This is a genomic window from Paenibacillus sp. OT2-17, from assembly GCF_009827695.1.
Lineage (GTDB): Bacteria > Bacillota > Bacilli > Paenibacillales > Paenibacillaceae > Paenibacillus > Paenibacillus polymyxa_B.
Genome location: NZ_WUDQ01000006.1, coordinates 1 through 57671, shown reverse-complemented (window position 1 = coordinate 57671; position 57671 = coordinate 1). Strand labels below are relative to the sequence as shown.

At 43.8% G+C, this 57671-nt stretch carries 58 protein-coding genes, 2 tRNA genes and 1 pseudogene (1 of these 61 running past the window's edge); 26 read left to right on the top strand and 35 right to left on the bottom strand.

The features are described from left to right. From GRP75_RS03545 to GRP75_RS03505, 10 genes are all read right to left on the bottom strand, one after another. Window positions 1–824 carry the 5' portion of an undecaprenyldiphospho-muramoylpentapeptide beta-N-acetylglucosaminyltransferase gene (locus tag GRP75_RS03545; protein ID WP_160788614.1) on the bottom strand. It extends 241 nt beyond the left edge of the window, so only the first 824 of its 1065 coding nucleotides appear in the window; its start codon is at window positions 822–824; its stop codon lies beyond the left edge, outside the window. Between the two features lie 123 nt (window positions 825–947). Further along, window positions 948–1328, bottom strand: coding sequence for a RidA family protein (locus tag GRP75_RS03540; protein WP_013308546.1), 381 nt, complete (start codon window positions 1326–1328; stop codon window positions 948–950). Window positions 1329–1545: 217 nt separating this feature from the next. Further along, window positions 1546–2265 carry an NAD(P)H-binding protein gene (locus tag GRP75_RS03535; protein ID WP_160788613.1) on the bottom strand — a complete coding sequence of 240 codons (720 nt, stop codon included), beginning with the start codon at window positions 2263–2265 and terminating at the stop codon, window positions 1546–1548. A gap of 46 nt (window positions 2266–2311) precedes the next feature. After that, entirely contained in the window at window positions 2312–3757 is a 1446-nt protein-coding gene (locus GRP75_RS03530) for an ATP-binding protein (RefSeq protein WP_160788612.1), read from the bottom strand. Window positions 3758–4055: 298 nt separating this feature from the next. Beyond that, a complete protein-coding gene (locus GRP75_RS03525; protein WP_023986780.1) occupies window positions 4056–5558 on the bottom strand; it encodes an HD-GYP domain-containing protein in 1503 nt (500 codons plus the stop codon). 784 nt (window positions 5559–6342) lie between these two features. After that, complete coding sequence (locus GRP75_RS03520) at window positions 6343–6651, bottom strand: hypothetical protein (RefSeq protein WP_160788628.1); 309 nt, start codon at window positions 6649–6651, stop codon at window positions 6343–6345. 100 nt (window positions 6652–6751) lie between these two features. Beyond that, window positions 6752–6874, bottom strand: coding sequence for a hypothetical protein (locus GRP75_RS30240; protein WP_023986778.1), 123 nt, complete (start codon window positions 6872–6874; stop codon window positions 6752–6754). Between the two features lie 339 nt (window positions 6875–7213). Further along, window positions 7214–7543 carry a hypothetical protein gene (locus tag GRP75_RS03515; protein ID WP_023986776.1) on the bottom strand — a complete coding sequence of 110 codons (330 nt, stop codon included), beginning with the start codon at window positions 7541–7543 and terminating at the stop codon, window positions 7214–7216. 137 nt (window positions 7544–7680) lie between these two features. Beyond that, window positions 7681–9333, bottom strand: coding sequence for a CoA-disulfide reductase (locus GRP75_RS03510; RefSeq protein ID WP_160788611.1), 1653 nt, complete (start codon window positions 9331–9333; stop codon window positions 7681–7683). Between the two features lie 191 nt (window positions 9334–9524). Beyond that, complete coding sequence (locus tag GRP75_RS03505) at window positions 9525–10817, bottom strand: homocysteine synthase (protein ID WP_013308539.1); 1293 nt, start codon at window positions 10815–10817, stop codon at window positions 9525–9527. Window positions 10818–11018: 201 nt separating this feature from the next. Between GRP75_RS03505 and GRP75_RS03500 the strand changes: the two genes are divergently transcribed. Together GRP75_RS03500 and GRP75_RS29100 are read left to right on the top strand one after the other, a co-directional pair. Then, window positions 11019–11270 (top strand): acetate and sugar kinases/Hsc70/actin family protein, encoded by a 252-nt coding sequence (locus tag GRP75_RS03500; protein ID WP_028541157.1) that lies wholly within the window; start codon window positions 11019–11021, stop codon window positions 11268–11270. Between the two features lie 919 nt (window positions 11271–12189). Beyond that, the gene (locus GRP75_RS29100; RefSeq protein WP_049828373.1) at window positions 12190–12633 is read left to right on the top strand and encodes a hypothetical protein; all 444 of its coding nucleotides are present in this window, start codon (window positions 12190–12192) and stop codon (window positions 12631–12633) included. 66 nt (window positions 12634–12699) lie between these two features. On the opposite strand, the gene GRP75_RS03495 is transcribed toward GRP75_RS29100, so the two are convergent. Together GRP75_RS03495 and GRP75_RS03490 are read right to left on the bottom strand one after the other, a co-directional pair. Next, window positions 12700–13158 (bottom strand): DUF5301 domain-containing protein, encoded by a 459-nt coding sequence (locus tag GRP75_RS03495; protein ID WP_028541159.1) that lies wholly within the window; start codon window positions 13156–13158, stop codon window positions 12700–12702. Between the two features lie 277 nt (window positions 13159–13435). Next, window positions 13436–13801, bottom strand: a complete 366-nt coding sequence (locus GRP75_RS03490; RefSeq protein ID WP_028541160.1) for a hypothetical protein — start codon at window positions 13799–13801, stop codon at window positions 13436–13438. Window positions 13802–14058: 257 nt separating this feature from the next. Here GRP75_RS03490 and GRP75_RS03485 point away from each other — a divergent pair, with 257 nt between their 5' ends. From GRP75_RS03485 to GRP75_RS03475, 3 genes are all read left to right on the top strand, one after another. Continuing rightward, entirely contained in the window at window positions 14059–14391 is a 333-nt protein-coding gene (locus tag GRP75_RS03485; protein WP_028541161.1) for an RNA polymerase sigma factor, read from the top strand. Further along, complete coding sequence (locus GRP75_RS03480; RefSeq protein WP_237448909.1) at window positions 14343–14558, top strand: helix-turn-helix domain-containing protein; 216 nt, start codon at window positions 14343–14345, stop codon at window positions 14556–14558. The genes GRP75_RS03485 and GRP75_RS03480 overlap by 49 nt, the downstream gene beginning before the upstream one ends. 317 nt (window positions 14559–14875) lie before the next feature. Continuing rightward, complete coding sequence (locus GRP75_RS03475) at window positions 14876–15274, top strand: hypothetical protein (protein WP_028541163.1); 399 nt, start codon at window positions 14876–14878, stop codon at window positions 15272–15274. 25 nt (window positions 15275–15299) lie between these two features. On the opposite strand, the gene GRP75_RS03470 is transcribed toward GRP75_RS03475, so the two are convergent. From GRP75_RS03470 to GRP75_RS03460, 4 genes are all read right to left on the bottom strand, one after another. Next, entirely contained in the window at window positions 15300–15659 is a 360-nt protein-coding gene (locus GRP75_RS03470; RefSeq protein ID WP_028541164.1) for a hypothetical protein, read from the bottom strand. A gap of 4 nt (window positions 15660–15663) precedes the next feature. Further along, window positions 15664–16101, bottom strand: coding sequence for a hypothetical protein (locus GRP75_RS30410; protein ID WP_076158804.1), 438 nt, complete (start codon window positions 16099–16101; stop codon window positions 15664–15666). A 13-nt stretch (window positions 16102–16114) separates the two neighbouring features. Next, entirely contained in the window at window positions 16115–16375 is a 261-nt protein-coding gene (locus tag GRP75_RS30405) for a recombinase family protein (protein WP_337194206.1), read from the bottom strand. A gap of 650 nt (window positions 16376–17025) precedes the next feature. Next, window positions 17026–17655, bottom strand: coding sequence for a flavin reductase family protein (locus tag GRP75_RS03460; protein WP_160788610.1), 630 nt, complete (start codon window positions 17653–17655; stop codon window positions 17026–17028). A 98-nt stretch (window positions 17656–17753) separates the two neighbouring features. Between GRP75_RS03460 and GRP75_RS03455 the strand changes: the two genes are divergently transcribed. Continuing rightward, a complete protein-coding gene (locus GRP75_RS03455) occupies window positions 17754–18443 on the top strand; it encodes an ArsR/SmtB family transcription factor (protein ID WP_160788609.1) in 690 nt (229 codons plus the stop codon). 24 nt (window positions 18444–18467) lie between these two features. Here GRP75_RS03455 and GRP75_RS03450 read toward each other — a convergent pair whose 3' ends face one another. The 3 genes from GRP75_RS03450 to GRP75_RS03440 are packed head-to-tail and all read right to left on the bottom strand — an operon-like array spanning window position 18468 to window position 20480. Then, entirely contained in the window at window positions 18468–19052 is a 585-nt protein-coding gene (locus tag GRP75_RS03450; RefSeq protein ID WP_237448908.1) for a hypothetical protein, read from the bottom strand. Further along, complete coding sequence (locus GRP75_RS03445) at window positions 19049–19642, bottom strand: dienelactone hydrolase family protein (protein ID WP_160788608.1); 594 nt, start codon at window positions 19640–19642, stop codon at window positions 19049–19051. Before GRP75_RS03445 ends, GRP75_RS03450 begins: the two co-directional genes overlap by 4 nt. Continuing rightward, window positions 19626–20480 carry an aminoglycoside 6-adenylyltransferase gene (locus tag GRP75_RS03440; RefSeq protein ID WP_160788607.1) on the bottom strand — a complete coding sequence of 285 codons (855 nt, stop codon included), beginning with the start codon at window positions 20478–20480 and terminating at the stop codon, window positions 19626–19628. The genes GRP75_RS03445 and GRP75_RS03440 overlap by 17 nt, the downstream gene beginning before the upstream one ends. 160 nt (window positions 20481–20640) lie before the next feature. On the opposite strand from GRP75_RS03440, the gene GRP75_RS03435 reads away from it, so the two are divergent. The 3 genes from GRP75_RS03435 (at window position 20641) to GRP75_RS03425 (ending at window position 22543) form a co-directional block, all read left to right on the top strand. Continuing rightward, window positions 20641–21183, top strand: a complete 543-nt coding sequence (locus tag GRP75_RS03435; protein ID WP_023986768.1) for a GNAT family N-acetyltransferase — start codon at window positions 20641–20643, stop codon at window positions 21181–21183. Window positions 21184–21200: 17 nt separating this feature from the next. Beyond that, on the top strand, window positions 21201–21566 hold the full coding sequence (locus tag GRP75_RS03430) for a cupin domain-containing protein (protein WP_160788606.1): 366 nt from the start codon (window positions 21201–21203) through the stop codon (window positions 21564–21566). A 77-nt stretch (window positions 21567–21643) separates the two neighbouring features. After that, window positions 21644–22543 carry an alpha/beta hydrolase family protein gene (locus tag GRP75_RS03425; protein WP_237448907.1) on the top strand — a complete coding sequence of 300 codons (900 nt, stop codon included), beginning with the start codon at window positions 21644–21646 and terminating at the stop codon, window positions 22541–22543. Window positions 22544–22677: 134 nt separating this feature from the next. Here GRP75_RS03425 and GRP75_RS03420 read toward each other — a convergent pair whose 3' ends face one another. Beyond that, on the bottom strand, window positions 22678–23493 hold the full coding sequence (locus tag GRP75_RS03420; RefSeq protein WP_160788605.1) for a DUF2935 domain-containing protein: 816 nt from the start codon (window positions 23491–23493) through the stop codon (window positions 22678–22680). A 522-nt stretch (window positions 23494–24015) separates the two neighbouring features. On the opposite strand from GRP75_RS03420, the gene GRP75_RS03415 reads away from it, so the two are divergent. From GRP75_RS03415 to GRP75_RS29470, 3 genes and pseudogenes are all read left to right on the top strand, one after another. Then, window positions 24016–25032 carry an SPRY domain-containing protein gene (locus GRP75_RS03415; protein ID WP_160788604.1) on the top strand — a complete coding sequence of 339 codons (1017 nt, stop codon included), beginning with the start codon at window positions 24016–24018 and terminating at the stop codon, window positions 25030–25032. A 278-nt stretch (window positions 25033–25310) separates the two neighbouring features. Beyond that, a complete protein-coding gene (locus GRP75_RS03410) occupies window positions 25311–25952 on the top strand; it encodes a hypothetical protein (protein ID WP_160788603.1) in 642 nt (213 codons plus the stop codon). Between the two features lie 122 nt (window positions 25953–26074). Beyond that, window positions 26075–26352, top strand: a pseudogene (locus GRP75_RS29470) (ran-binding protein 10); the annotation flags it as partial. 276 nt (window positions 26353–26628) lie between these two features. Here GRP75_RS29470 and GRP75_RS29465 read toward each other — a convergent pair. The 3 genes from GRP75_RS29465 to GRP75_RS03395 form a co-directional block, all read right to left on the bottom strand. Then, window positions 26629–26736, bottom strand: a complete 108-nt coding sequence (locus tag GRP75_RS29465) for a hypothetical protein (protein ID WP_023986758.1) — start codon at window positions 26734–26736, stop codon at window positions 26629–26631. Between the two features lie 146 nt (window positions 26737–26882). After that, window positions 26883–27764, bottom strand: coding sequence for a glycosyltransferase family 2 protein (locus tag GRP75_RS03400; RefSeq protein WP_053324514.1), 882 nt, complete (start codon window positions 27762–27764; stop codon window positions 26883–26885). Between the two features lie 456 nt (window positions 27765–28220). Beyond that, window positions 28221–28871, bottom strand: coding sequence for a glycosyltransferase (locus tag GRP75_RS03395; protein ID WP_202403962.1), 651 nt, complete (start codon window positions 28869–28871; stop codon window positions 28221–28223). Between the two features lie 423 nt (window positions 28872–29294). Here GRP75_RS03395 and GRP75_RS03390 point away from each other — a divergent pair, with 423 nt between their 5' ends. The 5 genes from GRP75_RS03390 to GRP75_RS03370 all read left to right on the top strand — a co-directional run bounded on the left by GRP75_RS03390 (window position 29295) and on the right by GRP75_RS03370 (window position 33952). Then, complete coding sequence (locus GRP75_RS03390; RefSeq protein ID WP_160788601.1) at window positions 29295–30077, top strand: polysaccharide deacetylase family protein; 783 nt, start codon at window positions 29295–29297, stop codon at window positions 30075–30077. Window positions 30078–30190: 113 nt separating this feature from the next. Continuing rightward, entirely contained in the window at window positions 30191–30502 is a 312-nt protein-coding gene (locus tag GRP75_RS03385; protein WP_160788600.1) for a hypothetical protein, read from the top strand. Between the two features lie 87 nt (window positions 30503–30589). Next, on the top strand, window positions 30590–31225 hold the full coding sequence (locus GRP75_RS03380; RefSeq protein WP_237448906.1) for a class F sortase: 636 nt from the start codon (window positions 30590–30592) through the stop codon (window positions 31223–31225). 24 nt (window positions 31226–31249) lie between these two features. Continuing rightward, window positions 31250–32374 (top strand): amidase domain-containing protein, encoded by a 1125-nt coding sequence (locus GRP75_RS03375; protein ID WP_160788599.1) that lies wholly within the window; start codon window positions 31250–31252, stop codon window positions 32372–32374. 114 nt (window positions 32375–32488) lie between these two features. Next, window positions 32489–33952 carry an oligosaccharide flippase family protein gene (locus GRP75_RS03370; RefSeq protein ID WP_160788625.1) on the top strand — a complete coding sequence of 488 codons (1464 nt, stop codon included), beginning with the start codon at window positions 32489–32491 and terminating at the stop codon, window positions 33950–33952. 404 nt (window positions 33953–34356) lie between these two features. Here the strand turns inward: GRP75_RS03370 and GRP75_RS03365 are convergent. After that, window positions 34357–34417 (bottom strand) — tRNA-Thr (locus GRP75_RS03365). 310 nt (window positions 34418–34727) lie between these two features. Here GRP75_RS03365 and GRP75_RS03360 point away from each other — a divergent pair. Beyond that, on the top strand, window positions 34728–35546 hold the full coding sequence (locus GRP75_RS03360) for a MerR family transcriptional regulator (RefSeq protein WP_160788598.1): 819 nt from the start codon (window positions 34728–34730) through the stop codon (window positions 35544–35546). Between the two features lie 24 nt (window positions 35547–35570). Further along, window positions 35571–36746, top strand: a complete 1176-nt coding sequence (locus GRP75_RS03355) for an MFS transporter (protein WP_160788597.1) — start codon at window positions 35571–35573, stop codon at window positions 36744–36746. Between the two features lie 317 nt (window positions 36747–37063). Here GRP75_RS03355 and GRP75_RS03350 read toward each other — a convergent pair whose 3' ends face one another. The 3 genes from GRP75_RS03350 to GRP75_RS03340 form a co-directional block, all read right to left on the bottom strand. Continuing rightward, window positions 37064–38485, bottom strand: coding sequence for a hypothetical protein (locus tag GRP75_RS03350; RefSeq protein WP_023986752.1), 1422 nt, complete (start codon window positions 38483–38485; stop codon window positions 37064–37066). A 256-nt stretch (window positions 38486–38741) separates the two neighbouring features. Further along, window positions 38742–38813 (bottom strand) — tRNA-Thr (locus tag GRP75_RS03345). A gap of 73 nt (window positions 38814–38886) precedes the next feature. Next, window positions 38887–39234: an MTH1187 family thiamine-binding protein gene (locus GRP75_RS03340; RefSeq protein WP_013308518.1), complete on the bottom strand. Its 348-nt coding sequence runs from the start codon at window positions 39232–39234 to the stop codon at window positions 38887–38889. A gap of 526 nt (window positions 39235–39760) precedes the next feature. On the opposite strand from GRP75_RS03340, the gene GRP75_RS03335 reads away from it, so the two are divergent. The 3 genes from GRP75_RS03335 to GRP75_RS03325 all read left to right on the top strand — a co-directional run bounded on the left by GRP75_RS03335 (window position 39761) and on the right by GRP75_RS03325 (window position 45064). Beyond that, the gene (locus GRP75_RS03335; protein WP_160788596.1) at window positions 39761–42094 is read left to right on the top strand and encodes a ribonucleoside-diphosphate reductase subunit alpha; all 2334 of its coding nucleotides are present in this window, start codon (window positions 39761–39763) and stop codon (window positions 42092–42094) included. A gap of 20 nt (window positions 42095–42114) precedes the next feature. After that, window positions 42115–43146 carry a ribonucleotide-diphosphate reductase subunit beta gene (locus GRP75_RS03330; RefSeq protein ID WP_023986750.1) on the top strand — a complete coding sequence of 344 codons (1032 nt, stop codon included), beginning with the start codon at window positions 42115–42117 and terminating at the stop codon, window positions 43144–43146. 166 nt (window positions 43147–43312) lie between these two features. Further along, entirely contained in the window at window positions 43313–45064 is a 1752-nt protein-coding gene (locus tag GRP75_RS03325) for a methyl-accepting chemotaxis protein (protein ID WP_023986749.1), read from the top strand. A gap of 180 nt (window positions 45065–45244) precedes the next feature. Here GRP75_RS03325 and GRP75_RS03320 read toward each other — a convergent pair whose 3' ends face one another. Further along, complete coding sequence (locus GRP75_RS03320; RefSeq protein ID WP_025723693.1) at window positions 45245–46051, bottom strand: patatin-like phospholipase family protein; 807 nt, start codon at window positions 46049–46051, stop codon at window positions 45245–45247. Between the two features lie 115 nt (window positions 46052–46166). Beyond that, window positions 46167–46847 carry a LexA family transcriptional regulator gene (locus GRP75_RS03315; protein WP_025723692.1) on the bottom strand — a complete coding sequence of 227 codons (681 nt, stop codon included), beginning with the start codon at window positions 46845–46847 and terminating at the stop codon, window positions 46167–46169. Window positions 46848–47092: 245 nt separating this feature from the next. Between GRP75_RS03315 and GRP75_RS03310 the strand changes: the two genes are divergently transcribed. Next, window positions 47093–48043 (top strand): beta-ketoacyl-ACP synthase III, encoded by a 951-nt coding sequence (locus GRP75_RS03310; RefSeq protein ID WP_071559402.1) that lies wholly within the window; start codon window positions 47093–47095, stop codon window positions 48041–48043. Between the two features lie 171 nt (window positions 48044–48214). Here the strand turns inward: GRP75_RS03310 and GRP75_RS03305 are convergent, their stop codons facing one another. Continuing rightward, entirely contained in the window at window positions 48215–49051 is an 837-nt protein-coding gene (locus GRP75_RS03305; protein ID WP_023986748.1) for an HAD hydrolase-like protein, read from the bottom strand. A gap of 170 nt (window positions 49052–49221) precedes the next feature. On the opposite strand from GRP75_RS03305, the gene GRP75_RS03300 reads away from it, so the two are divergent. Next, window positions 49222–49716, top strand: coding sequence for a hypothetical protein (locus GRP75_RS03300; protein WP_023986747.1), 495 nt, complete (start codon window positions 49222–49224; stop codon window positions 49714–49716). Here the strand turns inward: GRP75_RS03300 and GRP75_RS03295 are convergent. Both GRP75_RS03295 and GRP75_RS03290 read right to left on the bottom strand, forming a co-directional pair. Further along, a complete protein-coding gene (locus GRP75_RS03295) occupies window positions 49700–51415 on the bottom strand; it encodes an NAD(P)H-hydrate dehydratase (protein ID WP_160788595.1) in 1716 nt (571 codons plus the stop codon). The genes GRP75_RS03300 and GRP75_RS03295 overlap by 17 nt on opposite strands. Window positions 51416–51448: 33 nt before the next feature. Beyond that, window positions 51449–52081, bottom strand: a complete 633-nt coding sequence (locus GRP75_RS03290) for an NAD(P)-dependent oxidoreductase (protein ID WP_023986745.1) — start codon at window positions 52079–52081, stop codon at window positions 51449–51451. A 273-nt stretch (window positions 52082–52354) separates the two neighbouring features. Here GRP75_RS03290 and GRP75_RS03285 point away from each other — a divergent pair, with 273 nt between their 5' ends. Next, window positions 52355–53320, top strand: a complete 966-nt coding sequence (locus GRP75_RS03285) for a hypothetical protein (RefSeq protein WP_160788594.1) — start codon at window positions 52355–52357, stop codon at window positions 53318–53320. Window positions 53321–53592: 272 nt separating this feature from the next. Beyond that, the gene (locus GRP75_RS03280) at window positions 53593–54549 is read left to right on the top strand and encodes an ArsR/SmtB family transcription factor (RefSeq protein ID WP_023986743.1); all 957 of its coding nucleotides are present in this window, start codon (window positions 53593–53595) and stop codon (window positions 54547–54549) included. A 119-nt stretch (window positions 54550–54668) separates the two neighbouring features. Here GRP75_RS03280 and GRP75_RS03275 read toward each other — a convergent pair whose 3' ends face one another. The 3 genes from GRP75_RS03275 to GRP75_RS03265 all read right to left on the bottom strand — a co-directional run. Next, window positions 54669–55721 carry a lactonase family protein gene (locus GRP75_RS03275; protein ID WP_160788593.1) on the bottom strand — a complete coding sequence of 351 codons (1053 nt, stop codon included), beginning with the start codon at window positions 55719–55721 and terminating at the stop codon, window positions 54669–54671. A 221-nt stretch (window positions 55722–55942) separates the two neighbouring features. After that, a complete protein-coding gene (locus GRP75_RS03270) occupies window positions 55943–57145 on the bottom strand; it encodes an MFS transporter (RefSeq protein ID WP_028541191.1) in 1203 nt (400 codons plus the stop codon). Between the two features lie 247 nt (window positions 57146–57392). Next, window positions 57393–57671, bottom strand: a 279-nt coding sequence (locus tag GRP75_RS03265; protein WP_160788592.1) for an AAA family ATPase, incomplete at its 5' end; no start/stop codon positions are given.

Sequence of the window (57671 nt, the reverse complement as noted above, 5' to 3'; positions counted from 1 at the left end):
GGCTTCCGCAGCGTCAAGAATTCAAAAATGGAATTTGAACCCGCCCTAGAAACAACCATATTTGCCATCGCCATAACATCCGCCAGTTCATCATTTATGTATTCAAACTGCTTGTAGCCATACATATGAATGGAATGATTCACTTGGTCTTTACCACAAATATGGACGATTTGAAAATGAACGAGCAAAGCCTCTAAATTCATCCAGACCATCTCATTGATCTTCTTGGAACCTAAACTCCCACCCATGATCAGAATGATCGGCTTATTTCGAGTAAATCCGCAATAGGTCAAACCTTTGGCTGCCTCCCCATCTTTTAGTTCATCTCTCACAATAGCACCTACATACCGGGTATGCTTAGAGCGAAAGTACTGAGTGGTTTCAGGAAAGGTAGTACAAATTTCTGTAGCAAATATGCTGGAAATCTTATTAGCTAATCCAGGGGTAATATCTGATTCATGAATGATTACAGGGACTTTATTCAACCACCCAGCCAATACCACAGGAACCGAAACAAACCCGCCTTTTGAAAAAATAATATCCGGTTTTTCTTTTCTTATAATCCGGTACGCTTGAGAAATCCCCTTCAGCACTTTAAAAGGGTCCTTAAAATTATTCCAATCAAAATATCTGCGTAATTTCCCAGTTGAGATACTGAAATAACACACATCTTCTAGTCCAGAAATCAATTTTCTTTCAATCCCTTGTTCAGAGCCTATGTATTGGACACTCCAATGTTGTTCCAGTAAGTGAGGAATCAAAGCTAGGTTTACTGCTACATGTCCTGAAGAGCCTCCACCAGTGAAAATTATTTTTTTAATCATCTCCACCTCCACTCTGTATTCAAAAAAACAAAACACATTAAATTTGAGCAACCGGGTGCCTCTATTTAATAGGGACACCCGGTTGCCATACAAACTTTTTATTTTATGAACGGACCTTTCAGACTATTCGCCCTTCAATGCAATGACTTCAATCTCCACCAGTGCATCCTTAGGCAGACGAGCTACCTCCACCGCACTACGCGCTGGGTACGGTTGCTCGAAGAAAGAACTGTACACCTCATTGACGCTGACAAAATCGTTCATGTCCTTCAGGAATACAGTCGCTTTCACAACCTGGTTCATGTTGCTGCCTGCCGCTTCCAGAATGGCTTGTACGTTGCTCAAGGACAGGCGTGCCTGCTCCTGTACATCCTTACCGAACTCACCTGTTGCCGGATTCAATCCAAGCTGTCCCGAGGTGTAAATAAACCCGCCTGCCTCTACCGCTTGGCTATAAGGGCCGATAGCACCGGGTGCTTTTTCAGTAGCAATTGTTTTTTTCATATGGGTTGGATTCTCCTTCCTGATACTGGTTCACCGTATTATAGCATGCGAAGTCCAAAGCCACTATTCCGTGCGACGGATTAACGCACTTGATGAATTAGAGATTACGGTGGATGTGCCGCAAAAAACAAACCACCAATAAAACACAAATAACGCCGCTGTTGTCCGAATCATTGGGCAACAGCGGCGTTATTGTCATTTTATTCCTGCCGTGGTTTTACACGTTCTCATCAGGAGCCGTTCCTGTAACAGGTTCCTCATCATCGGATGTTAGCTCTGCACCAATGACCCGAATGATGTCGTTCGGATAAATATGTACGCCGCTCGCCTGCGCAAGAGCGATTCGTACCATGGCTCGTGCGATGACCGAAGCCGGGATAGCGCGGTAGGAAGCGAGCTTGCCCGTCATCAGACCGTCCAGCGCTTTCATGACAACAGCGGCAGCGGCTTCGCCCAAACGTCGTTCAGGTCTCGCACCCAAAATCAGCGACGGACGGAACAAATGCAGCGCAGGCAGCCCGATAGCGGCAAGCGCCTCTTCAGCCTCACCCTTGGTGCGGTTATAAAACACACGTGAATCTGGATCGGCCCCCATCGCTGAGATAGCTAGCATCTGTACAGCACCAGCCTCTTTGCCCAACTGGGCAGCCAGCACCGGATAGTCCAGATCCACCTGACGAAACTGCTCCTTGGTGCCAGCTTTTTTCATCGTTGTCCCAAGGCAGCAAAAAACATCATCCACCCCTTCGAAGGCGAACGCCGCTTTCTGTGGCTGTTCCCAATCGATGAGCGCCTGTTCCAGCTTGGGATGCTTGATGTCCAACGGACGTCTGCCCATAACCATGACGCGGTTGTATTCCTTTTGCACCAGCAGCTCTCGTACAACATAACCCCCGACAAGCCCTGTTGCACCCACAACGACCGCTTTACGTTCCATGATAGACCTCCTTTGTGCCATAGAGCTCCTGCTCCTACAATTGCGATTAGGTTAATTTAAAGGGTTGTTCGTCCGCCTCCTTGCTTACGGACGGACACATGGGTAGGTACAAGGAAAACGTACTTCCCTTACCCTCCTCACTTTCTAAACGGATAAACCCGCCCAACAAGCGGGAAAAATCACGGCTGATGGACAATCCCAACCCGGTTCCTCCATATTTACGATTAATGGAACCGTTCGCCTGCTGGAATGCCTCAAAAATAACGTGTTGCTGAAGCTTGGAAATACCGATGCCCGTATCTTTTACAGCAAATACAACCCAATCTCCCTCTTGTCCCTTTTGATTCAGATGCTGTGTACTCATTTCTAGCAATACACGTCCTTCATGAGTGAACTTAAAGGCATTGGACAATAAATTACGCAAAATTTGCTGTACACGTTTAGAATCGGACCGAATTTCATTCGGTATAGGCTCATGCTCCTTTAAGCTGAATTCCAGGTTTTTATCCTTCGCAGTGACTTCAAAATGCATCATCATCACCTGCGCAATCTCACGCACATTGACTGGCTCACTTACGATTTCCATGTGACCAGCCTCGACCTTGGACAAGTCCAGAATGTCGTTGATTAATTGGAGCAAATCATGCCCTGAGGCATAGATGAGATCGCTGTATTGGTATAACTCGTCCTCATCCAATTCTTTTCCCTGCTCGTTGATAATCTGCGCCAGGTTAATGATGCTATTAAGAGGTGTACGTAACTCATGTGACATCGTTGCCATAAAATCCGATTTATATTGGGAAGCCATCATCAGTTGCTTGGCACGTTCCTCTAGAATGACCTTTGCTTTCTGCAACTCATCTCGCTGCTCTGATAACAACTCATTCGCCTGCTTAATCTGATGATTCCGCTGTTGCTCCATCTGAAAGTCCCTTAAAATCAGAGCAAATAAAAAACTGAGGACGATGCCGATTGGCAGTGTAAGAGGAACAACCTCCGCTACATAATAGCGCCAGGGAATGACGCCCAGACAGGCAATATTTAACGTATTTACGATATTAACCGCTAAAATGGTCACCGATGCCTTAATAATCAAACGCCAGGTGGAACGGCGCATCCAGTAGTTCAATCCGGCGCACAGGACGCCCAGAATGCTCATATTCAAAAAGCCGACCCACGCCGCCATATGCAGACCGAAGGTAAATCTCGTTAGTCCGATTGCTACCCCAATAATAATAAGCGTATAGGAGCGGGGATACACCAATGCCGCGATAATCAGCGGTACAAAACGCAAATCAAAAATAACCGTTTCACTAAAGTTAAAACCAAAACAAGAGCTGACCCATCCGCCAAATATCACTAGCAGCACCGAGCTGACATATTTGAACCGCGAAGAGGTACGACTCAAACCATATTTATAAATCACGTTCGCCACATAGGCAACGGCAATCAGCATCCCTAAATTCATTAAAAACATCATTGAAAATTGCATGGACTCACACTCCCATAGCGCAAGAAAAATTGGATGCTAGGCCTTTATTAACCGCGTTTGCCTTTCTTGTACATCATAACATGAAGCCCCATCTTTCGACATGTCAAAAGATCTTATATCCGTATATGAGGATTTTGCAAAAATCCCATAAGCGACTTCCAATGAACAAGATATAGATCGAAATGGTTTAGTTCGTCTATATCTTGCACTTCGGAGCGACTGGAATCGAATTTTGCAAAATCCTGATATAAAAAAAAGCGAACCTCAATGGCTCGCCCTAGTGCTGATACCTATAGAGTCAGCTTGTGATGCCTTTGTTCCGGCGCCACTCCTTGACAAATAATTCGGCAAAATAAGGGTCCCATTGGGTTCCCTTTCCCTCTTCCAATATCATAACCGCCTTCTCTTCCTTCATACCTTGCCGATAGGGACGATCAGACGTCATCGCATCATAAGCATCCGCTACAGCAATGATTCGCCCAAATAAGGGGATATCTTCCCCAGCGAGCTGGTCAGGGTATCCCTTGCCATCATAACGTTCATGGTGCGATCGCACGCCGGGCAAATAAGGAGCCATAGCATAAGCTGGTTCAACTTGCCGGAGAATACTCTCTCCCATAACCGGGTGCATTTTAATCTGATCAAACTCCTCGTCCGTCAGCTTACCGTCCTTGAGCAGAACAGCGTCAGCCACGCCGATTTTACCGATATCATGCAGCAAAGCTGTTTTGCGCAGCAAGTCGAGGTCTGTCTCATTCAAACCTCCCTTGCGCCCAATGAGTACGGAGTATTCAGCCACACGCAAAGAATGTCCTGCGGTATAGGCATCTCGCGCATCCAGCGCTGCCGCCAAGGTGGCGAAGTAACTGTCCAATAGCTGACCGTTCTTTTCTTCCCGTTCCTTCAGGCCCTCGATCATCATGTTAAAGCCTTCAACCAACTCGGCAAATTCGTCGGAGTACAAGTCGCTGGCATTACTGTTCAGGCGGCCTTCCCTCACTGCATTCATTTTTTCCAGCAGGTGGTGGATCGGCTGTTCGATCTCACGGGTCAACAACCTTCCTCCCAGATAAGCAAAGGCTACACCAAAAATTAAAATCGTACCCGCCCATGCCCAATAGGAACTCGAATCCGTCGCCTCCAAACGTTCCAGGCGAATCTGTGTAGCTAGACAAAATAAAAACAGAGGAAAAGCACCAATGAGCGTCGCGCTTAACTGAAATTTATGCCGAAGCGATAGTAGGACTCGTCCTCGCAGGGACAGGTTTAATCCATATTGCTGATAGGTTCGATCACGGATTTCCTCCAGCAGCGGCTTGATTGCTCTCATTGTCAGGAAAAATTCAACCAGTGCGTGCATCGAAGCAACCAGACAAGCTCCTATACAGGCGATTCCTACATAATACAAGGGAAAGGTAAGTTGTCCAGTATGTATCATCCATAAGGCAATGACGGCTGCCGGGATAGAGAAACCCAACAAATGCGGTCCAACAATACGTAAAACTGACAAATTAGGCAGATGATGAACCCGGATATACACCGCTTCTACATCCTTGAGTGTTTCCTGATTGCCGTAAAAAAAACGATGAACCGGTCTCAAATGCATTCGAAACACTATGGTTTCACAAGCAATCATAATGACGCTGGAAAATGCAATAATTTTAACAAGACCCAGAATTTCATAGTGGGCTACATTTAACGTGGAAAATACAAAAATCATACCTACCAACAATACAGCGATAAACGAACCTATAATATAGTTCAGGATAACATGCTGAATAAAGCGCTTATAGGTCGGCAAATTGCTACCCCTCTTTTCATCCGTACACTCTAAAATATCTTGTGTATTCAATATCGGAGTCCAACCATCAAAAGTTTACCTTCTTGCTCGAGCATTTTACATAAATACGAGGACGGCTTTTAATCTGCAATCTATAGATGGAAAATCATCTTATTCTTAATTAAGAAACTCTCGAGGGAAGAGCATTTTAGCCAACATTTTTTCCAGTCTATAATCAAAAAGCCAAAAATGACTTGTGTTTTATAATCATTCTTGCTATACTATTAAAGTATGTATTAACCCCATAGGATTCCACGCAACAAGCTATTACTCCTAATCACCGTATGGAGCTTCTCCTAATTTTATGTATAACCCTAATGTAGAATTTTGAGCTTTTGCCGAAGATTTTCACATTCACACTGGCGCGGTCATCGGAGCCGCAAGGACGAAAGAGAGGTAGGGCTTTTGTCGTTTGGAAAATGAACAGTGGAATCACACTGCCCCTTATGAACATGCTGACCATATAATGCAAGGTAGCAGGGGTTGAATATATATTATGCCATCAAACGATGAAGTTTGAGCAGGCCGTGCAGTATATGCAAACTGCACCATCCTCCGGATGATCCCCGGGGGATTTTTCATATACATAAGCGTATCTATGGACAAAAAAGTGGCCCTGCCGATACATCGGCAGGGCCTATAGCTTGATCAAAAAGGGGTTAATAGGGTCATTATAGTCTCGCTTTCTTAAAACTAAATGATATGCACCTTAAAAACTCATTAATTTTCCAGTTTTATATCCCTTCTAATAATTCGTCCAATATTCTGTACCATCGGGCGGCATCGTTTGCGTAGTGAAACGTCTTGTTTCCGCTTGAGTGCGCCTTTGGGTCGGGGGACGCTCCCACCCTTCCAGTAAAACAACATGCTGGGTACCCGAATTGTTTTCCCAAGTGATATAGCGTTCCTGTTCCATATGTCGCAAGGCGACTGTAATTTCAGCGTCTCGCTTGCCTGTTTTTACGGTCAATTCCGCCATTGTGGGCATGTGGCGATGCTGGGCGAAATAATTATACAAAATACGTAACAGCTTTCGTTCCAAATCTGGCAACATCATCTTTCCCCCCTACAAAGAACATATGTTCCTATTATAACATATAAAAATGCACCCTCCTACTGGAAGATGCATTCGGGCTTGTATGCCCATGTTGAATTTAGTTTTTTTCCTTCTCCTGACGACCGACAGAGCGCAGCCACCAGGCGATTCCACCAACACTTCCAAGTGCCAGAACCGTTAAGAAAATAATATAGAACAAATGAAATGCACGATCACTCATGGCAATCGCCTCCTTACTTTATGTATACACTTTCCAGCTAAGCCTGTAAACCTCTTTTTAGTCCCACATTCTAAATTTCCCCAAAAACTCGACAATAGATACTTGCTTGAGATCCATCGGTGCATACTAACTAAAAGTGGTTAATACCAAATATGAGACAGACCAAGGAGGTTATCGAATATGAAATTCCTATTGATCGTAATCATCGTCGTGCTGATCGTTGTGTTGCTTATGAGAAGACGCAGATAAGCGGAGACATCCTGCATGGTTAAAAAGGAATACAAAAAGGGCTTTCGGCACATCACCGAAAGCCTTTATTCATCTGAGGTTAAGGCTAAATTACGCCTTGTTCTTCTTGTTATATTTAATAAAAGCAATTACAAGCGCTACAGCAAACAATATTCCGCTGACCACCCATGTTGTCAGAAATGCCATACCCAAACCGACATTAGACCCCATCGTCGGGTGATTCATGGCAGTAAACACTGATCCCTGCATCATAAATATGGTACAGAACAAAACAACGGGCGCTAAAATAATCGTGCTTGCTGTCTTCCGAGTACCAGATACTGCGATCACGCACAGAGCGGAAATCACCAAGATCACCCAATATATAACTGCTTCCCAAATCACTGAAGTGCCCACCTGTTCAACCTCTTTTCTATCCATTCGTATATGCCTCTTCTATTGTAACAGACGTCACACAGTGAACCAAGCCATAATTTGATCAGAAAAGGGGTAAACCCTGCGGATAACGTAAATAATGTACAGTAGCGATCCTACACCAAAGACATGAAAGGAAATGTTCACTCACGTTCAGCCATAACCGAATACGTCTTATAGCCACCATCAACGTTCCTCACCCGATAACCGTATTGAGTCAAAATTCGGGCCGCAATATAGCCTCGCAGACCGACTTGGCAGGATACCGCGATCTCTAGATCACTAGGGATTTCTGCCATCCGCTCTCTAATTTCGGCCAGAGGAATATGAATCGAACCTGGAATGGCCCCTGCCTGTAGCTCCACCGCATCCCTAACATCAATAATAAGACCACCATTGCGGTGAAAATCATCAACTTCATGCCACTGTATCGTTTGGACCAGCCCATCCATGATATTCGAAGCCACGTAACCCGCCATATTCACAGGGTCTTTTGCTGAAGAATAAGGAGGTGCATAAGCAAGTTCAATATCAGCCAGTTCACGGACGTTCAAATGGCCACGAATAGCCGTCGCAATGACATCAATCCTTTTGTCTGCTCCATCAGCTCCAAAAGCCTGCGCCCCATAGATCATCCCGTTTTCGGGATTAAAGAGCAGCTTCATAGCAATGGGTGATGCGCCAGGATAATAGCCGGCATGCGAACCAGGATGAATATGAACTGCCTGATAAGGAACGCCCAGCTGCTGTAGTGTTTTTTCATTATTGCCTGTAGAAGCTGAAGTCAATGCAAAGGTCTTAATTACGGATGTTCCAAGCGCCCCATCATAAGATATTGCCTGACCGTTAATATGATCCGCTGCCAAACGCCCCTGACGATTGGCTCCCCAGGCTAGCGATACCATCGTTGCAAACCCATGATTGCGGTCTTTGACCTGAATGGCATCCCCCACCGCATAAATGGCCGGATCGCTGGTTTGCAGTTGGGCGTTCACCTGAATAGCGCCGCGAAAACCAAGTTCCAATCCGCTTTGCTTGGCCAACTCATTTTCAGGAACAACACCGATCGCGAGAATAACCATGTCCGTCTGAAGCACACCCCCGGAAGTCAAACGAAGTTGTGTACCCTGCTCTTCAAAAGCTGTGACTCCTTCCTCTAAACGCACCTCCACCCCGTTCAGCCTCATATGCTGTTCTACCCATTTTGCCATTTCAGGGTCCAGTGGATTCAATAATTGTTGCCCCATATCAATAATGGTTACTGCAAGTCCACGCTCCCGCAAATTCTCGGCCATCTCCAGCCCAATAAATCCGGCCCCGATCACCGTGACGTGCTTTGGATGCCTTTCATCTACATATGCCTTAATAACGTCCGTGTCATGAATATTTCTTAATGTAAATAAATTCATAGCTTCATGTAATCCAGGAATGTCCGGTATCATCGGTTTGGCTCCCGGCGACAATACCACAATATCGTACGGCTGCTCATCTGTTTCCCCTGTAATCATATCGCGGAAATGGACGAGCTTCTGCTCGCGGTCTATTTGTATCACTTCTTTCAGTACCCGTACATCTATATTAAAGCGGTCTCTTATCCCTTGAGGTGTCTGGAGAAACAGCTTCTCCCGCGCATGGATTGCCCCGCCAATATAGTAAGGAAGGCCACAGTTTGCAAAAGAAACATGCTCTCCGCGTTCAAACAAAATAATCTCGTCTTCCTCATTCCATCTACGTAATCTCGCAGCAGCAGAAGCTCCACCTGCTACCCCGCCAATAATAACTATTTTCCTACCCATTTCTTCCCCTCCTTATATACCCTATGGGGTATAATATATACCTATGGGGGTATGTTGTCAATACGCAAAAAAAGACGGAGGTTGCCCCCCGCCTGATAAACATTGAACGAATACTGATCTGGGTCGAAAAATCACTTGCGAATTCTACACGAATGCTCTGTCACACTTAGTCTAAGAAGGATCTACTGCTACTACTGCTGGCTGGCCGCGATCGCCTGCTCCAGATCGTACAATATATCGTCTATCGCTTCTGTCCCGACAGATAGGCGTAACAGCTCTGGTTTGACTCCTGCAGCAACCTGTTCTTCCACATTCAACTGCTGGTGCGTTGTGCTTGCCGGGTGAATAATCAAAGACTTGGAATCACCTACATTCGCCAAATGAGAAAATAGCTTTACATTCGCAATTAGCTTGCTTCCCGCCTGGCTTCCACCTTTAATACCAAAGGTCAGGATTGCTCCTTGTCCTTTCGGCAAATACTTTTGAGCTAATTCATAGGACGGATGGCTCGGCAACCCGGTGTAGCTGACCCACTCCACATCCTTGTGGCCTTCGAGATATTGCGCTACCTTCAAGGCATTTTGACTATGTCTTTCCAACCGCAGATGAAGTGTCTCCAAGCCCTGAAGCAGCAGCCATGAATTAAACGGAGAAATGGCAGCTCCCAAGTCCCGCAGCAATTGGACCCGTGCCTTGATAATATATGCGATAGGTCCCACCGCCTCGGTGTAAACAACTCCGTGGTAGCTCGGGTCCGGCTCAGTCAGTCCTGGGAAACGACCACTCGCTTTCCAGTCAAACTTGCCGCTGTCCACGATCACCCCACCAATAGACGTACCGTGTCCGCCAATAAACTTCGTTGCAGAATGCACGACAATGTCCGCTCCGTATTCAATAGGACGCAACAAGTAAGGACTTGGGAACGTGTTATCCACAATCAGCGGAATACCATATTCGTGCGCAATCGCCGCTACAGCTTCCACATCCAGCACATTGCCCTGTGGGTTGCCAATCGTTTCGGCAAATAATGCCTTCGTCTTATCCGTAATGGCATTACGGAAGTTCTCTGGATCATCCGAATCGACAAAATGTACTTTAATGCCCAATTTCGGCAGTGTCGTAGAAAATAGATTATATGTACCGCCATACAGACTGGAGGCCGACACAATTTCATCCCCAGCTCCCGCAATGTTCAGGATGGAGAAGGAAATCGCCGCCGCTCCCGAAGCCGTTGCCAACGCGCCAGCCCCGCCTTCCAACGCGGCGATCCGTTGCTCGAATACATCCGTGGTCGGATTCATCAGACGCGTATAAATGTTGCCGAATTCTTTCAGCGAGAACAAATCAGCCGCATGCTCCGCATCCCGAAATCCATATGAAGTGGTTTGATACAATGGAACGGCGCGGGCAAAGGTAGTAGGATCAATTTGTTGTCCGGCATGGACAGCGAGAGTTTCGAATGACAGCTTGCGTTCTTCTGACATGGTTATTTCCTCCCTTGTTATACGTGCTGTATGAATCGTCTCTTCCTGTATGCGTACTCATGGATGATTTTTCAATCATTCTCGCACAAAAAGAACGATTTGGGAAGATAATTCTCATTATTCAGGTAGGATATTATAATTTTATTAAAATATCAGTTTTCTACCAACAAACAGCAATTACAGGCAATAAGCTACATATTGATGAATTTTGTTTCTGGAATAGATAAAGGATTTTCATATACATGGGGCACCGATCTTCATTTGGTACATGCCAAAGACCGGATTATAAATACAATTGGGTTTGAAGATCGTTACAAACGACAAGAATTCAAACTCCTTACCGATTTTGCTCTGGCTGAACTAGCACGTGACTATGAAGAAGCGAAAACTTCTATACTCGAAGTAATTGTTTCCACAAAGGAAAGATACTTCTTACAACCTAATAAAAAATAAAACTTTCCCTATTACCATTTTTGTGGTAAGAGCTGTTATAAAGTATACAAGAGAAATCCTGAATACGATTAGTACAACATTAAAGGCAACATTAAGAAATGATACCGTGCTATTTACTGGTGGCCGGTCCAATCTAATCGGTCAGAAGGAAGTTAAAGCACATTACAAATTTGCCCGGTTTGTAGAGGATTCGGAAATCGCTAATGTGCTCGGTTTTTACAAATAAGCAAAAGCTATGGTAGCCGCTAGATCAGAGTGAAACAAATGGGCGATAAAGTAAGAATAGAAGTCACTTTCAACACAGACAAACATGCAGACATTTTAGCTGCTATGAAGAAATTTGGAAGCCAGGCTGGTTTCCTTAAATCGCAGCAGTCCACTATTTGAATACAACAGGGGGCAATAATCCCAATGCTATTCTGCCCCCTAACCCAGAGATAAGCAAGACTCCAGCGGAACATCAGCCAACCAACCGTTTCAAGAAACACGTAGAACTTCCCCCAGGGATTGGCGGTCAAGCCATTTCCTCACGACTCGAATAAACAAAGCCCCTGCGGCTGGCAGGGGCTTTCTTTGTTTGTAAGTTTGGATTTTAGACCAATTGGGCGGTGCCTTTCGGGCTATATTAACACCCATTCCAGCGTCCCCATTAGGCCGCAAAAGCTCTGATGGCCTTTCAAGCATCCTTTAAGCCTTTTCTTTGAAACGATCCCTAGAAGGCCATTCTCCACGTATACATCAAGAAACTTACTACTCTCTGGATGTCCACCCGGCCCAAAATAGAAACCTCCAAATAAAAAGTATTAATGTGTTGTAAAAATGGCTCCTTTTTTTCCCTATATAACGAGAAGCAAATAAAGCGCGCAGCTCTCTAGTCTGATTAGACAAAAAAACTTTAAGTAAAAGGAGCTAATTAATTATGGCATTTACAAAAGAATACACTGCTAATGTTGTTTTGAATTTGGACCAGGTTAGACAACTGCAAAGAGCACAACGAACTGTTTATGATAAGGGCCTTGTAGAGCAGAATACTAATGCTTTGGCCGCTGGGTTGAGTTCTTCGCTTTCTATACTAGGGGCTATATTTTTTAAGTACACTGCACCTAGTTTGGCAGCAGGCATTGCCTCTCTCCTGTTAGGTATGGTTCCTAATGAAAAAGATGCTCTCAAAAGTATGGTTATTAATGGTTACTGGGAGATGGGATATCTTCAAGACTTTTTGGAGGACAATCAAGGGAAATATGATTTGATTGATGTCAAATTTCCATTTATTGAATATGAAACACAGGGGATCAGATTCATTACTGGTAAAGGTGTAGTAACACGAGTGCATTCCACCAGCGGTGGATGGATGCTTATGTAATAGTCAGTTATAGAACAAACGACCGCTTGCCTAGCTAAGACAAGCGGTCGTTTGTTTCTTCAAAATTTATTTGAACAAGTTTTCTATTAGCTTCCCATTATATCCACTGATGATTTCATATGAAACAACATTACTTTTAGGAACGGGCGTGTTGTATTTATAAACCACTAAACTTTTTTCTCCAAAAATGGTTAATCCAACGCTTCTTTCTTGTTTTGATCGTATAGTAATCCAATACAAGCCGGACGAAGGAGCGCTTGAATCAGATTTTTTTAGCTGTACTTTCGAAAGTTCTTCTATGATTTGATGAATTTCTTTAGCATTTGACACAGTTATCTTTTTTTCATTGGCAGAATTGTCCTCTGATTTAATGATTTCAATGGTATCAATTTCTTTCAGATTCACTTGCTCTAAAGCTGCTTCTTTAAAAGAAATAGTCGATTTAGATACAAAAATGCCTCCCACGACGATGATTACTACGAAAAGTATTATGATACTTAGAGCATACTTTTTTTGTATTTTCATAAAGCCCTCCTTATAAATCGAATTATACATAATGTACCATTAATATAAAAATATTTCCATGGCACTATTGTTGTGTTTGTAAAAAAGAGAACTGATGATTGTCGAACATCTTTGTATGCAATTTGTCTTCATATATGTCCTATCGACGGTAAAGCCGCCAGAATGTTTTTCAAAAAAATAATAAAAAAACGCTGTGAGCAGGATACTTGGAATAAAATCACTTACACACAGAATCCAATCGTATAAGCATCGAAACTTCATTAGATTTATGGCCTGCTCACGGATCAGGTTTAAATAATTCGGTGTAATTTTGACCGGATAAAATCCGGCACACTCCCGCAGAATATTTTCTATTGTCCACACCTTTCTCGCCCAGTATTAATAATTCTGGCCGCCCTGCTCTTGGGCTTGCCCAAAGCCAGGTATATTGTCTTTTCGCTCCACCGCCGAACCAATAAATGTGTTTACGTATAAAGGCTCGGATCAGGCGCATTTCCTTACGGGCTATTTCCTTCTGTTCCTCTGCTTCTTGTGGGTTGCCTGCACCTTCACCGTTCTTTAAATCATAATTCGCATGACCGACTTCATCAATTGTAGTCAGAGCACATATGGCTTCTTCAATCACAATGGTGAGCGTGAGCACCTACTTTGCTTCCTTTTCCCAGTCGTAAGCAAAAATAGATTCCTTCAGCTCCCCATACGAATTAACAACTCTAAACGTAGCAGTTGGCTTCGCTATATCGTCTTCTTAAAGGAAATTTCAAATAGTTCCAAAATAATTCAAAATTTTATTATATTCGTTAAAAAAAGAAAATTCATTCTATAAATTGGTTGTTATATTAATTTTGAGAACTCCTACCTTATATGTACGTATATGAACATAAGGGAGGAAATTTTTCTATGGGTGCTATTGAAGATTACCGACGCGAGTTATATAGAATTGCTTGGAGAATTCAATATCATACAAAACGCAATCGTAAACGTGAAATTTCTTTAGAATTCAAGCCTAATCTCTTTCAATCCTCTTTTTCGGAAGAGTCTGATAACAAAATAATGATACAATCGTATATTAATAGATTAAGGTCTGAGATAGGTAAAAAAGTCATCTATGAAATTTACATAAACGATAAAACAGAAGCCCAAGTTGCCAAGGAACTCCATATTACACAACAGGCGGTGAACAAATGGAAAAAGAAGGCGCTACACGATTTATGTCAGATGATGAGTTTATGAAACTAGTAGAACTTGCCCAAACCAAATCCGATGTAGAGGCAATGAATGCAATTTTTCAATACTTCGATCCAGATATTAAACGATTAAGTGAATTTATCCGTATGCCAAAAGAGGATGCGATCCAGAGTATGAAAACCGAACTTCTTGAGTTTATCATGAAAAAATAAAGAGCCCTTGGCAATAAGCTGCTTCCGGTGCCCTACCGTGAGCAGCTTATTTAGTCTTCTTGATCCAGAAAAAATTTCATATTCAGGTTGTGTAGTTTCAGTCCCTAACTCCTACATAAGTGTAGGGATAATCGAGTAAAGAACATGAATCACAAAAATTCATGACTTCGCAATTTTCACGATTTGGTTGTAATTCACAGCCTTAAATCACCTACATAAGTGAGAGGGAATTGAAGACTGACGTCAAAAAATGTGGAGCCATTTAGATGTCAGCGACTCCATCAATTCTCTCATAAAAATTCGGGAGGTAATAAATTATGGCACAAATTCATTCTCAACACGCAACCTATCTTTCAAAAGATCAATTAAAGGAAATGATCGAACAATATACTGGAAAATCCGCTTCGACATTAGGATATGCAATTGGTGCATTCGGTTATAAACTTTGTTCTAACGCCCTTAAAGCAAAAATCCCACCTGTGATTGTAGCATGGCTGGGGGCAATTACTACTGTTGTAGCTGGGGCAGCCCTTCTTAAGGATATTAGCACCTATACTGAAAGACAGAATTTTGTAGGTTTGTTGCAAAATCTAGTCGATAATCCTAGACAGTACACCCGATTCAAAGTAGTATCGACCATTTGGATGGAATGGCATGAAGGTCCGACAATGGGTTATTACACCTATTATACGACAGTCTCCTATGAAGCAGTCTAAGCAGTAAACATAAAAAAGGGGCGGATCAATTCCGCCCTTTTTTTATAATCTCAGTAAAAGTTACACTACTGTAAATGAGGAAATATAATTCTGCGATTAGAAAAAGCAGCTTATGCATCCATGTTTCTTGTGACAGAAATAAAAATATGATAACTCCGAATGAAATTATAATCATAATCACTTCTACAATTGTATCACTTTTAATCCTGCTTCTCTGATTAGCCTGGTATTTTTCGTACAAAGCTCGACCAATCAAACGAATAGCGTAAGTAGCCATCAACCAATCATAAATAAAATGAGATGGATGATAAACAATACGCAATGTTAAGGTGGCCAAGAAAGCAATCAAAATAAGGACAATTGAATAATAGGGTTTCTTTAGCATAGTTTCAGTTTCTCCCCTTACTTCTTTTACAATTATTATACAGTATGTGTATGAAGATTCCATAAAATAAATATACTTGTAACCACAAGATCGGTTTTATCCGTTTTAATAATTGTATTTCATACTCGGCTACGTATCGGTAGAAGATTCTCTTCGACACGCCCAATTCATTCATGGCCGCGACTCTAGTAAAATCATTGGCTTTCCATTTTTCGTACACCTGAGTAAATATCGAACCCATCTGTTTCTTGGGCCGTACCAAACTCCCCACCTTCCTTTTTAGCAACAGCAATCCCTTCTGCTTGCCTGACACGATTCTTTTTCCGGTCCTCTGTTCGGCTCCCCATGCCAGCATACTAAGAAACTGGTCTTCCAGTAGCTTGCCTATATCACCCAGGGCCTTGAAACGGTGACTATCAAATAAGCTCTCATTCTTATGCATAAAATGTCGGCCTTCAGCTCAGGGGTAATATATTTCCACTCGCACAAAATGCCATTATATCTTGGCCAAGTCGATCAAGTGCATACAGGTATAACAGATCCCCTTCCCGAAGCATCAGCCGCATGGCGTTATATCGTATCCGGTTAAAGTATTTTCCACTTTGCTTGTCTATAAAAGTAAACCGTTCCTCAATGCCCAACTCCCGGAATTTTAGGAGCTGCCGTTCTGGATTTTGGCCTTTGGCCGACACCCGGGCATAAGCCATTTTTACCATGTGATGCATCGTCCTTTCAGTTCCAAAAAAGTGCACCATTAATATAGGAACGTTCCAATAGTGATTTATACACATTTCGGAACATGATGTAGACTGATTTAGAACCGTTCCTAAAAGCATGCTTTTAGGAATCCATTCACAAAGTTTCCGGAAGATATACACGGTTCAAACAAAGTTAATGTAGAAGTATGGGGCGTAGCCGGTTCGTTGCATTCGGACGCGAAATAATGGCTGAACAAATCAAAGAAGCTCCATACCGATGGCGAAGGCTGGAGCTTCTTTAGTTGTTTCTTAGGCTTTTTTATATACAGGCCATGACTATAATATTTTTTTATCTGAGATATTCGGGCTTATACATGCCAAGCCACTCCGCATATTCGCCTTGCTTGGCTCCTTAAAAACGCTTGATAAAGTAGTTGAAGCAGCAGCCGAAGATTGACCGCGCCAATATGCTCCATACCTATTCCCGGTGGTTTTCTCCTGTCTCACGCTCGCTTATAGACGTTTACTATCATACTTATGCCAATAATAATACCAACCAGCTTCCGCACAACGTCCAAAAGCTTCAGATACAAATCAAGAGACACGGCAGCCCCCCCTTTCGGGTAGCTTCGCCGTGTCATTCCCCACCAGTTACCTTGTCCCACTCATTATCGGAAGGTTTTGCCCAAATGCTCACCCAGGCCAAAATAATGACGGAAATTATAGATGAGTGGGCTCCACTTTGTCGGATCAATATGGTTCTCACCGAGGATCATATCCTGATGAACATGCACCTGTATGGCTTGAGTTTCGACGATCGCAAAATAAGGAGAATGGTTAGGGATTCTCACATCCTTCACCTTAGCTTCAATTTGAATAGGGCACTCCCTGATTCGGGCGGGCTTGACCCTATTCGACTCAATCGAAGTTAGTCCGCTGATCTCATACTTATCTTTATGGTGCATAAATCCATGTTCCTTCTTTTCCGCTGGAACAGGATTCTTGCCTGTATAAGGGGCTAAACGTTCTACATTTTCCCACATTGAAGGCCCCGGGACGTTGATTACACATTCGGAATGCCGCTCCATATTTTCTAATGCTTTGCCACCTGTTCCAATGCCTAATACCACACAATCTCCTAATGCCCACGAAGAGGAAATGGGGCTAATATTGGTTGTTCCATCCTCATTCAGCGTATTGAGTAAAATCACAGGGGTTCCGTAATATAAAATGCTAGGATTAATCGTTTTAACGTCTGGACTATAATTCATCTCATTCATCTGATTTATTGGGTTCATTATCTCTTCTCCTTCTATTCAGATCTGCCTCCCTATTATAAAATATAAATATTTCAACCTTCATCGAAGTATGGATTACAAAGGGGGATAACCGTGCCATGAGCACCAAATCAAATGTAGCCATGATTGCTTCTCTTGTTAGCGAGCCTTCCCGTGCAGCTATACTCACCGCTTTATTAGACGGCAGGTTCCACACGGCAAGTGAATTGGCCCATATGGCAGGCATCAAACCGCAAACGGCCAGCTTCCATCTGGCTAAAATGACCGAGGCACAAGTCGTTACTGTGGAAAAACAGGGGCGGCACCGTTACTTTGGCATTCAAGACCCCGAAGTTGCCCAGGTGATGGAGTCACTTTTATCCATAGCTCCACCTGTTCCCATTCATTCATTCAAACATGCCTCCGAAAACGAGGCCCTACGGTTGGCAAGAACTTGCTACGATCATGTTGCGGGTCAATTAGGCGTGCAGCTCATGAGTTTTTTCATTCAAAAGGGGATTCTTTCCGAAGATCAGGACGGGCTTCATATCACGGAACAAGGAGAGACTTTCTTCACTGACTTTCAGATTGACCTTACACAAACAAGACACAAGCGCCGCTCCTTCTCACATAAATGCCTAGATTGGAGTGAACGACGCCATCACCTTGCAGGTGCTTTAGGAAGTGCTGTTCTGGACAGATTATTCGAATTAAATTGGATCGAGCGTCTGCCCACAACCCGAGCGATACGTATTACAGCCGATGGTAAAAGAGGTTTTAAAGAGATATTTTCGATAGAGGTCGACTAGATCATCATAGTTCTAGTCCTTCTCTTATTCCGCATTGGATTTTATGACTGGAGACAAGGCCAGTTGTTTTCTCGTCATTGGACGGACATAGGCATAATTGTTTTTTGGAGCCTTTCCTTTTGCCACACCTGCTTTATATCTTCCAGCTCCAGCCGGGATGGCGACCAAGGTTCCATACGTTCTCATCGCTCGTTCAATCGGGAAAGATACGGAACGCGTTCCGTCGGTAGATCCGGCAAAATGGACCGCGGCCGCATAATTGTTCAACCGATCATTACTGTCATTCAGCCATACGGAACCTGAATCTCCAGGCCCAGTTCGTCCCTGGGTAAAACGAATGACGGTTTGATCACGGAAAATCTTGATTCCCGAATCGCCTCTCACCCGTTGTTCCACACCAATCGCCTCCACGACTCCTCTGGCGAAGCCGTTGGTTTTAGCCATTCTTTTAAACGTCATTCCCAGACGATAGCTTAATAAGTGTCCAGGTACGGTAATGAGGCCACCACTTTGGTTAATCAGATACCTTGGGTTAAGCAGACTGTTTGAATTGGCAATAGCAATGAAAAAGGTGTGGGCTGGAAGCAAACGACTGCTTTTATTGATCAACCTTCCTTGAAGAAGTTTACCATTTCTTTAAATGATTGCTGAGCTGAGTGTACGTTATATCGGGGAGAGTACGGGTCACTGAATCCGTGCTGTCCACTGAATTTATGTACCCGGATATTACGGTTGTCTAAAGTTGAAATGAGCTCATCCACATTAAATGATGGTTCTTCCTGTGGGAAAAAAAGCAATGTTGGACAATGTGGAGCTATTTCTAAATAATTTCGAATACGAGAGCCATAGTATCCTACGATTCCATCAACATACTTTTCTTTACTACACAGCCAGGCAATCGTTGCCCCTATGCTAAAGCCGACGATAAATACCTTTTTATAACGAGCTCGAATACTTAATAATAAACTTTCGATATGATAGAAAGCGCGGTCAAATCCTATATTATCCATAAAATTGGTGTAGGCAGTTTCCTCTTGCGAATAGTCATAAGGTGTTTCCTTGCCTAGTAAATTTGGACAAATGACGTCATAACCCTGATCCGATAATAGGCTGCAAAAATTTTGTATATGCTGGTTAATCCCATAAATCTCATGCAGCACGACGATTAGGATGTCTGACTTTTTATCTATGCTTATCATATTGTCCCCCTAACCAGGCTTGAATATGGGAAAATAATTCATTCGGATGCGCGTATTTATACTTAGCTGCCACTTCCGAGGATAACCGTTTGAACAACTCCAAGGATACGATCAGTGCTTCCCAACTATGATTGGGGTCGTATTCCCCAAAAGATTTTTTCAAATCAGCAACGACATCTTGATCAGCCCATTCATTTATGAATTTCCCTGCATGCCAAGTATCATATTCCGATCCATGTACAGCTTTTGCATGCCACTCTATCATTTGCAGCAATAATTGTTTACAGTCCGTATCTCTTTGCTTAGCTACCCACAGATCATTGCGCAAAATTTGTTTAGCCACATACAGAGAGGCGAAGCAATACATATTAACAACCTGTAGATAAGCATCTTCAGATATCGGAGGAGTACCCGGGATCGTAGTGGTTTGAGGGATGATTTGGTTTCCATTTCCCATCTTATCGAACAGCATCCTAACCCCCCGCTGAAACCCTTCAGGAATACGCCCATTTTTGATTATATGATCCAGATCGGATGTATGACGGAATAGAAAATCAACCTCAGCCCCTTGGTCAAAGAGAACGAGTTTTTCCGGATCTCCTTTTGCCGTTCGAAACATAAAGCTGGTCCAAACCTTGCCAATGTTTAGTAACCATTGATCATTTTGAAGATAGTAATCTGGATTCGTTGAAAAGACGACTACATCCAAGTCAGAAAACTCATCAAAAGGTTTGTCCTCTCTTGCCCGGGACCCAACGATATAAACCGCAATAATTTCTTCATTAGAGATTCCCCATTCGGATATACGCTCCTCAAGCACTTCGTAAGCATTATTCATACGATCTAGCCTCCTTTTTTAGAAAACATTATATCTAATCCAATAATTACGGTATATATTTTTTAGTTAACATTGATATACACCATTCATCAAATCAATTTCCCAATCTTCAGCCTGTGATATAATTCTTTCAATATTACAGTTTGGAAGGATGGTGCAGATGTCGGAGCAGCGAGTATACATCCGGTTCTCTGAGGAGACGGACGCCGCAGAATTGACAGCAATGTACAAGCGCAATCGGGAATTCTTTGAGGAGTTTTCGCCAAACACCCAAGAGAAGTACTATACGGAGGAGCACCAGCTCCAGACGATTATTAAGAGCAAGGCCGACATGATGGAGGACCGGAAATATTCCTTCGTGGTATGTCACAAGGAGAACGACCGGATTATAGGCAGCATAAATTTATCTTTTGTGGTGAGGGGGCCGCTTCAAAGCTGTATGATCGGATACAGCCTAGACCAAGCATATAACGGCAAGGGCTATACGACGGAGGCGGTCAAGCAGGTGGTTCGCTATGCTTTCGATGAGCTAAAGTTTCACCGAATCTTCGGGGAAGCCTCTCCTCGTAATCCAGGATCCATCCGTGTGCTTGAGAAGGCTGGCTTTCACAAAGAAGGCATCTCTCGAAGTAACGTAAAGATCAACGGAAAGTGGGAGGATCACCAGGTACTGGCGATTATAAATCCGTCTGAGGATATCTAGTTTAAAGGGAGGGTATTATGAAGTATCAATCAATCAAACTACATGAAAAGTTATCTAGGTTTAGTGATCACTGGTCTCCGAAAGTTATTGGTGAAATGAATGACTATCAATTTAAATTGGTGAAAATAGTTGGGGATTTTGTATGGCACGATCATCAAGATACCGACGAGGTCTTTATTGTACTTGAAGGCGAGATGTTCATTGATTTTAGAGATGGACGGGTACAGGTTTCTCAGGGAGAAATGTTTATTGTACCTAAGGGGGTCGAACACAAGCCATTCGCACATCAGGAGTGCCATATCATGCTAGTAGAGCCGAGAGGTGTAGTAAATACTGGAGGAGCAGAGTCAGAATTAACGGCAGTCAATGATATTTGGATTTAAAATGCAATAATGACGAGCTTTAATACAGAATAAACATACGTATTTTGTGCTAATTCGAGAAAGGAAAGGTATGGTGGATGATAAGAAACGCAGAATTTAAGAATAGTTATGCAGGATGGCGAGAAGTAGAAATAAAGGATTCCTCCCTAGGCATTACATTTCCCATGACGGTAATGTATCCAGCGGACGAGCCCGAACAAATAGAGCGATTGGGTCCATACCAGTTAGAGTTGGCGAGAGAGGCAGAGCCATCAGAAGGAAGATTCCCTTTGGTTATCATCTCTCACGGTACTGGCAGTACGCCGCTTGTGTATCGGATTTTGGCGCAGCATTTAGCACGCAATGGTTTTATTGTCGGCATTCCAGAGCATCCATTTAACAATCGAAATGACAATAGTTTGGAAGGAACAGCACAGAATCTTACCTATAGACCTAGACACCTTAATATGGTCACCGACTGGTTTTTCGATAGTATGCTGTTCAAGGACAAATTAATACAGAATGCTGTGTCTCTCATCGGACATTCCATGGGCGGTTACACGGCATTAGCGGCGGCGGGTGGCGTGCCGACTTCTTTGCCTCACGAGACCTCGGACGGAAAGCCCCAGCTTATAGAGGTTACACCAAATTACCGAGTAAAATGTCTCGTTTTACTAGCGCCAGCGTCGGTCTGGTTTCGAGCTGAAGGTAGCTTGCGTGCAGTTAATCTACCTATCTTAATGGTGGATGCAGAGAAGGATCAGTACACTCCTTCTTTACACGCTCGTTTAATATTGGATGGCGTGCCAGATCCTAAGAAGGTACAATACAAAACAGTAAAAAACGCCGGGCATTTCTCCTTTCTGAGTCCTTTCCCGGAATCGATGAGGACTCCGGCCTTTCTCCCATCGCAAGACCCTCCCGGCTTTGATCGCGAACATTTCCATCGGATGCTTAATGCTGACATATTGGATTTTCTATGTACTCATACACGTTAGTTGGATGACAACAGCGGCTGCCTAAGAACTTTATTTTTCAAGTCTTGGTCTGCCGCTGTTTGATTTTTGTTCAGTCTAAAGCTTTATTTCCACTGGATATTTTACAGAAGCTGTATTCTTTTTGCAGGGCTCTCTCAGTGCATAATTTCTTTCTTATTTACCTTAACACCTGATAAGGATTGATCAAACATATCGAGAATAAAAAGGAACCTCTCCGCTTCACGAAATACATGATCGGCCAATAAAGGATGGATGATGCTTTTTATTCGGCACTCGTCGATTAAATCACGCGCTGTTTTCTTAAAATCTCGCAAGGACTTCACAGAGACACGGTTCTCATCAACAAATTGACTCAGGAGTGGAACGGTTTGTGACTGTGGCCGCATATGACTTAAATCAATCGCTTGAAACATCAGCGCATCAAAATCATTACTAAACTCCCTAGCTTGTTCAACCAGTTTACGCTCGGATGGATCAAGCAAATGGCCTATAAATTTTGCGTGATCGGCCATGATTTTTAAGAAAAATACATTTTCATCAATAATTGCATCGGGTAATGGTTCGAGCTTTCCTGAATTGAGTTCTCCTAAACGGTTTCTGAAATAATTGGCTTCCCGGCTTATGTGATCCACCAGTAAAGGAAAATTGGTTTGTCCAGGAAGCTTGCATTGTAATATAAGGCCCAATACCATTCTCTTAAATGCCCAAATATTCGTCGCCGCATTCTGAACTTCCGTATTAAACTCTTTGATTGTATAAGGATCTGTCTCGATATTAAATTCATGCGACCTTTTCTCAATTTCCTCAAAAATGGTGTAGAACCGATTGGCTTCTGTTTTAAGTTGAGTATCTTCCGCTCGAAAACCTAACCCCAGAAAAAAGGAATGCTCCTTCATGATCCTGGACCAAAATCGTATTTCATCTAATGAGCGTGAAACGAACGCATCCAACCATATCCCTCCTCTATGTGAGCAAAAAAGCACTTACTTAGTCATATGGAATAAGCCTTGTCATTATGAATATTGATTCTTACGCCTCATACTAATCTAATTCCGAAGTTGAGCTATTGAGACTCGTAACTCTGTTACCTTATTTATGTACGTGAAATATTTCTCTGTACTAGCTATTGACCGTCGGAGTTATTAATCATTCCGGGCGCTCTCCTGATACTAGGTGTATTCGAAATTCAAGCTGGTCTCGCATAAAATTTTATCCGCTATCTTAACTGATTCTGGCTTAACCTCCTCTACTACTCCCCCATAATCCTCAAATGCCAAGCTTAATCGGATGTATCTTCGAAACCTCCAATCTAATGACTAGTGCCTTTATACTTTCGATGACCTACGTTCCCCTGAAACAAATTAAATCTCATAATAATACTCATATTTGAATTTATATCATTTAATGTTTGGACAATTCTCCCAATCCAGTTCTATAATTCACTTGTTATTACATATATTTAGGAGGAAGTCATGAAAAATATTATATTCAAAAAATTAGGAACAATAGTGTTAGCCCTTCTCATTGGAGCTTCGGTGTTCTCATTGTTCCCTACCGTTACAAAAGCTGAGACTACTAATGTAACTTGGAAAAACGGGTCTGTAGTAACTACTCTTGGGAACGTAGGACAAAGCGACAAAGCGACAGTAGGAAAAACAAAAGGAAAATGGTATTGGGAAGTAAAGGTTAGCCACAGTATTTCATTAGTAGGAATAACAGGTGAATCTGGTCCGAAATATCAAGCATACTACGGTTATAGTGGTCAAATTATAAATAATATTACATCAGATGTACGAACAGCTTACGGTCCTACGTTTGGACTTAATGATGTTATCGGTGTTGCACTGGACTTAGATAACGATAAAATTGTTTGGTACAAGAATGGCGTTTTCCTAGGAGCCAACACCGTTAAACCATCTGAACTAGAAGGAACACAGGTCTTCCCGATGGTCATGAATGGAACTGGTGGATTTATGACTTACGAAGCTAATTTTGGAGCGAGCGCTTTTAAATATTCTGTACCAGAAGGTTTTTTACCTTATCAAGATTCGGGTACATCTACAACGCCTGATCCATCTACAACGCCTGATCCATCTACAACACCGGATCCATCTACAAAGCCTGATCCGTCTACAACACCGGATCCGTCTACAAAGCCTGACCCGTCTACAACACCGGATCCATCTACAAAGCCTGACCCGTCTACTACACCAGATCCGTCGGATACAGATGGGACCTCCCAACCAACTGGTGATCGCGCCATTCTGACTGTAACGATGGACAATGGATTTGATAAAGAATTCGATCTGAGTAAAAAAGAACTGAATGCCTTCATCGCTTGGTATGACGCTAAAGATGCTGGTAGAGGTGCCTCTTTCTTTGCCATTGACAAGCACAACAACAACAAAGGTCCATTCAGCAATCGCAAAGACTACGTAATCTTCAACAAAATTCTCACATTTGAAGTAAGCGAATATTCAACTAAATAAACATGATGAAGGACTTCATATCGGCTAATATGCTAATGAAGTCCTTCTTGATATTTACTCTAATCTCAAAATCACGCCTAAATTGCTATACTGGACGACACATGTTTTCTAGACTAAAAGTTTGCAAATCATTTTATTTCAACAAAAAAGCACGGTTTCCAAAAAGTCTGGAAGCTGTGCTTTGCTTATGTATTCAACACTAATATTCGATAATAAAGGTAACAAGATAAGATGAGCAACTACCTCAACCGATGAGGATACTCACAGGAGAATTCGTCATGTTAAAAAAAGTTCTATCCATTGCTCTACTTTCTGTAGCTCTAACAGCTTGTGGAAGCAATTTTAAAGAAACATCGACAAGGTCTGGGTCTTCAAGCACGTCCTTTGCTACTGAACAAACAGTAAGCAATGAAAATACTGCTCAGCAAGCTTCTACAAATGAGGTCACAGATAAACAATATTTATTTGCTGAATTCTTGAAAGATGGAACACCCGTGTTAACAGAAGATCAAGCTTCTATGGAACAAACCTCTTATGACTTCATTGCTAAAAACAGTGACTTATTTCCTTCCACAGATAAAAGCAAAGTCATTAATCTAGTAGACAAATCCGTAACAACAAAACACTTAAATAAAAATTTGAACTTATACTTAAACAGATTTGTAAAAATAAGCGGGGATGTAATAGATATAGAGGAAGATAACATTCCTATAGGGACAACGGCTATCGTTTATATTAGTGATGAAAATGATAATACAGTAATGGCAGTTTATCCGGGAGCAAGTGGAGAAATTTTTGAAGGAGACATTGCTACAGTTATTGGAGTTCCTATCGCTAATTTTTCATATGAAAATGTTTCAGGTGGCTATACGAATACTACACTGTTAGCAGCTTCTTTTCTCGCGAAAGAAAATCAATAAATGTTAATCATGTAAGCCCTTCGGGGCTTTTTCTTTAGCAAAAACAGAATTAAACTGTTTAGACGATACATATTGAAACTGCTAAACTCGCATAAGCTGATGCTATTGTAAAGAAATCCACGCCCGATCCGTCTGATCCAACCGAACCAGAACAACCTAGTGGTGACCGTGCCATCTTGATTGTAACGATGGACAATGGATTGGATAAAGAATTCGATCTGAGTAAAAAAGAACTGAATGCTTTTGTCGCTTGGTAAGATGCTAAAGATGCCGGTAGAGGTGCTTCTTTCTTTGCCATTGATAAGCATAAAATAACAAAGGTCCATTCATTAACCGTAAGGACTACGTAATATCCAACAAAATCCTTACATTTGAAGTAAGCGAGTATTCAACGAAATAAACAACAAGAGAGGTAGACTGTCCACTGTGCAGGACTCAAGATGCCTCGCGGCTTAAGTGGATCAGAAACCCACGCAAGGTTGCTTACAATAAGGTGTACAATCGCAGCATGTTTGATATATTTAAAGTGATTAGGAAATTGTTCAAAAGAAAAAAGCTCTGCCGACCCATAAGGTTAGCAGAGCTTTTTATCTAATCTAATTTCGGGTAGATTATGAAAGAAAGAAGTCGTTGAATTTGATTGATGGGTCATTATCATACAATTCTTTTCACAAAATTAAACCCAACATGATTTAAGGATGATAACCAAGAGGATATAGAGCACCAAAATGGCCGCTGTAGAAGTCCACACACCGCAAACAGCTGCACCTGCACATCCGCTCATAGCTTTAGCCCTCCTTTATTTTGTCGTCATTTTAATATATGTGTAAATATGTTTTATGACCGGGCATTCAGGTAAACATAAAACACCCCATTTACGTATGCCCGCGGAATATTAGGATACTTTCCAATCGCTTGCTGATATCTTTGTTAATATGGGAGATGGGATATACACCGTGAAAAAGCCATGCTTAATAGTTCCTGATTGTAAATCTGATACTTACAGTTTTGATCCAACACCCAATTCGCAAATCCTACAGCTTTAGTGTAGCAATGATAATCATAGGGATTAATTTTAAACTCAAGAATATCCAGCATAATCTGATTCTCTTCATCTGATAATTCCAAACCCAACTGGCTAAACTGTCTTTGTCGAATTCTCCGAGCAGTGGCGTCTTGTATTGCTTTGTGTTGATTGGACACTTGTCCTTTATGTTGACGATAATACAATAAGTTTATGGGGAGGTTCGCTATTTGTACCTGTGAAGCTAATCGGTTCCACATTTCGTAGTCTTCGGCATGAGGATAATTACTATCATATTGAATGTTTAGCCGATGTATCATGCTATTGCGTATTATTGTGACAGGATGGCAGATACAGCAATGAAATAACAACCATGTTTTAATTTCTTCATGACTGGCCGGATTCACCTTAAGTACTCCTCCACTAGAAGTAGTAAAAGCAGCACCGCATACATCAATTAAGGGATTTTGATCCATAAATGATATTTGCACATCCAATCGATCAGGCGTAGAAATATCATCGCTATCCATACGAACGATATATTCACCAGTTGCCCTATTGAATCCCTCGTTTAAAGTAGCGACCAAACCTTGATTGGTACTATGAAAGATTTTAACCACTCTAGGATCTGTTATCTGTGAAATAAGAAAAGCAGATCCATCTGTTGAGCCATCATCAATAATAATTAATTCAAAATCGGAGTAGGTTTGAACTAAAATACTGTGGATTGCTTCCCACACAAAAGCCACAGTATTATAAACTGGCAGTATAACTGAAGCTCGTGGCACAAGAACTTCCCTCCATTCTACATTTTAAATTAAGAAAATATTATTTTACATAAAAGCAACTTCCCTATTTTTCTCGAAAACTAGTTCTTCATATATTCATGTTCTAAGTATATGTATTGGAATACGTTTCGAGGCGGCTTCTTGGTAAAAAAGGTCCTAACTAAAAAGAACTTGTAGAACTGACAATATAATTTCCCCTTTTAAAAAGATTATTGAAATAAAATAGGATTATTGTAAATTTTTCATTCATTAACCACCTTACCTCCGGCCTACGCATTACGAGTGCTTCGTAATAGAATCAATAGAACTGAGCTTGTGGGAGAACGTATTTCGGTTCGACATACCGACTGCATTCATAGTTGTATTAACGATTCATTAAACCGATAAAAAAGCTTTCTATACCACCCTTTGGGGTGATTATAGAAAGCTAATCTGCTTTGCAGCTATAGTGCTCACTTAAAATTTTCCAGGGAACTTTTTGACAATGCCTTCTGTCAGGATGTCCGCTAAATGAATCATATGGATCTCGTTTTTGTCGGTTGATGCAATACCCGCTTTCCAATCTCCTTTGATATAGTTAAGGACTAATTCCGTAATCAACTGAAGGTGCGTATACAACATATCTTGTAGTGTTTTAAACTGCCAGTTCGGATTCGCTGCACTTAAAAATTTGGCGATATCATCGGCGTTTGTACGCCAATCCGCCTCTAGCTTTTTCACATCCGCCTGATTACCCGCTTTAGCAGCCGCTACAATTTTCCCTGCGATTAGAATATGCTCCCTCAGAAGATCAGCCAGCTTATTACCAGCGGCTTCCCCATAATAAGGCTTGATCACATTGCCTATATCTTGCTGGTTCCGTAAAAGCCGGTCCAATACGTCCTTCTGATCTTGAAGATTAGATATGGCGCTGACAATATAGTTCCTCGTCCATATCGTATGGTCGATCCATACCTTCTGCATATCGCCTTTCAGTTGCACCATTTTGGAACTTAGGCAAGTAGAATCCTTCTCCTCCCCTACCTTCGCTTGCGCGACTACTAACGGAGTCATGCTAAAAACGAGCGCCAAGGTTAACGACAATGCCAACAGCCATTTGTTTTTCAATTTCATCTACCCCTCTGTACTTTTGGAATAAAACAGGCTGGCTTATTATGGTTGAAATATCCGTTTTTATACAGAGGATTATTGATTATTTACAGCTTTCCACCATTGTGCGAAGCCATGCACGATCATATTCCAAAGCCGTTAGACGTTTTGTTAGAAGGAAACAAAAAACGAGACAAATGCCTCAATGGTCTCCAAAATACCTCTCGTCGTCTCTCATCAGAATGATGATCTTTTGATCTTGGTTCCTTCTTAAGAATAGCAACCTCTAATTTACGCCAAAAATTCCCAGTATATGCGAAACCATGTACATCGAAATAAATTGAAAATACTATTTGTGAAAATAACTTATTCGAGCGAGGAATGGCGTACACTTCTTCATGGCAAGCTAAACTGAAAAACCTAGAACGGAGAGTAAACTCGATGAAAAACATTCGATTGATGTCTTCTGTGATCGCAACTTCTTTGCTGTGCATCAGCTTCTTCCCTGCTCCATATACAACTGCACAATCCACCTCATCTCCTGCACATACAAAAGGAAGAACCTATTACGAAGAACGAGGTGATATTGTATGGGAAGTTCCTACACATCGCAAGCTTATTGCCCTCACCTTCGACGACGGACCGGACGAAAGCAAAACAGTTGCCATTCTAGATTTGCTCAAGCAATATGATGCCAAAGCGACCTTCTTTGTTGTCGGCAGCCGTGTAGAAAAACTCCCTGAAATTGTGAAACGGGAACGAAAAGAAGGACATGATGTCGGCAACCATACCTTCCATCATCCATCTTTCCATCGTATTTCCCCCAACAAAGCCCTGTCTGAAATTGATCAGGGCCAAGCCAGCATCATTAATGCAACGGGTACAGAAACCCACTTTTTCCGTCCACCTGGTGGTTCCTACACCGACTCGCTCGTCAAACTTTCTAAAGAAAAAGGGCTAAAAATGATTTTATGGTCCTGGCATCAGGATACCTTGGATTGGCGAAAACCAGGTGTGCACCGCATCGTCAACAAAGTACTTCGTAATGCTCGTAACGGCGATATTGTCCTTATGCACGATTATGTATATAAAAGTACGCAAACCGTTGAGGCTTTAAAAATCATTTTGCCTGAGCTGAAAAAAAGAGGATTTACCTTCGTTACCGTATCCGAACTGCTTGACAATCGTGCCACACCCGAAGGACTGATTGAGGTCAATAAATGAAAGGGGAGGAATAACCAAACCAATTCTTCCCTATGAAATTAATGGCTACATAAAACGTTCTATGTACGGAGAATATATCTACGAATTACCAACTATCTAAAGGAGGCAATAACATGAAAAAAGCGATATTAGCTGTAGCATCCCTGGCTGTATTTCTGTCAGCAGGATCGATGGTATCTGCATCTGCACCCGCAACGGAAAAGCATGAACACAAAATGCACCAGCATAAGGTTAAAGCTCATGCGAAACACGAACACAAGCTGCATGCGAAGAGCAAACATGAGAAAGCTCACAAGCTCCATGCACGTGAAGCTGCACCAGCCAAAATCATTGGAGAAAAGAGCATTCATGCGAAGAGTTTAAAAGCAAAAGCTACTAAACTACCGAAAACTGGATTTGGTGGCGCAAGCGAGCAAATGAATTAAAGGAGGCTAAAAGGGAGAGAGGGCGTTTATATCCCCTCTTTCCTTCTTCATATGACAAATAAGTGGTTCAGTCGCGTCACAATACTATTGATTCTGCTGATTACTGCAAGCTGTTCATCTTCAGCTGAACATCGTGGTAACTCTACTCGTGCCTCGCATAAGTCTGAAATTCAACAAACTCAAAAGGCAAAGCCCATACAGGTTATAAATAAACCTTTTTTAGGGATCATTCCACATAAAATCGATATTCCTGCGGTTCGTATTCATTCGATTATAGAACCGGTAACCTACTTAGAAAATGGTCAAATGGGCGTTCCAGGTAACACGGATCGAGTAGGTTATTTATCTACCGCTGTATTGCCAGGGGCAGTAGGTAATGCAATTATGGACGGGCATGTCGATACATATACGGGTCCGGCAGTTTTTTATCCCCTTAAAAAATTGAAAAGAGGGGATCACGTGTATGTAACTGGCGATAATGGTTGCAAGCTTCAATTTGTAGTGGAGTCCGTAAAATTTTACCTAACACCCGAAGCACCGATTCAAATGATTTTTGGTCCTACAGAAGAGCGCCGTTTAAACTTAATTACCTGTGCCGGGCGCTACAGTCGAAGCAAGAAGGAACATGAAGGGCGACTGGTTATCTTCACCAAATTAGCACACATGAATTCAGCCTGTGAAAAACTTAAGGTTCAGAACAAGGACAATTTCAAAAACAATTAACCATTTCAAGGAGAATGAATAAATGTGCCTAGGATAGAAAAATTGAAACTGCTGTGCATGATTTTAATATTAATCCCTGTATACAGCCTTTTTTTATTTCGTGCACAAGCCGAGCCAGCTGAACAAGATAATGTTATCCCATTTCTTCAAGAATTGTTTGATGATCGTACTCGGTTATTGATGGATCAGGACAAAAAGCACATCGAGAACCACTACTTGATAACAGATAAACGAAGCAACTATGCGTACCATCGTGAAATGAACAGAGCCGAATATATTCATGAATGGGCTAGGCATCGTAAAATGAAATTTGTGAATGCGGAAAGCACAATTCGGGTAGCCCGTATAGAAGTATTAGGTGATACGGCCAAAATTTCGCTTGTTCAGTCCTTGAAATTGAGTTATGAGTATATTCACAGCTATCCCGGTCGGCATGATTTTGGAATTGGAACACGTCATGGTATTACACTAAGAAAAAAGGATAAACGTTGGTACGTGGAACGAGAATGGTATTCAGATCCTCTGGAAGAGAATTCAAAAAAGATTCAAAAATCCGACTTATTTTTTTCTCCCCATAAGGATCCGGCAACAACAGAGAGAGCTATTCATAAATATAACAGAGCCCGCGCCATTGACTATGCGAATAAATATGCAGGGACGACATGGGGGGCAGGGAATGGTCAACGATATAATCAAAAATACTTGGATTATAACTCCAAGGGAGGCGACTGTACCAACTTCTCCTCACAAGTCATCGGGGATGCGGAAGAAGGCGGAGGGCTGCCTATGAAATCAGGCTGGCATTACTTGTATGGCAATGGTGGAAGCCAGGCCTGGGTTCAGACAGACGCATTTAGAAATTTTCTTATACGCTCCGGCTATGGAAGAATTATTGGACAAGGCAGCTTCTCAGATATTGTTCAATCCGTCAATGAACGGCAGCTGCATCTTGACAAACCCCAGTTACTTCCAGGTGATTTAATTGCTTACGTCTTAAAAGGCGATGTAGACCACTTCTCAGTTGTAGTCGGATTTGATCAGAGTGGCTATCCTTTAGTCAATTCCCATACCGCTGACCGTTTCAGAGTTCCCTTTGACTTGGGGTGGGATAAACATACCAAATATTTGTTAATTCATATACAGGACTAAGTCTCGTGATCCTTAAGACTTATTCATATCCCGGAGGTTTCTGTCATAGGAATAATATGGACAGCTTCTAATGGGGTGAAAAATCTGAAACTACCTCTTATATTAAAACAAACCATGGTGAGAGCAAATGCAATGATTGTTGTGAAGGCCATTGGTTTAGTTGGAAAAATATTTATGACGCGACTTGTTGGAGCTGAAGGAATGGGTCTCTATCAGCTAGCCTACTCCTTCTACAGCTTAATATTGATGATAATTTCAGGTGGATTGCCCACAGCTTTGGGGATGTTTACAGCCAAAAATTCAGTAAAAGGCTGGCGACTGTTCAAAATTTTTTCGATATTCTTGATGCTCATAGGTTTGACATGCAGTGTCTTAACCTTTTGGCAATCCAAGTCGATCGCTTTTTTGCTTGGCTATCCACAGCTTGATGTTGTGATTCGATACCTCTCTCCTGCCCTATTTACCGTTCCCTTACTGAGTCTGCTGCGCGGATATTTGCAAGGGCTCGAAAGATACACCACGATTGCCCTTTCGGAAATAATAGAACAAACTGTTAGGATTGGTACTTTAATATGGCTAGTGCCCCTTTTTATTAGATCCGGCATTGAGTATGCCGTAGGTGGAGCGGTACTGGGAACCTCTACAGGCGCGTTGTTAGCCTTTGCTATGCTTGCTGCTTATTTTTTCACGTCCAATCGTCACTCTACAGATTTGCCTTCCCCATCAACTCGAACAGATTTACCTTTAGTAGTACAAGCTTCCTTTGCTATTGCGCTAACACGATTGCTCATCCCGGCTTCCGACTTTATGGATGCGATCATCATCCCTCAACGATTACAAATTGCCGGGGTTTCGCTCAAAGAAGCAGCGGAGATGTTCGGTATTGTTACCGGCATCGCTCTAGTCGTTGCTTATATGCCTACTTTGATTACAGGCTCGTTAACCCATACGCTCACAATGAAAATAACCGCCGATTGGAAAAATAATGATTTTAATTCATTTTATAAAAAAAGTAATACGGCCCTTCAGGTAGCTTGGATTTGGGGATTAGTCTCAGGATTTTTCATTTTTAAATATGCACCTGAAATCTCTCTATTTGTTTTTCGTATACATGATGCCGAGGTTCCTATTAAATCCTTGGCAATGTTACCACTGCTCGTCGGATTGCGCGAAATCACAACAAGTATTCTATGGGCGCAAAATCGGAAGAAAACTCCCTTTATTGGTCTTGTCACAGGAGTCCTTGTTAACTTCATAATTCTTTATTCCTTAGTTGCCATTCCTGGATTGGGATATGTCGGTATGTCACTGGGAATCATCATGCTGGAGCTAATCGCAACTGCCTGGAATTTAAAATCTTTACGATTTTTCCAATTCACCATATCCCGAACAGTTATTTTGTCAATTCTGGATATTCTGATTCTTGAAGCTATTCTTATTGTTTGCACATTGTGTTCCAAAGTCTTATCTCTTCTTAGCTGGTCAGAAGCAATCCTTATTGGTTTAGAAATAGTTCATTACTGTTTTTGGTGTGTCCTGTATTTGAAAGTACGATTAAAAAGATTCATTAACGAATAAAGAAAAGCTGTTGAGTAGTTTATGGGGACTAACCCCAATATAGACAAATAGGGCTCAGTTCTATGTTCCCGGATTAAAATGCAATTCCAGTAACAAGTACTAATCGTGATGTCGCATACCAAGCCGCAGTGTGACCGGCCCATCACCAAGATCAAAATGGAATAATATCGGTTCTTTACTAACTCAACTGTCAGTAAATCCTTCTGAAGTAGACTTAGTTTTAGATTATAAATATGTAAAGCCAGATGAACGAGTAAGGACTATGTTATTTATTTGCGGTACTTCATTTCCAACTGACCTTTCAATAGATTCAAACTAAAATGGTAGAAGATTGTCCAAAATCACAAAAAAGCGCGTCCTCCAAAAGTTTGGAAGCCGCGCTGTGCTTGAGTTTTTAGCTATGCTGGTGAAGGGAATTGAACCCCCGCCCTACGCATTACGAGTGCGTTCCGGTACAGTTCAGGATAGATTAATGAATATCTAGAGGATGCCGTGATAAGTGGCATCCTTTTGTTCGCTAAAGGACAGTTAGGCCATAGCTAGTGCTACAATCGGCATGAGAGAAATTTCTCAAATAAATAAAAGCATCTTTTGGAAGTATTTTCCAATAGATAGATTAACTCAATTACTAAAGCTTGAACCAACAGAATCCATAGAGTGGTGACAAAGATGGCAGTCGATCTTAGCTATAAAAAGGAAAAGCATTCACATCCTTGACTTTCCCCTGCACGGGAAACTGTATACTCACATTATGTTATAGATTGGAGATGATATTTTGTTCAAAATCAGTGCATTTTCCAGGCTAAGCAAGGTCTCCTTAAAAACACTGCGTTATTACGACCAGATTGGCATACTTAAGCCGAGAAAAGTGGATTACGATACGGGCTACCGTTACTATTCCGCAGATCAGCTTCTTGAGCTCAACCGAATCTTAATCTATAAGGAATTGGGTTTTACATTGCCCCAAATTAAACAGCTGCTTCAGGAAGATATTTCATTGGAGAATATTCAAGGCATGTTTAAGCTGAAAAGAAGCGAAATCCAGCATATCATCGATACGGAACAAGCCAAACTCGTCAGGATTGAGGAGCGTATGCAGCTTATAGAAAAAGAGGGGCAATTCGAAACGGGTCAAGAAATCAGAGTCAAAGCAGATGGTGCTCAATCGTTTTTTTATCAGAAAACATGCGGGAAAGAAGAGGACATTCCGGATTTGTTTCGTCAATTTGATCAGTTATTAACAACGGAAATTCGCCAACTGATCCAAGGCCCTCAGGTTGTTTTGTGGAAAGACATCGACGGAAAAGAGGATGAGTTTGAGTTTGAAGTCGGTTATTTTTTAACCTGTGAGCTGCAATCATCACCAGAGCCATTTCAGCTACGGATTCTTCCTCCTGAACCGATGATGGCTACAATGGCTTTTCATTCAAATTCAAAATTTGATGGTGCGGCCTGTATTCATTTAGCTAAATGGATTGAGAAAAATAACTATCAAATCAAGGAAAACGAATTAGGTAGGGAATTATATTTACCGTTAACTCCAGAACGAGATGCACAATTCATAGAAATACAAATTCCCATTATAAATAGATAACTGAAGAAGGTGGAGTGGGGTAAATTGAAAAATAAACGGATCATCTATGTCCTGGCACTGGCTGTTTTTCTGATTGGAACCATTGAATATATTATTACGGGAGTCATTGAGATGATCGCTGTGGACTTGGGAGTATCTACTTCAGAAGCTGGGTTATTGGTGACTGTGTTTGCTCTCGCCGCGGCCATTGTCGCTCCGATTTTGATTGCATTAACGATCAATGCAGATCGCAAGAAACTACTAATGACCACCCTTGGTGTGTTTATTGCCAGCAACGGACTTATGTTTGTAGATCTTGCTTATGAAACAGTACTATGGATACGAATTATCCAAGGGGCTAGCGGAGGAATCGCTACCGTTGTAGCCATGGCAGTAGCGACACGACTCGTTGAAAAAGAAAAAAGGGGCAATGCCATCGGTATCATTTTGATGGGGCTTAGCAGTTCGCTAGTGCTTGGTGTTCCCATGGGCACATTTTTTAGTGAGATGTTTGGATGGAGAGTGCTATTTGTTTTAATCGGATTATTAAGTGTTCTTCCATTACTTATCATCTATAAAAAGGTTCCGGCAATCAAAGAAGAAGAAAAGGTTACCCTAAGAATGCAGCTCTCTATTTTAAGAAATCCAACCATTCTGATAGCCTTGGTTATTACGTTATTTTATGTCGGCGGCTATTCTACACTGTTTACTTATATTACGCCTTTCTTGCAAGCCACGTCCTCTCTTTCCATGACAGAAATTAGCGGTGTTCTGTTCCTGGCGGGCATTTGCAGCTTTGTCGGATCAAGAGTGGGCGGACAATTGGCAGATGCAAAGGGATCGAAATTTACCATTTGTCTCGGGCTCATGTTACAAGGGGCTACTCTTCTTTTATTCGCTCTAGCCGGAGTCAATCTCTTGGTATTAATCTTGGTTTTAATGATTTTTATGTTAGCAACTTGGAGTATTTCCCCAGCCCAGCAACTATATCTGGTTACTCTGGCGCCTCGAAATCCGGACATTGCTCTTAGCCTAAATACTTCGTTCATCCAATTTGGTTTTGCACTGGGATCTGGATTAGGCGGGCTAGTCATCAGTCGTACATCTGTCCTATATTTGAATTGGCTGGGTTTTGCCGCTGTAAGCATAGCTTTACTTCTTGCCATCTTACTATTTAAAAAAATGAGCAGTAGGACTAAAACTCCTATAGTTACTAAATAAGAAATGGACTGGACACCCACATCCAGTGCAATTTCAATGATGGAATATATCGTATTAAAAGAAAGAACCTAGATTAATGCAACTGCAAACAGTTCTATATCCGATTTAACACTTTATATGTATGGTTCATGCTGATCACCTCGATAATTCATTCGGTGAACGATGTAGTAATTCCTTCAACAAAAATCCCCGCCGACCAGTTAAGGTTAGCGGGGAGTTGCTTTGCTTACGTTTAAGCACCTCCGATGGTAACGTAAGGCTGAATACTATTGTGGTGGTTAAGGGCTTGATCCGGCACAGTAACAATAAACAAAAAGCTAGCCGCGATGATCAGCAGTACCATTTTTTTTAACATTGGTCATCCACACCTTTTCAATGAAATTTAAAAATGCTGCTTTAGTTTCTGAAACCGCATAATCCCGAAAATGTAAAAACAAACCCATACAGTTTATAAAATTAGTCTCATTATTTAATGTATGATAACTTACCATTGCATACATCAAATGTTTAAAACCATCAATGTAAGAGCCTCGATGTAAATAATAATAAGCTAACTCGTAACCAAACCACGCGATATAATCCGGTATCACCTGTTGGGTATACATATCATCTGATGATGGTTGCTGTTGTGCAAAAGCGTTTATTTCGGCTTCAAATTGTTGAAGTATACCTTCCACATCTATGTTATATTGGTTTGCTGAAATTATAACATTCAACAGTTTTGAGATTTTCTCATTCTCGTTAGTGGCTGATGTCACTGCAATATATTCAACATAATCTTGAAGCACACTTATATCTCCTGACAACAGTTTATATACGTAAGTATTACCTTCTGCCCAACTTTTAAACAAGCTAACCCAGTGTTGAGTGTCTTCGTCAGTCTCTTTGACCCAATCTAGATTAGCGTAGGTGTATGTATAATCTAGAGCTTGTTGATAGTCGCCTTGGGCTTCACAGACACTTGCACACAATAAATCGGCATATGAAATATATACAAACAACGGGCGACTTAGCTTCTTGGCAGACTCATCACGCTCTCGACTCTCTTGTTGATGTTTTAGCGAATATTGAGCTTTCGCCTTCTGCTTCATTTTTTTCGCCGCTTCATCTACCTTGTTCCATTTACGCAAAGACCTGTACACATTAGCCAAGTCCTTCAATGCATCAAGCTGGTCTATTTCATCTAGGCGTTCAATAAAAGCTTCAAATATCGTAGCTGCACTGAGATTGCGACTTTGATCGTCTCCAACTTGAATCGTGAATATACGATATTGACAGATGGCTAAACGTTCAGAATGTTGGTACTTCTCCGCTTCAGCTACGCCCTCATAGAGCAGCAATGCAGCCTCATGTCGTCCCTGTGCTAATAGTACTTCTGCTATATCAAATAGTTTAGGCGAATAGAGTACGTTGTCCATAATGCTTCCCACCACTCGACGGATCGCATCCAGCTTGTCCAACTCCGCACAGCGAAACAAAAACGGCTCGATTCGTCTCATATTCGGGGGAGTGTCGATGATGTAGTTTTCTATAAATAAGTCGTAAAAGTAGCCCTCCGGTAAATCCATAGCTTCAGTAATTAGGTCAAGCTGGTTAACAGACATAGACTTATTCCCCGTCACAATAGCACTTACTATTCCCCTATTCATGCCTGCTATATGCCCGAATTGCGTTAGACTCATGCTCTCTTGTTTTAAGTATCTGTCTAATTCTGCTCGTATCGTAGGTGTATGCTTCATGCCATAGCCACCCTTCGCATAAAAATCCCATAATTTTTAAAAACATACTTCATTTTTCACCAAAATTAACCACCTGTCAATATACTATGCAACTAATGTAAGAATTCGATTTTTAGCATGAAACAAAACAAAGAACTAATTATATATAGCATAATAATCCTACTAAAAAGACCTCAGCGTAGAAGATTGTCCAAAACCACAAAAAAGCGCGCCCTCCAAAAGCTTGGAAGCCGCGCTGTGCTTGAGTTTATAGCTATGCTGGTGAAGGGAATTGAACCCCCGGCCTACGCATTACGAGTGCGTTGCTCTACCCCTGAGCTACACCAGCAGGTCAGTGTAACTGACAACAAAAACTATTATACTCTTAGTTACATAAAAATCAATCACTTACATCAACTTTTTCAACTAGGATTTGGATTTAGTTCGGTAACATTTCCTGTCGCGGTGCCCGATAGTTTCTCTGCGACGGAACGGAGCTTTTGGTGGCTGGAGGAAGGCTTGTCACGGCGATCATCAATTTTGACCGAGGTGGAAACACGCTTAGCTCCAGACAGGAATGGCGCTTCGTGCAGCGCAGCAATGGCGGTGAACACATCGTCCAACGAACCTTCAATAATCGTACTCATGGAGGTAAGCTCATAGGTAATTCCTTTTTGCGTCTTCAACACTTTTTGCATCTGGGCAACGTAGTCGCTCAGGCTTGTACTCCCCGTTCCAATCGGGATCACTGTCACTTCTGCAATAGCCATCGCCAAGTTCCTCCTTTTAATTTAAAATCGTCACTTCTTTAAAAATCTAAAACCTCAGTCCGATAGAACGAGCAACCTTATTTCACAAAAAAAGTTCATATGTATGCTGCTTGTTTCTGTAGGAAACATCTTTATCATTCATTGTACCGTTCAAACTGCCTCAATTCAAATACAGCCCGCGACTTCTCTGCATATTTTGATTTTCCATTCCTTTTCCTTTACGTATGGCTTCGAATGTTGCTATAATACTCCTTGCACTTATTTGAAATTTTAAGTTTATACACACAATATGTTGGGTTAAATATTCATAACACGTCTAAATATAGTGATGTAGCCGATAAATCGTACGGGAACCATCTTTTCCCCCTTCATTGGCAGGTGCATCGCTATTTCTATGTTATTGGATTACATACAGCCCCCAAATGCTGTCTGACCATCGCTTTTTTCGCCATTATCTTCTCATCATGATCATTTTCATGCTATTCCCAAGTATGATTCCAAATCAGGAAAGCGAGGAATTAATCCTATGCCACAACTCGTAACCAAACCAAACAATCGCCAGTTGGCTTTTGATGAAATACGCATTTCCGTATATGCCGACCGTGTACTCAGCGGGCTGGACAAGCTGGATAAAGATCATCTCATTCGCGGTGTAACTAGCAAGCTACGCCGGGACGAAGTCACGGGGGATGACATCAGCAACGCGTTTGCGATGGCTGCCCTTGAATTGGTTAGTAAGGAAGAACCGGACTGGAAATTTGCCGCTGCACGTGCTTTGCTCACTTCCTTGTATAAAAAAGCTGCTACTCACCGACGTTACAAATCCTATGCGGACGAGCCTTACGGCGCTTTTTATCCGCTGATTACCGATTTGGTCCAAAAAGGAATTTACCGTCAAGAACTGCTCGACTACTATACCAAGGAGCAGATTGATGAGCTGGGCGATTCCATATTGCCGAAAAATGACCTGCTGTTCGATTATATCGGGCTATTAACGCTGTCTGAGCGCTATTTGGCCAATGATTTTGATGGACGCGTAATGGAACTGCCGCAAGAACGCTACATGATCATCGCGATGTACCTGATGCACCAAGAGCCTGCCGACAAGCGTATGGAGCTGGTCAAGGAAGCATACTGGGCGATGAGCAACATGTACATGACGGCAGCTACACCAACCATGTCCAATGCCGGAAAAAAGGTGGCCGGACAGCTCTCCAGCTGCTTTATCGACACCGTAGACGACTCCCTGGAAGGTATTTTCGACTCCAATACGGATGTAGCCCGTCTTAGCAAAATGGGCGGCGGCATCGGCGTGTACCTCGGTAAAGTACGGGCGCGCGGGTCCGATATCCGTGGACATAAAAATACAAGTTCTGGCGTCATTCCGTGGATTCGTCAGCTGAACAATACAGCTGTTAGCGTAGACCAATTGGGTACTCGCAAAGGTGCAATTGCCGTATATCTGGACGTATTCCATAAGGACATCCTCGCGTTCCTTGACCTGAAGCTGAACAACGGTGACGAGCGGATGCGTGCACATGACGTGTTCCACGGCGTATGTCTGCCCGATCTGTTCATGGAGCGGGTCGAAGCACGTGGTGAATGGAATCTGTTCTGTCCGCATGAAGTGAAGAAGGTGATGGGCTGGAAAGATGACAACGGTCGTCCACTGGGCCTGGAAGATTTTTATGATGAAACCTTCGGTTCAGGTACCTTCCGCGAAAAGTATGAGGAGGCGTCACAGCATCCCATTCTCTCTCGTATTACAGTGCCTGCCATCGACATCATGAAGCGCCTGATGAAATCACAACTGGAAACAGGTACACCGTACATGTTCTATCGTGATACGGTAAACCGGGCCAACCCGAACCGCGCCCATGGTATGGTATATTCCTCCAACCTGTGTACGGAAATTATGCAAAACCAATCTGCAACTGTAGTAGAAAAAGAAGAATTGGTCACCAAGGACGGACAAACACGCATTGTTATTTCCAAAATCCCTGGCGACTTTGTTGTTTGCAACCTGAACTCCATCCATCTGGCTCGTGCGGTTCCGGCAGGTGTGCTGGATCGCCTCGTACCGATTCAGGTACGTATGCTGGATAATGTTATTGATATCAACAACATTGAAGTGCTGCAAGCACAATATACGAACAGCCAATATCGCGCTGTCGGTCTGGGTACATTTGGACTGCATCATCTACTCGCACTGGAAGGTATCCGTTGGGAATCCGATGAAGCGGTAACCTATAACGATCATTTGTATGAAAAGATTAACTACCTGGCAGTCAAATCCAGCATGGAGCTAGCGAAAGAAAAAGGCCGTTATGCGAAATTCGAGGGTTCTGATTGGTCTAGCGGGCACTATTTCACTTCCCGTGGCTATACGGACGGTACACGTGAAGGCAAATTTGTCACTACGTCCGAGTGGAGCGAGCTTGCAGAAGAAGTCAAACAAAATGGTGTCCGCAACGCATGGCTGTTCGCCATCGCGCCTAACGGTTCCACGTCTATCATCGCAGGCTCTACCGCCAGCATTGATCCATTGTATGAGTTGCTTTCCTATGAAGAGAAAACAACTTACAAGATCGCTAACCCAGCACCGGACTTGAACGAGAAAACCATCTGGTACTACAAGACAGCTTTCTTGCTGGATCAACACGCTTCGATCAACATGGCTTCTGCACGTCAGCGTCATATTGACCAAGGCCAAAGCTTTAACCTGTATGTACGTCCCGATATTAAAGCAACTGAATTTTTAGAGCTGCACATCCATGCCTGGAAATCAGGTATGAAATCGACCTATTATGTACGCAGCCGCGCACTGACGATTGAAGAATGTGATAGCTGCGCATCCTAAACTAAAGGAGAGAAGCTCTCATGCAGTTACAGAAGATATTTAACACGGAAGCGCCAAATCGCTCTACCCGTATTATTGAAGGCGAAAGCTCCGGTATTTTGAATTGGAACGATATTCGGATGCCGCATATGTACAAACTGTATAAAGTGCTGCTGCTGAACCACTGGATTCCAGATGAAATTCCGATGTCCAAGGACGCGTCCCAGTTCCCTGTGCTGGATGCCGAAGAACAGCGCACCTTCAAAATTAACATCGGCCTGCTGGCTGTGCTGGATTCCATGCAAACGATGTTTGTCGGGGATGTAAAACGCTATTTTACCGATTCCTCGCTGGAAGCTATTTCGGCGATTATCGGGCAGCAGGAAGTGGTCCATAACCAGTCCTACTCCTACGTTCTGTCTTCTTTGGTGTCAGATCAGGAACAGAAGGAAATTTTTGAATACTGGAAAAACGATCCTGTCCTGCTGGAGCGTAACACATTCATCTCGGATATTTACCAGGAGTTCCGCGATGAGCAGAACCCGCAAACCTTTTTCCAAGCGATGGTAGCCGATTTGATTCTGGAAGGCATTTTCTTTTACAGTACATTTGCTTTCTTCTACAATTTGGCCCGTGATCAGAAAATGATGGCGACCAGCCAAATGATCTCGTATATTCAACGTGATGAAAATCAGCATTGCTACTTTTTTGCTGAAGTGTTTAAGCAGCTATTGTCCGATTTCCCTGAGCTGAACACCAAGGAAAATACGGACTATGTCTATCGTATGATTAACCGCGCTGTGGAGCTGGAAACGAATTGGGCGCATTATACGCTCAAAGAGGTTCGCGGCATCGACTTGAACGAGCTGAGCGATTATATCAAATACATGGCAAATATGCGCCTGAGATTGCTTGGTATGGACAAAGCATACGAAGGCGTAGATGTAAACTGTATGCCTTGGATTAAACCATTCTCAGACGAAGCGCTGAATGCGACAAAAACGGACTTTTTTGAAGCAAAATCACGCAATTATGGCAAGGTCGGAGATGACAACGGATTTGACGATTTGTAAGTCATAAGATACAGCCTTAACTCGGTACTTACCGGGCTAAGGCTTTTTTCATGAGAATTTACGCAAATACGCAAAAAAAATCATGAAACATCTGAATTACTATTCATATTTTCCTATTTGTACACGATATATATGAAGGTGAAAAAAACATAGTAAGGAGCATATTATGAAAAGCAGCGTTAAAAAAAGAATGGGATTACAATCCAAACTCTACTTCATCTTGCTCATTCCTTTAATAGTGATTGGCGTCATTGTTCTGTGGACGACCAATCAATCTATCCAAAATGCTTCTCTATCAACCATGCAGCTAAACAATGAAACGCTGGCAAAGAACACGGCACAGTTACTGGACAAGTCCGCAGTCAAGAGCTTAAACACTAATTCATCTGAGCAAAGCAGCGAGTATAAGCAGCTTCGGAACGAGTTAAATACGCTCAGGTTGCAAACTGGAATCCTGTACATCTATATGTACAACCGGGTTGGAAATGAGTGGAAAATTACAGTGGATGGAGCCGCATGGGACGACAAAGACTACAGTCCATTCGGAACTCCTGTAAGTTTTACCCTTAAAGAAACGGAAGAGAAATTAAAACAAGGGGAAACGGTAACTACAGATATTACAACGGACCCTGAGTGGGGGACGATGTTTTCCTCCTTTACTCCCATTAAGGATACCGATGGAACCATCATTGGATATTTGGGAATCGACAGATCCCTGTCCTCTGTGACTGAAGTATACGAACATACCTTGCCCGAGGCCTACCGATTAGTTATCCCTGTTATCTCCATCATTCTGATCATCTCAATTGCGGCTATGATGCTGGTAACCCGACGGATACTGCGTCAGGTGAGATTTATTAAAAATACACTGGAGCAAGTAGCCGACGGCAACCTTACGGTTACATCGTCGCAAGTAACATATGATCAGTTAGGCGAAATCAGCAAATTGACGAACAAAATGGTGGAAGCCATGTCGAATATGATTGTGGATATTCAAAGCAGTTCAAGCACACTCCAGCACGCATCGGAGAATATCGTCGTGACAACGGAAGGAACACTCCACCAGACTGAGGAACTGTCCCGTACACTCCAGCAAATTGCCGATGTCTCTATTAACCAAGCGGATCAAGCGGTGGAATCGGTTCAACAATCTGATCGATTAGGACAAACGCTGGATGAAGTCGGAAGCCATGTGCAACAATTTACGGATACGGCCCATCATCTCAATGAGGTTCGTAATCAGGTAGCTAGTGAGCATGAACTGTTATTAGAGAAAGGACGAGAAAGCGCCTTGCGTATCAAGCAGATGCAGCGCATGTCACACGCGTTAACCGAAAAATCCCGCGAGGCGGCTAACATCGGTCAGCAGGTACAGGGCATCGTAAAGCAGACGCAGATTTTGTCCTTTAATGCCTCTATTGAAGCCTCACGTGCAGGCGAAGCTGGCAAGGGTTTTTCTGTGGTCGCTCATGAAATGGGACAACTTGCCCAGCAATCCGCCATTTCGATTCGTGAAATCGATGAAATCTTAAGAAGCTTTGTTGAGCAAATTGAGCAAATGGGTGATCAATTTGATGAAAACATAAAGACCGTCAATGAACAAGAAGTACAAATTTCGGTATGTCTACAGTCTGTTGACAAAGTCACCCAGGTTTCACAGGAAGTTCAGGAGTTAGCTGCACATCTGGCTCAATTGACGGCAGAGATGCAAGAGGTACGTCACAGCGTAGATCAACATTTAAATCACACAGCCAGCGCGGCACAGCAGACTGCCGGAATGACAGAAGATGTATCAGCAAGCGCTCAGAAGCAGGCCCTAGCGGTAAAAGAACTATCCGAAGTAGCCCGCAATCTGACCACACTATCAAACAATCTGCAGCGACATGCTGACCAGTTCCGGGTGAAAAACGCTGAATAGTAAAAAAGGGATTACCCATGCATGATGAATTGTGACTCGTAAGATGAACCTTTGAAAAAGCGTTTCTTTTACGGGTCATTTGCGTTTTCAACAGATGAATACAAGATGTGTCTGGAGCGGATCAGTGGCAGATGATCTATGCGTGCGTGTCGACTAAGAGGCACTTCTTTTCTTTACATACTAAACATGCATCTGTGCTGATTGCCCATGATTGGCTATTTGCGGCTTCAGTTCATCCATGATGCATTCAGCCGCTTCCTCGCCAGCCTCGACGCATTCAGGCCATTTTGTAAAATCAAACGCCGCAATATGTCCGACTTCAGGGCGAATAACAACGTCTGCTAGCCGGAGACTATTATGCTTTCGTTCGGCGGTCATCAAGCTGTAAGAGCGGTATACAACTTCCACCATATTTCGCGGCGGCTTCTTTTCATGTCCCCGTGCCACATCAACAGCAATTACTAAACAATCTGCTTCCCGACTCATCTCTTCTACAGGCAAATTGTTTAATACCCCTCCGTCGACCAGCATCTTGCCTTCATGCATCACAGGAGCGAATAAGCCAGGAAACGCCATCGTAGCCCGCAGTGCTGTCACCAAATCACCTTGTTCAAAAATGAATTGCTTGCCTTCCAGTAAATCGACAGAAACAGCTTCAAAACGGATAAGAAGATCCTCAATCTTCTGCGTATGCTGTCCATACTGCTGCAGTAGCTCATTCACCACCGTATTCATGCTGTTACCGCCAATTAAACCACGATGGCGTATGCCGATATCCAACAGGCGGTATTTAGGTGTCTTTTTAATACAATCCAATAGAGCATCCGTAGGAACACCCGCCGCATAAAGTCCGCCAACAATGCCGCCCATACTCGTACCGACGATACAATCGACCTGAATCCCGTGTCTTTCGAACGCTCTCAGTACCCCCAAATGAGCAAGTCCTCTGACTGCTCCCCCACCCAAAACCAATCCTACCTTCGGCATATACGCAACCCCTTTACATGTATTTACTGCATGCGTCCAAACACACAAAAGACCCAAAAACTAAACGTAAGGAGGCCAGCTTCCTCTCCTCACAAATGACTCATTCCTGTTATATTCAAAAATGAAAAGCCTCGCTTAGAAAATCGGAAAGCAACCCTTTTTCCTCGTCAGAAAGATCCGAAATGGATTGCAGAAAACGGGAAACCAGCTCCGTAATTTCAAGGCCTAGTTCATCGTTCATCGTTTGTAAGGCCATACCCAACACAGTGCCAACAAACATGGTCATGCCCATTTCCTTGCTTGGCGCTGTAAGGACAATCCGCTGAATCCAGGGACCTCTTTTACCTCCCAGCTTCTTCAAGTACATCAAAAGCAGCCCTATAATATAGGCACAAAAATTGATTCTGACACTGGCTTCAGGAATTTCAGCCCAAATTTTTCGGACCGCCTCATTGGGACCTGTATTGTTCAAATCCTTGAGCAATCCCGAGATATTCTCGACGGTTTTTTTCCAATCCACCAGATCCACTAATTCATTCCGGGACTGGTTGAACAAATCCGAAGCTTTATCTGTAGGTACAAATACAACCTGTGAACGTCCGGTTACCTTGGTATTCACCTCATAGCTGCGCGTAATAAACCCGAGCTTTTCAATTTCTTTCAGCATGTCATAGGCCGTCCACTTACTAACCCCTAATGATTTAGCCAAGGCCTCATAATGAATAGGTAGTTTTGTTTTTTGGTACAGTTCCACTAATGTATGCAAAAATTGCAGTCGGCGTTTAGTAAGTGACACGATAGCGTTGTAACCTCCCTGTGTAATTCTCTATGAATTCGTTTTTGGGTTTTTTGTGTCTAAATATTAGCACTGAATACCCATATAAGCAAGCCTCATAATGATTATTGATTCTCACACAGCGGGCTGCTCTTTTACATATTTCCTTTTTAATTGGCTTGTGTTATATTTTTATCCATATCGTTTTTTGGTTTTTTTGGTCTTTACGGTCTTTTGTGTGATTATTTTATTGGAGGGAAACGTTCATGCAATCAGCTCTCAAGCCCAACGGCATTACTATTACGGGTGCAGGATTCTATGTACCGGCATCACTATTCACCAATTTGGAATTAGCCGCATCTCTGGATACATCCGATGAATGGATCACTCAGCGAACAGGTATCCGTCAGCGATATATCGCAGAAGCATCCGCAGAAACCTCTGATCTTGCCGTCCTGGCTGCAACTCATGCTTTACACCGTGCTCAATTATCATCGGAAGATGTGGATCTTATTGTAGTGGCAACGTCCACCCCTGACTATGCTTTCCCTTCCACGGCCATGTTGGTCAAGCAAAAGCTAGGAAGCCGCGCACCTGCATTCGACTTATCGGCAGCCTGCTCCGGTTTTGTATATGCCCTCTCGATCAGCAGTGACATGATGAAGGCAGGTGCATACCACAACGTCCTGGTGATTGGAGCAGACAAGTTCTCCAAAATCGTAGATTGGCAGGACCGTAATACCTCCGTTTTATTTGGAGATGGAGCAGGTGCTGTTGTCCTTCAATCTCATCCCGGTGCTTTCTCGTCTTTTTCCTTGCTTGGCTCGGAAGAACGTGGAGCAGACATGCTGATCTCCCCCGTCACAGGGCCTATTACAATGCATGGACGAGAGGTTTTCAAGTTTGGGGTGCGCATTCTGGAATCTATGTTGACTAAAGTTATGGAGGAATTAAGATTAAGCATAGATGATATTGCTTTGATCATTCCGCATCAGGCCAATATCCGAATCATTGAACATGCGGCAGTTAAGTTGAAAATTCCACTGGATAAGTTCTTTATAAATATCGAAAAATACGGAAATACGTCAGCTGCTTCTATTCCCATTGCGCTCGCGGAAGCTATGGAACAGCAGCGAATTCAAGCTGGTGATATTGTCGTCCTGGCTGGCTTCGGCGCAGGATTAGCCTGGGGTGTTCAAGTTATTCAGATCGCATAAATTCTTCAGTTCAACAGACAAAAAGGAGTAAACTAAAATGGAGCATTCGCAAACGTAGCGAGTGCTCCATTTTTATGTTTTGAAAGCCAAGCAGAGTTCACCTTTATCCGAGTAGGTGCATACATATAACCTAGAAGTGTGTATTCAAGCACTCCAGACTCATACCTGTTCTTATGATGGAGGTAGCGCGGCTGTTTTCACCTGTTTCGTATAAGAAGGATAGCCTCCCGTATGCTGGAGCATTTCGATTTCACGCAAAATACGCGGCAAGTCAGCGACCGAGTTCATCACGATGTGGGCTCCTGCCCTTTTCAAACCATATACACTCTGTCTGCGCCGTTCCTCAGCCACTCTGTCATCCGCTTCATGGCTGGTCGTTTGAGCTGCGGTCGTCACGCTTTCGTTATGGTTCAACACACCAATCGTCCATACACCGGCGTTCCGTCCCTCTTGCATATCGGCTACTGTATCTCCTACTTTCACAATATCGCTAAGTGGGAATACCTGCAAGCGATGTGCAATTTCATAGATCATCCACGGATAAGGCCTCCCCTGCGAAACTTCACAAGGGGCTACCATACAATCCAACGTATAGGGTGACTGTGCAGGCGTAAACTTGTGACTGAGCATTTCCATCGGACAGGATGCAGTGGCGCCTGACTGAATGCGACGATCCTGCAACTCCTGCAGCGCCCTGTCTATACCGATAGCAGGCTCAGCCCCTTGGATCAAGGAGCGGAGAACAGGGACAAGCTCAAGATAAATATGCTCAATATCCGCTCTGCCAGGATGCGCACCAAAGCACTCCAGCCATTTTTTCCGAACCTCTGAAAGTCCCAGCACATTCGCAATATGATCCCGGATCGGCATTCCTCGCCCATGAGATACCTGTTCTTCAGTTACCTGTATACCTTTCCATCTGAAAATGTCACGCATTCCCTGGGTTAAGCCTCGTCCTCCGGGGTCTAACAATGTACTTTCGAGATTAAAAATAACCGCCTGTATCATGCAATCCCCGCCTTTCCGTACCGCGGCTATCCGCAATCTTTATTTTGCTTAGGAACATGATACACAGCTAACGTAAACTGAAGTGTCGTAAACGGTAAGCGGATTGTAATTGAAAATAAATTCCTTGATTGGTTATGAATACCGAGTGTGATAAGAGGAGGAGTCGCAACATGAGACAGCCTTGGAATGAATTTAATTCCAAAATGCCTTGGCGGATGGAGCTTGGTTGTTATGCGCTGAATAAACTGGCCTGTGGAGGATTGGTTTTTGGTCTCTTATGGGTCTACTGCTATCTGACAGAGGAAATAACAGGAATTCCTCTGACTATAGCAGGCAATAGTGGTGAACTGACCGCGCAGCTGTGGGCCTATGGTTTTGCCCTTCCTGCCGCTCTTGCCGCTGATGCGCTACGCGATCTTTTACCCTGGCTTCGTAAGCCCGAGCAACTCACCCTATACCTCGCTGCAGGATTCAGCGTCTTTCTCCTGCTAGGTTCTTTGATGTCGCCTGCCGGAACGGGCATTTCATGGAGCAACGGCATAGCAGGTGCAGGGATTACACTGCTGTATTATGGAGGAAGGTACTGGCTGAACCGTGAATATGGATTACAGATCATGTTGGCCTTCCTCCTGCCACTGCTGCTATGGCCTATAGGGCTTCAATAATGTCGCCAGCTATCACAGAGGCAGGATGCTGGCGATGACGTGCGGCTGTTTCTCCAGCCGCACCATGCAGATACACGCCAAAGGCTGCTGCCTGCGCAGCATTCAGACCCTGGGCCAGCAAACCTGCGATGATGCCTGTCAGCACATCGCCCGCACCGCCTGTCGCCATCCCAGCATGGCCTGTGGTATTGACGTAGGCTGTTCCGTCGGGACAAGCGATGACAGTGCGCGCTCCTTTGAGCACCAGCGTGACCCCACGTGTTCGGGCGTACTCCCGGGCATGGGTGATGCGGTCACGCTGCACCTCTGCTGTCGGTATGCCCAGCAGACGAGCCATTTCACCGGGGTGCGGCGTTAGTACGACCGCCGCACTTCTCGGCTTCCAAGCCTCCAGCTCAGGCCCCGCCGAGGCGAGGATGTTCAAGGCGTCCGCATCAAGCACGAGCGGACCGCCGTATTCCTCCCACAGGCGGCGCAGCCAGCCAGTGTCTCCTGCAAAGCGGCCGAGGCCGGGGCCGACGGCCAGTACATCACGTGCCTGCGCGAGCTGTAGCAGCTCGTCTGCGGAGTCGGCATTCCATTCGCCGTCTCCGCCTGCTGCTGCGGCAGCGAGCATCAGTTCCGGCGCGGCGCCAATGACGCGCGGCAACAACGCCTCGGGCACCGCCCACGTGACAAGGCCGCTGCCGATGCGCAGAGCGGCACGTGCGGCCAGCAAGCCCGCGCCGCTCATGCGCAGGCTTCCGGCCGCGACGAGAACATGGCCGTAGGTGCCCTTGTGCCCGTCCGGCACGCGGCTGCGGCTTACATCCACATCCAGTGCAGCGCGCAGCGTGTCACGGGTCAAGAGCCGCAGCTGCACGCCACACTCACGTGCAAGGCCGGGTGGAATACCGATGTAGCGTACCACCACATCGCCTGCAGTCCCGGCGCCCGGATATTGGACGAGCCCACGCTTCAAGTAGGCGAGGCATACGGTGACGCGCGCACGAATGCACGGCTCGTGCAGCGTACCTGTGTCGGCGTCGAGGCCGCTAGGCACGTCTACCGACACGAGCGGCACGCCGCTGGCATTGGCCTCGCGGATCAGCGAGGCGTAGGGTTCGCGCGGCGGGCCTTGCGTGCCCGTGCCCAGCAGGGCATCGACGATGCCGGAGGCGCCGCGCAGGTCGAGGGTATCCCGGCCATAGAGGATCACCGGGATACCCAGAGCCGCGATGATGTCGCGCTGCGCAGCCGCTTCACCACGCAGCGTTTCTGGCGGCTCGACGTACACAACGGTGACGCGCAGCCCTGCATCCGTTAGATGGCGGGCTACTACCAGTCCGTCACCACCGTTGTTGCCTTTACCTACGAGGATATACCAGTGTTCTCGTTCCCGTAAGTCATGTCCTCCTTGACTCCACGACTCTGTCCGTATAACACCGCCATGTCCCGGTATATCCCCCGGCCCTGTGTGTGTAACCTCTTCTGCCCACTGCGGCCCTAACACTTCAGCACGCTCAATCCCACGTGTTAGATCAGAAGTGCCTACTGAGAAGCCGCCATTGCTCTTCCCACTTCTCTCGGCACGTAGCTTCAATACCTCGTCAGCTACCGCGCACCCGGCATTTTCCATCAACGTAAGGGCCGGGATACCCAGCCTGTCAATTGTGTACCGATCCAATTGCCGCATTTCTTCGGCGGTCACCATATACATGCTTTTCGCCTCCCATATGGCTATCCCTGCTTATTAATACCCGACTGTAAAACGGGAATTGACAAATTCCCCTTCTACTAACTCATCAATCAGGGCTACCGCATAATCTTCGACCGAGATACGGCTATGGCCTAATTCGTCAACCACCAAATGATCCAAACCAATACGGAACTGTCCTGTACGTTTTCCCGATTCAATCATCCCGGCAGGACTACAATAGGTCCAATCTACATCCGCAGCGCGGTACAGCTCCAGTGCATCTGCATGGGCAGCCGCCAGCGGCTTCACTTCCTCCGGAAACTCGGCGGTATCCATGAGGCGTTCACCGTTTTCTGTTTTCAGACTTCCCGCTCCACCAACGACAAGTATGCGTTCCGCGCCGGAACGCCGGGTTCCTTCCAGCAAAGAACGAGTCGCTTCGAGCAGTTCTTCCTCTTCTCCAAACTTGGGACCGTACGCGCTAATGATAGCATCGTGCCCTTTGGCCACTTCCGTAACAGAATTCGGATTTAGAATATCTGCTTGAACCACCGTCAAGTATTCACTTCGCTCCGTCACACGTTGGGGGTCGCGGACCGCTGCTGTCACTTCATACTTGCGCTTGATTGCTTCCTTTACTAACGCTTGACCAATGGTTCCAGTTGCTCCAAAAATAATAACTTTCATATAAATATGCCTTCTTCCTGTCTATAATTTACTTACTGTTATTTATCCGTTTTATCTCCAGCTTAAACCCGTGCAAGATATCGATTCGATGTCTTATGATGTTCTGTTGCAATTTTTATATTTTTATCCATACCGAATCTACCCTCCTGCTTGTATCTTGTCTATTTTACCAAAAAATACTTCATATATCCTGGTCAAAGGTATACAAGCCCTTGAAATGCCTGTGTAGTCTGTGCAATAGTGTAGAAAGAACAATGGAAGGAGGGATTGCGGGTGTCCCCGACGGACTTCGCGGCGTTAGTCGCATATATCTCACCCGGTCTGATTGCCTTCCTGCTGGCGTTATCTTTGCTGGTATGGCTGTATGTTCACAGTGCAGCCCAGCTTCGAAATTCGCGTCAGCAGCGGCTGGAAGAATTACAGGAATCGCTGCGTATCTATGGACGATTAGCTGGTTGTCTCCAAACCGCTACCCAGAATGGGTTCAATAACAGCGAAAAGCAGTACCAGAACGGACTCATCCACGCTCTTCAGGAAACCAAAGCTGCTCCCTATTTGACCCCTCACCTTCAAGAGCAGGTTCAAGCATCCCTTCGGGAATGTGATACGTTCCGCAGAGAATTGCTTCTCAAATCACTGGAGCGTGAAATGAACAAACTCATCGAGGAACGGCGTCTGGTTCTGCTGGAATCTCATGCTCCGGGCTGGGGAACAGCATTGTGGAAGCTATTACGTCCAGCAGCTGGTCCGTTGGCGCTGGCAGGAATCGTCTGGTTGGTCTCAAGGCTGGTTGTGGAACTGATAGCCTCCAGCCATGTCGATGTTAGTCTGCCCGACACTGCACAATCTGCCTCATGGCTCATAGGGTATGCATGGATGAGGTTCGTTTCCGGCTTGATCGCCCTACTGTATGTATACCGGCTGATGACCCTGCGCAGGCAAAATGATCTGGACGTGACGGCATCCCATTTTCCAACAAGCCTGTTGTGCATGGTAATCGCCGCTGTCGCTCTGTTTCAATGGATCGGACCGGAAGCGTCTCCCTACATACTGGCTGTGCAGCTTGTGCTGTTCTTGATTGGCTTCCGACTTACCCGAGGCCGCTCGCGCAGTGATCGTCCTTATGTTGGTCACCCCGGCTTGATCAAGGCAGATGCTTCTCAACATCAGGATGTACACGCAGCAGATAAAGATAAAACGGCTGGCTCTTCTTTGGCAGAAGAACATATCCGGTCCTAAACACCAAAGGCACTTGACTCTATCCTGTATCCACCCTGCAAATCACATACCATCACAGGACATCCCAACAACAAAGAAAGAGTTCATGGGGTGTCCTGTTTTTTGAACAATTTCCGGCTTTTTGAGGGGTTAGGCTTGTGCCAGTGATCAAGGAAAGGGTATATTGTTTATATAAATGTAAATCATATCGTTTTTTATGTATGATTATTGAAAAAAATCCATATATGTTAAACTACCATCAATTTATGATGTGCGTTAGAATTGGAGGAACTATGCAACTGGACATTTCTGAAAAATCACTTCCCGTTTATGAAGCGCTGGCCAGTGAGGTTCGGCTAAACATGATTGTTCTGCTTGCGGAGAAGCCTATGAATATACGTGAGCTGGCGGAAGCGTTGGGGCTCAGCAGTGCGATTATGACGATGCATGTCAAGAAACTGGAGAGAGCGTCCATTATTTCGACCAAAATGCTGCCTGGACGAGGCGGGGTACAGAAAGTGTGCTCACTGGCTACAGACAAAATTGAAATCGCCATGCCACGCTACCAGCAGGATGTACGACAATTCCATCAGACGGAGATTTCTGTCGGACACTTTACAGATTTTGAAATACAGGCGACCTGCGGACTGGCTACCGTCGAAAAGATCATTGGTGAATTCGATGAGCCTCGTTCATTCTTGGACCCTGAGCGCTTCAATTCCAAAATTCTATGGTTCAGCCAAGGTTATATGGATTATAAGGTGCCGAATTTCCTACTGTCCAGCCAAAAAGCTGAGGAACTGGAAATTTCGATGGAACTATCATCCGAGGCCCCTTTTACCAATGATAATTGGCCTTCAGATATCACTTTTTTCCTAAATGATGTGAATTTGGGTACATGGACCAGTCCAGGGGATTTCGGGGATAACCGTGGTAAATACACACCTGCATGGTGGCCTGATTTTATTAATCAATATGGTCTCCTTAAAAGACTTCGCGTTACCTCTGAAGGCACCTTTATGGATGGCAAACAGATATCCGACGTGACTTTAAGCCAAGTGCTAATTGATCAGAAGCAATGGAAATTCCGCATTGCCATATTGGATGATGCCCAGCATGTTGGAGGGGTTACCCTGTTCGGTACCGGATTCGGTAACTACAATCAGGACATCCTGTTCCGTTTGTACTACAAACATACAGAAAATCATGCCAAAACAGTAGCGGTAGAAGCTGGCGATAGCAGTAAGTAGCTTTTAGACCACTTCAAGACCTGAACACGGCGTTTTGCCCATGCCTTTCATGGGAAACAAAGCGCCGTGTTTTATTTTTCATCCACTTATATTGTACTCTTTTGCCACATGCTATCCGATTAGCGAACAGGTTCAATACATACAGGTGAAGGAACCTCCAGCACATATCCCGTTCGGGTCAGCCGTCCATCCTCACTATGGACGGCAAAGGATACGATGTTGTTTCCATCCTGATTCGCTACTACCAGATAACCGGACAGGATGTTGAAGTTACGGGGTGTGCTGCCGAAGGTTTCCACCCATTCAACCGTCTTCAGCTTGCCGCTGTCCAGATCGACATGGTATAGCACGATGCTGTCATGGCCGCGGTTTGACACATACAAAAAGCGTCCACAGGGCGTAATCCGAATATCGGCTGCTGTATTTTCTACATCTATAATGCCTTCTGGCAGTGTGGACAGGCTTTGCAGCAATGTAAGCTCACCATTACGTTCGTTATAACTAAACACAGCGACTGTATTGTTCAACTCATTGGCGACAAAAGCATATGGACGCGAAGGATGAAAAACCAGATGACGCGGCCCAGAACCGGGTGGCAAATCTGTCTCACGATGGGTCACCAGTTTTCCATCCTCTGTCAAACGGTATACCACAATCTGGTCCAGTCCCAGATCACATACCATGGCATACTGTCCTGAAGGATCTGGAATAATCGAATGCGGATGTGCCGCATCCTGGCGGTCCTGGCGAATACCTGAGCCGGTATGCTGAACTTGTCCCGACATGTCTCCTAATCCTCCTGCTTCCGTCGCAGGGAACACAACGGCATTGCCGCCTGAATAGTTAGAAGCCAGCACATATCGTCCATCGGTTGTTACGGAAACATAACAAGTATGCGCTCCCTCCGTCCCTTTTCGATCCAAAGGATGTAATTCCCCCGTCTGGGCATTCACCTGATACGCATACAGCTCGCCTCCTTCTGTTTCACTGGCAGCATACAGCTTCGTCCCATCCGGGTGTAGCGCGAGAAAAGAAGGCCTCTCCATTCCTTCCACACCTCCAACAATGCGCAGATCACCATTGGTCACACGCAAAGCACATACATATATTCCTCTTTCCTGACGAGACGCATAAGTTCCTGTATAAAATAACTGCTCTTTCCGCTCTTCCATCGGCTCTCATCTCCTTCTAGCTGTTTTTTTACATATTATCTGGCTTTTAGCTCTACTTTTGTCTTGTTGTAAACTCATCATGCATTATTACCCAAGATTCTGTCGTTTCATTAACGTTTCGCGATGTATGCAAAAAAAATAGCCTCCTTCGGCGCCATCTGCGGTTCACAAGAACGTCACAGTTCACACCAAAAGAGACTAATTTCACGAAAAGAACAACATTAAACCGCTGTGGTTTGCGTATCTCTGCTTTTCCATTTTACAGCCAGACCCAAACTAAGAATGAGAATGGCTGCCCCAAAAATGTATGGCAAATTGATATGCACCTCGAACAATGTACCCGCAAGCGCAGGTCCTAGAATATTACCAATACTCATATAAGCATTGTTCATGCCAGCTGCAACTCCCTGTTCATCCCCCGCCATTTTGGATAAAGCAGTATTAATGGCTGGCCGAAGCAACGACGTAGCGGTAAAGAAGATGAGCGATACCCCGAGTACATAATAAAAGTTGCCAGAGAGCAGCATAAGCACAAGGGAAATCGCCGAAAACAGAAAGGAACCGATGATGACACCTTTTTCGCCAAAACGGTTTAACATCGGACTGATTACCACAGCTTGAATCACGGTTCCGACCAGTGCACCTACGGTAATAATGATAGCAATATCACGCTCATTATAATGAAACTTCCCCGTCACAAAGAAAGGAAACATCGTTTCAAAATGTGTCAGTCCAAAGGTTAACGTGAATATCATAATCAGCAGCATAAAGTAAGGCTTGCGGAAAGAAAGGGCAAACTGTTTAATCACATTGTCCCGTTTGGCCTTGACATTCCGAAACTTCAACTGTTTTTCCAGCGATAAGGTTTCGGGTAGCATAATCAAGGAAATCAGTGCAGCTACGCCCGATACGGCCGCCGAAACATACAAGGGCGTACGAATCGAGATATCTGCCAGCAAACCGCCCACACCAGGACCGATCACAAAGCCAAGAGACATGGCGGCACCCAACAGCCCCATTCCTCTACCGCGATTGTGGACCGTTGTAATGTCAGCAATATAGGCCATCATCGGAGGAATCATAAAGGCTGCCCCTGCACCACCCAGTAAACGGGAGATATACAATGTGGTCAACGATTCCCCAATCGCAAACAATACAGAAGAAGCCGTCATGATTACCAAACCGATAATAATCATTTTTTTACGTCCGTATTTATCGGACCATTCTCCCGCTAGCGGCGAAAACAGGAATTGGGTTAAGCCAAACACAGCAACCAAATAACCACCCGTTTCACCACTGCCTCCCAAGGAGCTCATAAACTTAGGGAGGATCGGAATAATGAGGCCAATTCCCAGCATGGCAATAAACATATTAATCATCAAAATGACCAGCGGTCCCATTTTCAACTGTTGTGAATCTGACATGTTGCGTTTTGTCCTCCTCAGGTTCTTTATTTCGTATACGAAAATCTTATTTTGCAACCATTTCAGCAAAACTCTTCATTATATTAATAGAGCGAGAGACAAATAACAATCATAAAATACTTCCGATAACCCTGAATCTTTCCTTTGACAGGACAGCAAAAAGGAACAACCTGAAATGGCGATGTTGTCCCTCTCATACGAACGACCAGGGTGAATTTCTGGAACGGTCTGGCGGTCCCTACGATCCCTATTGTGGATCTTCGAATAGCTCCTGTATCATCTTTTCCTTGTTATTCAGAAATTGCTTCGTGATGATAAAATGATCGGTTTCCTCCAGTGTCCGGATGTCGATCCCTTCATGTGTCAAATGATACAAGATGGAATCTGGATACGCCATCAAAATGGGGGAATGAGTAGAAATGATAAACTGTGAGCCCTGCTGCACCAGCTCGTGAATCCGTGCAAGCATGGCCATCTGGCGCAAAGGCGATAACGCAGCCTCCGGTTCATCCAAAATATACAATCC

Bases quoted from the DNA above. Each gene is read 5' to 3' on its own strand.
- GRP75_RS03540 (WP_013308546.1), bottom strand. From the start codon at position 1,328: ATGAAAAAAACAATTGCTACTGAAAAAGCACCCGGTGCTATCGGCCCT.
- GRP75_RS03535 (WP_160788613.1), bottom strand. From the start codon at position 2,265: ATGGAACGTAAAGCGGTCGTTGTGGGTGCAACAGGGCTTGTCGGGGGT.
- GRP75_RS03530 (WP_160788612.1), bottom strand. From the start codon at position 3,757: ATGCAATTTTCAATGATGTTTTTAATGAATTTAGGGATGCTGATTGCC.
- GRP75_RS03520 (WP_160788628.1), bottom strand. From the start codon at position 6,651: ATGTTGCCAGATTTGGAACGAAAGCTGTTACGTATTTTGTATAATTAT.
- GRP75_RS30240 (WP_023986778.1), bottom strand. From the start codon at position 6,874: ATGAGTGATCGTGCATTTCATTTGTTCTATATTATTTTCTTAACGGTT.
- GRP75_RS03515 (WP_023986776.1), bottom strand. From the start codon at position 7,543: ATGGATAGAAAAGAGGTTGAACAGGTGGGCACTTCAGTGATTTGGGAA.
- GRP75_RS03510 (WP_160788611.1), bottom strand. From the start codon at position 9,333: ATGGGTAGGAAAATAGTTATTATTGGCGGGGTAGCAGGTGGAGCTTCT.
- GRP75_RS03505 (WP_013308539.1), bottom strand. From the start codon at position 10,817: ATGTCAGAAGAACGCAAGCTGTCATTCGAAACTCTCGCTGTCCATGCC.
- GRP75_RS03500 (WP_028541157.1), top strand. From the start codon at position 11,019: ATGAATTTTGTTTCTGGAATAGATAAAGGATTTTCATATACATGGGGC.
- GRP75_RS29100 (WP_049828373.1), top strand. From the start codon at position 12,190: ATGGCATTTACAAAAGAATACACTGCTAATGTTGTTTTGAATTTGGAC.
- GRP75_RS03495 (WP_028541159.1), bottom strand. From the start codon at position 13,158: ATGAAAATACAAAAAAAGTATGCTCTAAGTATCATAATACTTTTCGTA.
- GRP75_RS03485 (WP_028541161.1), top strand. From the start codon at position 14,059: ATGGGTGCTATTGAAGATTACCGACGCGAGTTATATAGAATTGCTTGG.
- GRP75_RS03480 (WP_237448909.1), top strand. From the start codon at position 14,343: ATGGAAAAAGAAGGCGCTACACGATTTATGTCAGATGATGAGTTTATG.
- GRP75_RS03475 (WP_028541163.1), top strand. From the start codon at position 14,876: ATGGCACAAATTCATTCTCAACACGCAACCTATCTTTCAAAAGATCAA.
- GRP75_RS03470 (WP_028541164.1), bottom strand. From the start codon at position 15,659: ATGCTAAAGAAACCCTATTATTCAATTGTCCTTATTTTGATTGCTTTC.
- GRP75_RS30410 (WP_076158804.1), bottom strand. From the start codon at position 16,101: ATGCATAAGAATGAGAGCTTATTTGATAGTCACCGTTTCAAGGCCCTG.
- GRP75_RS30405 (WP_337194206.1), bottom strand. From the start codon at position 16,375: ATGGTAAAAATGGCTTATGCCCGGGTGTCGGCCAAAGGCCAAAATCCA.
- GRP75_RS03460 (WP_160788610.1), bottom strand. From the start codon at position 17,655: ATGAACCCAATAAATCAGATGAATGAGATGAATTATAGTCCAGACGTT.
- GRP75_RS03455 (WP_160788609.1), top strand. From the start codon at position 17,754: ATGAGCACCAAATCAAATGTAGCCATGATTGCTTCTCTTGTTAGCGAG.
- GRP75_RS03445 (WP_160788608.1), bottom strand. From the start codon at position 19,642: ATGATAAGCATAGATAAAAAGTCAGACATCCTAATCGTCGTGCTGCAT.
- GRP75_RS03440 (WP_160788607.1), bottom strand. From the start codon at position 20,480: ATGAATAATGCTTACGAAGTGCTTGAGGAGCGTATATCCGAATGGGGA.
- GRP75_RS03435 (WP_023986768.1), top strand. From the start codon at position 20,641: ATGTCGGAGCAGCGAGTATACATCCGGTTCTCTGAGGAGACGGACGCC.
- GRP75_RS03430 (WP_160788606.1), top strand. From the start codon at position 21,201: ATGAAGTATCAATCAATCAAACTACATGAAAAGTTATCTAGGTTTAGT.
- GRP75_RS03425 (WP_237448907.1), top strand. From the start codon at position 21,644: ATGATAAGAAACGCAGAATTTAAGAATAGTTATGCAGGATGGCGAGAA.
- GRP75_RS03415 (WP_160788604.1), top strand. From the start codon at position 24,016: ATGAAAAATATTATATTCAAAAAATTAGGAACAATAGTGTTAGCCCTT.
- GRP75_RS03410 (WP_160788603.1), top strand. From the start codon at position 25,311: ATGTTAAAAAAAGTTCTATCCATTGCTCTACTTTCTGTAGCTCTAACA.
- GRP75_RS29465 (WP_023986758.1), bottom strand. From the start codon at position 26,736: ATGAGCGGATGTGCAGGTGCAGCTGTTTGCGGTGTGTGGACTTCTACA.
- GRP75_RS03390 (WP_160788601.1), top strand. From the start codon at position 29,295: ATGAAAAACATTCGATTGATGTCTTCTGTGATCGCAACTTCTTTGCTG.
- GRP75_RS03385 (WP_160788600.1), top strand. From the start codon at position 30,191: ATGAAAAAAGCGATATTAGCTGTAGCATCCCTGGCTGTATTTCTGTCA.
- GRP75_RS03370 (WP_160788625.1), top strand. From the start codon at position 32,489: ATGGTGAGAGCAAATGCAATGATTGTTGTGAAGGCCATTGGTTTAGTT.
- GRP75_RS03350 (WP_023986752.1), bottom strand. From the start codon at position 38,485: ATGAAGCATACACCTACGATACGAGCAGAATTAGACAGATACTTAAAA.
- GRP75_RS03340 (WP_013308518.1), bottom strand. From the start codon at position 39,234: ATGGCTATTGCAGAAGTGACAGTGATCCCGATTGGAACGGGGAGTACA.
- GRP75_RS03335 (WP_160788596.1), top strand. From the start codon at position 39,761: ATGCCACAACTCGTAACCAAACCAAACAATCGCCAGTTGGCTTTTGAT.
- GRP75_RS03330 (WP_023986750.1), top strand. From the start codon at position 42,115: ATGCAGTTACAGAAGATATTTAACACGGAAGCGCCAAATCGCTCTACC.
- GRP75_RS03325 (WP_023986749.1), top strand. From the start codon at position 43,313: ATGAAAAGCAGCGTTAAAAAAAGAATGGGATTACAATCCAAACTCTAC.
- GRP75_RS03320 (WP_025723693.1), bottom strand. From the start codon at position 46,051: ATGCCGAAGGTAGGATTGGTTTTGGGTGGGGGAGCAGTCAGAGGACTT.
- GRP75_RS03310 (WP_071559402.1), top strand. From the start codon at position 47,093: ATGCAATCAGCTCTCAAGCCCAACGGCATTACTATTACGGGTGCAGGA.
- GRP75_RS03305 (WP_023986748.1), bottom strand. From the start codon at position 49,051: ATGATACAGGCGGTTATTTTTAATCTCGAAAGTACATTGTTAGACCCC.
- GRP75_RS03300 (WP_023986747.1), top strand. From the start codon at position 49,222: ATGAGACAGCCTTGGAATGAATTTAATTCCAAAATGCCTTGGCGGATG.
- GRP75_RS03295 (WP_160788595.1), bottom strand. From the start codon at position 51,415: ATGTATATGGTGACCGCCGAAGAAATGCGGCAATTGGATCGGTACACA.
- GRP75_RS03290 (WP_023986745.1), bottom strand. From the start codon at position 52,081: ATGAAAGTTATTATTTTTGGAGCAACTGGAACCATTGGTCAAGCGTTA.
- GRP75_RS03280 (WP_023986743.1), top strand. From the start codon at position 53,593: ATGCAACTGGACATTTCTGAAAAATCACTTCCCGTTTATGAAGCGCTG.
- GRP75_RS03275 (WP_160788593.1), bottom strand. From the start codon at position 55,721: ATGGAAGAGCGGAAAGAGCAGTTATTTTATACAGGAACTTATGCGTCT.
- GRP75_RS03270 (WP_028541191.1), bottom strand. From the start codon at position 57,145: ATGTCAGATTCACAACAGTTGAAAATGGGACCGCTGGTCATTTTGATG.